Raw genomic sequence first — 53214 nt, forward strand, 5'->3', positions numbered from 1 at the left:
GAAAAAATAAAATTATCTGTTGGAAGTATTGAAAGTGACAAAGATAAATTTGTAGCTAAAGGTAGAAATCTGTACACAGGTTTACCTGAAGAGGTCTATATGACTAGAGAAGATATCGATAGAGCATTATATGAAGTTATCGAAGAAATTGCGAATGCATGCAAAAAAATAATTTCAAAAACTCCACCAGAACTAGTTTCCGACCTATATGAAAATGGTGCAATTTTAGCAGGTGGTGGGGCACTTATCCACGGAATGAGAGAAAAAATACAAGAAAAAATAAAAATTTCTGTATATATTGCAGACAATCCAGTCTCTGCAGTTGTTAGAGGAACAGGTAAATCTCTAAACTGGATTAACAAATTAGATAGAATTGAAAACAGTCAATTAGAAATGACAAGACGAATAGTCGAAAAGAAAGAAATTCTAAGAAGAAGGTAAACAAAAACAGAGCGGTAACTAAACATGATTATTTAGTCGTCGCTCTGCTTTATTTTTTACAACTCATTCATTCTATAACTCATCAATAATATCTTCTAAAGTATCAGTATAATCCTCTAATTCCTCAATAGATTCAATAGATCTTAATCTATCAATTACCATTCTAAACATCAATTTTAAAGATGTATCATAATCATCTTGTAAAATCAAATGTCTATCAAGCAATTCATCATCTAAATCTAAATAATCCTCATCATCAATCCAGCCGAAATCATCATCAAGCCAATCTTCATCTTCTAAATCGTCAAAGTCATCATCGTATTCGTCAAAATCTTCATCAAAATCATCATAGTCATCATCGAAATCATCATCGAAGTCCATGTCATCTGAATACAGAACATCTTCTTCACTTTCCAAATCTTCTAAATCTTTAACATCTTCATTTTCGTAGTTCAATTCATCCCACTTTTCTCTTGAGTTTTTGTCGTTCATGTCCATTACAACCTCCAAAGTTTAAAATATTTGGAAAACATATTTCCAATTAAATTATACTATATAAAAGATTAAATAAAAAGGAAAAAATACATAATTATATAAAAGATTTCTTATAGGGAATGGAATTATATGGAAAGGTATTTGTTATGTGTTATTAATAAATAAGAATATTGATGAATGAAGTGAAAATGTATATTTGTGAAAATATTAGTTGAGATTTGGAGATTTTAGGATTATTAGAGTCGAAATATCTTAAATGGCTAATAGTACTGATTCAAATAGCTCAAATGAATGAGATATCTATTGAGACTACTTTTGATAGTGGGGCTTCTAAAATATGCAAAAAAAAAACACAATCAAATAATATTTTTAATAGAAAAAATCAGAATAGGAGAGAATGATCTATCGCTATACACTTTTTGTAGAAGTTTTTTAAATGATGTTTTAGAGGGGCAGGATTATGAGAGTGAAGAAGAATTATAGAGATGATTGGTGACGAGTATAAGAGTGAAGATTTTAAAAGAGAAATTAATACTAATCTTAATAGAATTGGTAAAGAACAATCTATAAAGAATATTGAAAATTGAATAAAATTAATAAAAATAGTATAATAGATATAAAATAAAGATGAAATATTGAGGGTGACTTAATATTCATATTGGAGAGAATCGTCTTAACTATTAAACTATATCTTATGAATTAGCTCATGTGATTGATAAAGAGAGAAGTTCTAGTAACGTATTAGATTATTCTCAAGAAATGCTAAAAATAGTAAGACAAAAATTTTAGTTAGGAAAAATTTAAAGAATATGAAAAACTAGCATATGAAATTGTAGGATATGATAAGAAAAATGCAAAATTAGAAGAAGAAATATTTTCATATTCTTTTGAAAAAGAAATACTCGTTCTCAACTAATTCACAAGCTATCTAAAGTAATAATGGAGGAAATTAATGTTTTCAAATGATGAATTGTTAAGCATACCTGATGACTTAAGAGAAGAAACAAAAAATCTATGTGACTATTATTTTAATAATGAAGTCAAAGAAAACTCTATTGACGAATATATTCAAAATCATGGATCGGAAAGACTTAAAATATGGGAAAGAGAATCATTAGCGTTATATAAAAAAAATTTAGAAAAAGGGATTATTTATAACTGAACACACTAACAAAACAAGGTTAGAGGTTCTTTTTTTATACTAATTTCTAAAGAGTTTAAAAAACGAAGTAAAGTTGAGTAAGAGAGAAAATAGTAATTTAGTGGTTGTTTCAGATTATGAAATGACCATTTTTGTTTATTTTAAAGTATTGTACCCATATTTAAAATGAACAAAAGATTCAAATTACGTCTTTATAGAGTATTAACTTGAGAAAAACTTGAGAAAAAAGTTGCAAATCACTGTAATAATATACAAAACAAAAAAAACAATTTCGTTGAAATATACACATTTGTAATGTAATATAAATCATTGAAATTGATTAAAAATTAATGGTCGGAATGAGAGGATTCGAACCTCCGACCCCTCGGTCCCAAACCGAGTGCTCTACCAAGCTGAGCCACATTCCGGCGACTTATTAAGTATATAATAGTAATAAGTTTTTGTCAAATGTTTTTTATCACTGTATTTGTTATTATACTCTAGCAAAATAAAAAAATCAAATTTTTTTGCAATATTTTAATAAGATTGAATGTGACCTATATGGATGCAGTATTTATCTTGTAATGCGAAGTGATTCAAATACTAATGTGGCTTGGATTCTGTCACCACCTAGAAGGCCTTTACTTCCGCCATTACTTGTTGCAATGGTATGTAATCTATATCCCTTTTGTGCTTGTCTGTTTATTACTTCTTCCAATTCAGTTAAATTTTCTGATCCAGTACCTAAAAACTTTTCTTTTAAAGTAACTTGTAAAACTACATAATCTAAGTTTTGACCTGATGCGGTTGAATGTGTAGATTCTCTTTCTAAATCATCAAAAAAACCCATTTCTACCTCCTTCTTTTTTAAAAATTATAGCATAAAAATTAGGAAAAGATATATATTTAAATAGAACTGATGTTCTCTTTATGTTATAATTTTTATGAGGTAGATATGAATAAAATAAGAATAGCGCATTTGGCTGATTTTCACTTAGGAGCTCAGCTCAATGGACGAAAAGAATTAAATGAAAAAGTTAATAAGGCATTGATTAAATCCTTGGTTAATATTTTTGATGTATTAAATTCGGCTAAAGTACAGTTAGTTTTAATTGCCGGAGATTTTTATGAATCTTCAAATATTGATACATCATTGAAAAGTCAAATTAAGGAAATATTTTCAAATTTTAATGGCAAGATTGTAATCTCACCAGGTAATCACGATTATATTAGTTTAGAGTCAGTGTATTTTGAAGAATGGCCTAAAAATACTTATATTTTCACATCTGAGAATGTTGACTATTTTGAATTTAATGAGATCAATACAAGAGTATATGGTTTTGCTTTCACAAATTCTCATATTAGAGAGCATTTAATTTCTAATATAGGTGTGATTGATGATTCTTATATAAATATTGGAGTTTTTCACGGTCAAATTGATAGTACAGAAAATTCTTATCATCCAATATTTGCTGAAGATATATTGAATTCTAATTTGGACTATATTGCATTAGGACATGTTCACAAAAGAAGTGAAATCAATCAGATTGGAAGGACATATTATGCCTATTCTGGAAATCCTGTAGGAAGAGGGTTTGATGAAACGGGAGAAAAAGGCATTTATTTAGGGGATATTTCTAAAGATAAGAATGGTTTATATTTTTATAAAATTGATAACTCAGAGTTTCATATTGTAAATTTAGAAATAGAAGATTTTGAATCACAAAATGAGCTTGCCAATTTTATAAAGAGAAAATTGGAAGAAAAGTTTGGCGTTAATTATAAGAAACATTACTACAGATTAATTTTGAATGGATATCTAAAAAAGGACCAAACCATAAATATTGATATTATTGAAAGTATGATGACTGATTTTAACTATATTGAGATCATTGATAATACAAACTTATATATGGATTTTGACGAAATTTCACATGAAAAAAGTTTAAAGGGAAAGTTTGTAAAAAAGGTTTTGACAGAAAATATTAGTGCAGAAGATAAGAAAAAGATTCTTGATATAGGAGTTAGAGCATTTGAGGACTTATTATGATTATTAAAGAAATATATATTAATAATTTCGGAAAATTTAATAATTTTAACATTCGATTTAATCGTGGCTTTAATTTAATCTATGGTGAAAATGAAGCTGGAAAAACAACCATATTAAATTTTATCCTTATGATGCTTTATGGAAATAATTCGAAATCAACCGATATAAATCAAAATGAAAGAAGAAAGTATAAGCCTTGGAATAATGAACCAATGAGAGGTTCTTTGATTATTGAAAAAGACATGGTTGAATACAAGATTGAAAGAACTTTTAACGCTTCTAATACAACTGATATTGTCGAAATATATAATTTACACACGGGGAAGAAGTTTGACATTCCAAGTCCTAAAGAGCCTGGAAAATTCTTTTTTAGAATGGGTTATGAATCCTTTAAAAAGACATTATTTATTTCATCTGAAGCAATGGTTATTGATGATAAAAATGATAAAGGTGAGTTAACAAAAAAATTAGTAAATTTAGTTACAACCGGTGAGGAAAATTTATCATATAAAAAAGTTCAAAATAATATTGATAAAAAAATAGAAAGTTACGCATCTAAATCTGGTCATAAAGGATTGTTAGTAGATGCGAATGATAAACTAGATAATCTATATCTTGAATTTGAAGAAGGAAAATTGGATGAAAAAGACAAGAGCTCATTATTAAGTAAAGTCAATTTTCTAACGAAAAATGAAGAAAGTATTCAAAGTGAAATTGATGAATTTAGGGAAGCATTAGATTTAAAAGCAGAAAAAGAACGACTTATAGATACAAAGCGTGATTTTGAATCAAAGAAAAATAGATTAGAATCTCAAATTAAGGATGAAGAGATTGAAAGAATGAAAATCGAATTTGATCTCGCTTATAAAAGATATAATTTTGAGGTATTACCTATTTTTCTATCTTTCATATTTTTCGTTTGTGGAATATTAATAAATCAACTTTTTTATCTTGTTTCCATCCTATTTCTTTTATTTTCTATTTTTAAATATTTTAGAAATAGGATAAAAAATGAAAAAATTAAAGAAAATATTAAGAAGAATTTAGAAATCTTTGAAAAAAAACGTGCAAAAAATCAAAGTGAATTAGAATTAATCAATGAAGAAATAAAGTATATCACTAAGGCTGAACAAGAGATAGATTATCAATTAAACGAATTAGGATATAAGTCATTAGAGCTTGATTATAATCGTTTAGAAAATCTAAATAAAAAGAAATCAGAAATAAATTCTGAAATTGTTCAAATAAAATCAACTTCAAAAGAACGATTTAGGGGAAAAAGAAATATTTCCACTATTTTGTCAGATATAGAATTGACTAAAAAAGAAATAAGAAAATTAGAAAAAGAATTAAGTTTACTGTTAAAAACAAAAGAATATATTAAGAAATCCTTTGATGAAGTTGAGGTAGATTTTTCAGGAAAGATAAACGAAAAAGCTTCAAAAATTATTCAAAAGATAACTAATGGAAAATATGATAGATTGTATATTGCAAATGACTTTAGCATTTCCATACTTGATAGCAAGACAAGAAATATCAAAGAATGGAAATATCTAAGTAGTGGAACTATTGATCAATTATATCTTTCATTAAGACTAGCAATAACTGAATTAATCATAGAACATTCCAGCGAAAGGATACTACTTTTAGATGATATATTTATAAGATATGACAACAATAGAGCGAAAGAATCTATGGATTTTTTAAAAGACAATTTAGATAACTTTTCTCAAATCATTGCATTCACAAGTCATAGATTCTCTACTGACAATTTAGATAAAATTAATTATATAAATATTTAATATTGACAATGGATAAATTTATTATATAATTAATTTATCTTGCTCTTTTAGCTCAGCAGGTAGAGCAGCACCATGGTAAGGTGAAGGTCGCCAGTTCGATTCTGGCATTGAGCACCAAGTTGAAACGTTTGTAATTGCTAGGTTACAAGCGTTTTGTATTTTTAAAGAAATTCAAAAATTCATTTAAGAGATACCAATGTGATGCCATTACAACTTTAGTATAGCGAAAGCTTATACTATTTATTTCAATAAATTTTTGAAGTTTTTGGTACTAAATTTCAGATTTTATTTTTTAGTACCAAAATTATCTCAAGTTTTTGGAACTTAATTTAAAATTTTGTTTTTTAGTACCATTTTTATATCGTAGATTTTGGTACTAAATTTAAATTTGCCAATTTTAGTACCATTTTGGACAGGTTTTTTTGGAACTAATTTTTAGAATTATTAAATTTAGTTCCATTTATGAAGATTCACTTAATATATAAGACGATGGTATTATAACTTTAGTATTAGGATAAACGTAATCTAACTAATCTTCTTTTTTTATCTATTTTTAATAAAACAAACTTTTAATTCTTTGAAATTATTATTTAAGCTATAATAAAGGTTAGATACACTGCAAATTGTCCTAACAAAAGTTATTTAGTCTTTGTAAAGAGTAAGCATTAAAAAAATATATATAGTTGAAAGAATAAGGAAATGGAGAAAACTATGAGAATAACAGGGACATTATTATTAGAATCTCTAGAATATTCTAACAATTTATTAAAAATAAAAGAAGATGAAGATGTATTAATTGGATATGTGAAAAATATAATTAATGTGAGTGGTAATTATGATGGTCAAATGGTCGAAGTATTAACTGACGACTTTGATATGATAAAAAATAAAAAATTATATAATGAAGTTATAAATTATATTAAAAATAAGCAAAAAGATTTAGAGAATTATAAAGATGAATTTGAGACTTATTTGTGGCTAAATAAATGAAGTAGATATTTTATGATAAGCAACACCTAATAAAGGTGTTTTTTATTTTCTCTCATTCTGGGTATTTATAATGTGTAAACATTTAAACTGAAAAATGAGGAGAAATTTATGAGAAATCTTAAGAAACTTATTCTAATTGCTTCATTTATTTTTGTGTTCAATGCATGTAGTCCAAGTTCACAAGAGGATACTAAGCTTGAAACTAATGAAGAAACAATGACTGAAATAGAAACTGAGACTGAAACGGAAATTGAAACTGAGACGGAAACCGAAACAGAAACTGAAACAGAGATGGAAACTGAAACAGAAAAAGAAACTCCGAAAGAAATTGAAACAGAAAAGGAAACAACTGATAAAGGTGTTGAAACAGATTTGACATCTGAAGAAAAAGTTTATGTAGATAAATTGATTGAAGATATAGAAACTTTTCCAAATGCTACTGCAGGTTCTAGCATAAAGATGCATATGTTATTTGCTGAAATGGTAGAAAAAGATAAATTCTTTAATGAAAAAATTGACAGTATAATTAAATTTGCGAAAAACAATATTGATAAAATAGAAAAAAAGGATAATGCTAAAGAGACATTAGATTCTATTTTGTTTACAATAGAAAATTATGAGAAAGATCCAAATGAATTTAAAGAGGCTTTAGAAAGCTCAACAAATCAGACCGTTAAGACTGATGGAGATATGACAAATATTAAAAAATTTGTTGAAACATTGCAAGAGTCTATAAAATAATATAAATTAAGTCCCATGTGATAAATGAAAAAATTATGACATGGGATTTTAAATTGTGGTAATATATTGAAATAGTGTAAATGGACAATTTTTGTTTTATCTTTTTGGGGTATTATGTATAATATTATTTAAAGAGAAAGAGAGAATATATGACATATTTAGATTATGCATCTACTTCTATGAAAAGAAGCAATGTTTTAAATAATTTGATTAATAAAATTGAAGATTTTGATGGCAATCCTAGTAGTACGCACAGGCTTGGGAGAAATGCAAATAAATACCTTGAAGAGGCAAGATCTATAATTGCAGAGGAGATAGGAGCTAAATCAGATAATATATTTTTTACTAGCGGTGCAAGTGAATCAAATAATACCGTTATTGCTAATTTTAACAATGCTAATTTTGAAATTATTTCAAGTAATATTGAACATAAGTCTATTTTAGAACCACTAAAGAGAAATAAATCAAAAGTTATTTTATTAGAAGTTGGTAAAGATGGTAAAGTTTCACTTGAGGATTTGCGTAAGAATATAAATGAAAATACAAAGTTAGTGTCTTTAATCTATGTGAACAATGAAACAGGCGTGATACAACCAATTAAAGAAATAGGGCAGTTGTTAAAAGATAAGGATATTTGGTTTCATGTAGATGCTGTGCAAGCTTTGGGACATGTTGATATTGATGTGAATGAGATAAAATGTGATTCAATGAGCCTTTCAGGACATAAGATTGGTGGGCTGAATGGTTTTGGAGTGTTATATTTAAGAAAAAACTTAAAGCCATTGATTGCTGGAGGAAATCAAGAACATGGACAAAGAGCGGGTACATCAAATTTATTGGCAGCATTGTCGATGGCTCATTCTATTGAATATATGAAAAGTGAGAAAGATCATATCACTGAAATTAAAAAATACTTTTTAGATAAATTGAAAAACATTCCTCATGAAATAAATGGAGATTTGGAATGTACTTCAAATCATATAGTAAATGTGTATTTTCCTTTTGCAAAGAGCGATTTATTGTTAACTTATTTAGATATGAATGATATTTATGTGTCTGCTGGTTCTGCATGTTTAGCTGGTTCATTGGAGCCTTCATATGTAATTGAAGCCATGTATGATAAGGAGAGGGCAAAGAAATCAGTTAGATTTAGTTTTGGTTTTACAAATACAAAAGAAGATATTGATAAAGTAATAGAAACATTAGAAATGTTTTATGATAGAAAGAGTAAATTATGAAAAAAGAAAATAAAGATATAAAAGTTGTAGTAGGCATATCTGGTGGGGTGGATTCCTCTGTTGCAGCCTTATTGCTTAAACAGCAAGGTTATGATGTAACAGGTGTATTTATGAAAAATTGGGATGACACTGACGAAAACGGATTTTGTACAGCGGAAGAAGATTTTAAAGACGCGGTAGCTGTTTGTAACGAAATCGGCATTCCTTATTATTCAATAAATTTTGAAGAGGAATATTATAATAGAGTATTTAAGTATTTTCTTGATGAATACAAGAAAGGACGTACTCCAAATCCAGATATAATGTGTAATAAAGAAATAAAGTTTAAAGCATTTTTGGATTTTGCTAAAGATTTAGGTGCTGATTATTTAGCGACTGGACATTATGCAAGGATAAGAAGAAACGAAGATGGTAGTGTTGAGATGTTGAGAGGACTTGATGATAATAAAGATCAAACATACTTTCTATCTCAACTTTCACAAGAACAAATAAAAGATGTAATGTTTCCAATTGGTGAGTTACAAAAATCAGAAGTAAGAGAATTAGCAAAAAAACACAATCTAGTAACAGCAACTAAAAAGGACTCAACAGGAATTTGCTTTATTGGTGAAAGAAATTTCAATGAGTTTTTATCCCATTATTTACCAGCTAAACCTGGAGATATGGTAGATATTGATAGCGCCGAAGTTTTAGGTAAACATCAAGGGTTAATGTATCACACAATAGGGCAAAGAAGAGGTTTAGGAATAGGTGGAGATGGTGAACCTTGGTTTGTTTGTGGTAAAGATTTAGAAAAAAATCAATTATTAATTTGTCAAGGTTCAGATAATGAAGATCTATTTTCAAACAAACTTTACGCTTCAGAATTTCAATCAAATTTATCAAATTTTGAAAAGAAAGATATGGAATGCGTTGCAAAGTTTAGATACAGACAAAAAGATATACCAGTTAAAGTTCATTTTCTTGATGATGATAAGGTTGAAGTTACTTACGATAACATTAAATCAGTTACACCAGGACAAGCCGCAGTTTTTTACGATGGGGAAGTATGTATAGGATCTGCAATCATTGATGATGTTTATAGAGGCAACAAAAAACTCAAATTATAATATATTTTTAAAAAGTGGGTATTTATATTTTGACTAAATAAATAGTCTAGATACTACAATAAAAATATTTTATTAAATGAGGAGGAGACTATGTTAGACCTTATTAAAGCAAATATGGGACATGTTGTGACATTCATTCAAGAAAAATATGGTGAATTAACAAAGGAAGAAATTGACTCAATAAAGGGTGATCCATATAAATTATTTAATCTTGTTGAAGAAAAATTTGGCGTAAGAAGAGATGAAGTTGAAAAATTCCTAGGCGATAAACTACAAAATGAAACTGATTTAAATGATGTAGAATCAGTAGCTACAGATGTAGAAAATACAGTTGAAAGTGTAAAAAGCCCAATTGATGGCATGCTTAAAGATAAAATTGAAGGCAGAAGATAATAAAATAAATATATTTTAGGGACTGTTGTAAAACGATTCTTTATTGTTTTATACCAGTCTTTTTTTATTACTTATTTTTAATAATTTAACTATTATTTGGATAATATTAATATAAATATTGACACAAAAAAATAAAACAATGTTATAATTCTATCAATAATATTTGTCAGGAGAAATACAAAATGAGAGTAATTATGACGGATTTAGAAAGTCCTATAAAATTAAATAAAAAATTATTACTATGCTTACTAATATCATTTATGTTGTTTTTAACTGCATGTTCAAATAATAAAAACAAAATATAGCTGAGTCTTCTACAGAAACTCAAAAAGAAGAAATAACTGACACGATAAAGAAAATAAAAGTAATTAGTTCTGATAGATCTAAAATAATTAAACTTGTAGAAAAAGAAAAAATCTTTAACATTAATGTTGATTCAAAATTTACTAAAGAAGATTTCTCACTATTTATAAATTTAGAAAATGAGGAAATGATCATTAATAATCTTAATAGCATTAAAATAGGTTTATCCGTCCAAGATTTTAAAGAGGAATTATCAACACAAATAGGCAAATTTGATAATTCCAAAAAATATTGGGAAATCAAATTAAATAATGGTAAATTAAAAGAAAAATACAATATAGATATTAGTAAAAATACGAATTTATTAACTGATAAAGAGATAGAGTTATTATTAAATAAAAAGGAATCTCTTGTATTAAGATTTGATATCTTTATTGATGAACAGAGTCCTGTAAGAATCTATAACCACTTTTTAAACTAATTTAAGTTCTAATAATTAGATTAATGTTTACAAATTTTTATAAGATTATTATAAATATCTCTAAAATGATATAAAAAGAAAAAGGTGATATTGCAGAATAATTGCTTATATTCTGTCATCACCTTTTTTCTTGGATTATAGCTCCTTTTGGTAAAATGATTTAATAAATTATAAATCCTTAATTAGTCTAAAATATTAATAATATTTTATTAATTTGTAGGGTGATTAAATTATTTCAAGCAACAAAATAACTTGTTGTTGATATAAATCTTGATCCAATATTTGGTCTATAATACCTGGTAGTATTATGCCAGTTATCTACAATTATTAATATTGTTTCATTATTTGTCATCTCAACATATCCGACACATATAACCCAGTGCCAGTTAAATAGTGCTTCTGATAAAAGTAATGTAGAAATGTTTCCTTTGTCTATGTTCTCTTTGATATGATTAATTTTGTTAAAAAAATGTGTCTTATTCTTCAACTTAATATGTTTATTTTTTAGGATTTTTTTAGTTTTATTGGCAAACCATAATACTGGCCCATTACCAATTAAATCATGATGCTCATCAAAAATATCATTATCGGATAGATAGTTTAATTTTGTAAAAAATATATCCAAATTGGTAGAGGTAGTTGCTGCACAGTGATTATTTGCATTGTTAAATCTACCTATAGTCAACCATGAATAGTATTTAATATCTGCTGTATTTATTTTTTTTATTTCTTTATTATTTATATCGGTGAAAAAGCCATAATCATTATCACCATATAAGATTTTCTTTATTTTCATATGCACCTCATAAAAAGTTTACATAAATTTACAAACAATTACAACAGTGTTATTATTAATATAGAAAAATAGTGATGTGAGGTGCTTTATGATTGGTATTGACATATTTAAAATTGATAGAGTAAACAAGCTAAAGCAAAAAGAAAGATTTATAAAAAGATTTTTTACTTCAAATGAAATAGAATATCTAAAAAGTAGACATCTTAGTAGTCACAGCATTGCAGGTTTATTTGCAACGAAAGAAGCGGTGACGAAAGCTTTTGGTGTTGGGATTTCTGAAGAGTTGGGATTAAGTGATATTGAGGTATTACATGATGAGAAAAACGCACCATATATCAACACAGAACTAAATAAAATTAAAATACTGATGGAAAAGAAAAACATTAAAAATATTAATGTAAATATAAGTCATGATGGGGATTACGCTATTGCTATATGCAAATTATCTGAAGAAGAAAATAAAACAGGAGTGGATTCTATGTTACCTCAAAGAATTGATGATTCAAATAAATATACATATGGTAAGATACTTATTATTGGTGGATCTAAAGGCATGAGTGGCTCTGTATTTTTAGCATCAGAAGCAGCGTTAAGAGCAGGAGCTGGAATTGTGTATACATTAGTTCCAGAATGTCTTACAGAAATTTTGGAGAATAAAACAACAGAACAAATCGTTATTTCCTTAAACGATGATGGGGATAAAGAATTTGGAAATTTCAAAAGAGAAGACTTATTAAATATAATCCAAAATAAATCAGTGATTGCAATTGGACCAGGAATGGGACATTCAGAACATGTAAAAGAAATATTGGAAATAGTTCTATATAATTTTGATGGACCTATTGTTATAGATGCTGATGCTATTGACATCATTGCTGATAATCACGAGTTAATAAGAGAAAATATATATTTAACTCCACATGCTATGGAGTTTTCAAGACTATCAGGATATACGCTAAATGAAATAAATTATGATAGAGAAGGGTTTGTACATAATTTTATTGACCGATATGATGTTAATTTACTATTAAAAGGTAAAAATTCAATTATTGCAAATAAAGAACAATTCTATATAAATGAAACAGGAAATAATGGCATGTCAACATCTGGAAGTGGTGATGTTTTAACAGGCATCATTTCCGCATTTTTAGCAAGAGAAAATAGCTTTGACATGTTTAAATTAGCATGCTTTGTACATGGCCTATCAGGCGACTTAGCAGCGAAAAGATATGGTAAAACAAGCTTAATAGCAAGAGATATTATTAACTTTTTACCATATGCGATTGGAGAATTAGATGGGGAATAGTACAAATATTTTAGAAGTAAATATTAATAAAATAAGAAATAATATCAATATATTAGAAAATATTGCAAAGAAGAAATACTATGCTGTGGTGAAAGCAAACGCCTATGGTCTTGGTGCAGCAGAAATTGCAAAAAGAATTGAAGATATAGTTTATGGATATTGTGTAGCGACAATAGATGAAGCTGTTGAACTAAGAAAAGCAGGCATAAAAAAAGACATAATTGTTTTAGGATATATTTTACCGGAAAATTACCATTTACTCTCAGAATATAATATTATAACAACAATTTATAGCATTGATATTGCTAGAGAAATGGAAAAACTGGGTAAAAAAATAAGAGCACATATAAAAATTGAAACTGGTCACAATAGATTAGGATTTAAACCTGAAGATAAATCTTATGAAGAGATTATGGAAATCAATACATTTAAGAATATTTCTCTAGAGGGTATTTTTTCGCATTTATCTACGGCGGATGAAAAAGACTCATACTATACAGAGCTTCAACATAAAAGATTTGAAGAAGCAATAAATGCACTTAAAGATTTAACTAAAAACTGGATAAAGCATTTATCTAACGATGCGGCTATGATTGCTTATGATTTTGATTATGATGCTGTAAGATCCGGTATATCACTTTATGGAGTTTATCCTTCAGAATATATGAATGAAAATTATCATATCGGATTGGAGACTGCGTTTGAATTGAAATCAAGAATTTCTTTTATTAAGGAAATTGAAAAAGGAGATTCTGTATCATATGGTCGAACATTTATAGCTAAAGAAAAAATGAAAATAGCGACTGTTTCAATAGGGTATGCAGATGGATATCACAGATTAATTTCAAATAGAGGATATGTGTTAATAAATGGGAAAAAAGCACAGATATTAGGTAATATTACCATGGATCAGATGATGGTTGATATTTCAAATATTGATGCTCAAATTCACGATGAAGTGGTGTTAATAGGTAAAAGTGGCGACGAGGAAATCACCCCTGAACAAGTTGCAAACTGGGCAGAAACAATTACATATGAAATAATGACATCTATTTCACCTAGGGTAAAGAGAACATACATATATGAGGAGTAATAATTGAGAGTAAAAAGAGGAGATGTCATATATGCTGACTTAAGTCCTGTCGTGGGTTCTGAGCAGGGTGGGGTAAGGCCGGTAGTAGTGATACAAAACAATGTAGGTAATAAATATAGTCCTACGGTCATCATTGCAGCTATTACTTCACAAACAAACAAAACAAATTTGCCAACCCATGTTAAGATAGTTGATGCCGATATAAAATTACCAAAGAATTCGGTTGTACTATTGGAACAAGTTAGGACAATAGATAAAAAAAGATTAAGAGACAAAGTTGGAAATCTAGATGATCGTACTATGCATAAAATAGATAAAGCATTAATAGCATCATTCGCATTAAATGATTATTTAGATGAATAATGGAGGAAAATATGAAGGTTTTTGTTTTATTAAATAATACATTTGAAGAGATAGAAGCATTAACAGTTGTTGACTATTTAAGGAGAGCATCCATTGACGTGACAACAGTATCAATGCATGAAAAATTGTTAGTTAAGGGCGGACACAATATTGAAGTATCCGCAGATATTACTTTTGATAATCTAAAAAGAGATATGATAGATGTGCTATACATTCCAGGAGGATTGCCAGCAGCAAGAGAAATATCAGAAAATAAAGAAGTTATTGAATTGGTACAATATCTAAAAGAAAATAATAAAATAATTGCTGCTATGTGTGCAGGTCCACTTATACTTGAAACTTCACAAATAGCAAAAGATGAAGTGATTACTTCATTTCCAGGTGTAAAGGATGAGTTGAAATCAATAAAAGAATATTCCGAAGATGTAGTAGTAAAATCAGGAAATATTATTACGTCTAGAGGACCAGCAACAGCTGTATTTTTAGCATTGAAATTAATTGAAGAAATAAAGGGGAAAGAAGTTAGAGATAAAGTTGCTGAAGGCATCTTATTTAACTATATAGAAAAATAATGGATAAAATAATTTTAGGCATTTTTCTGTTTCTAATTATTTTTATTATCTATATATTTTATGATAATGCTCATCCAAAAAAGGAAGTTCTTAAGATAAAAAAGAAGATGCCTGAAAGTATTGATAAACTTCGAATTTTACAAATTTCTGATTTACATAATCAAAAATTTGGTGAAAATCAAGAAAGATTATTAAATTTAATAGATGATAATTATGATTTGATATTTATTACGGGTGATTTAATAGATAGAAGATATACAAATATTACAGAAGCTATGAATTTAGTTAATAATCTAAAATGTGAAAATATCTTTTATATTAAAGGAAATCATGAAAAAGGGGCAAAAGATTATCCTATACTTGAAAAAGAATTGTTAAATAGTGGGATAAAGGTACTAGATAATAAAAATTTTAGTTTTAGAGATATAAATATTTGTGGTGTAGACGATCCTGCAGAATATATCACATTAAGTAAAAAGAAAGACATTAATGAATACAAGGTTTTAGAAGAAAATATAAAAACATTATTAGAACAATCAGACAGCAAATTTAATATTTTATTATCACATCGTCCAGAGTATTTCGACTTGTATGTAAAATATAATATTGATTTGGTATTTAGCGGCCATTCACATGGTGGTCAAGTTAGAATCTTTGGGAAAGGTTTGTATTCAGCGAGTCAAGGATTTTTTGGGAAATATGATGGGGGTGTCTATAAAAAAGGCAATACAACAATGGTAAATTCTAGAGGATTAGGCAATAATTTTCCGTTTGCAAAAAGAATTTTCAATACTCCTCAGATTATTGAGATAATACTTGAAAACGAAAAATCAAGCTTGTAACAATATATTATTTATTGTAAAATATAATGTGGACATTCCAATAATAATGATTTTCATTTTGAAAATGGAGGAAAAAATGGACTTAAAATCAAAAGTAAGAGTAATAGAAGATTTCCCAAAAAAAGGAATTAGTTTTAAGGATATTACTACTTTACTAAGTGATAGCGAAATTCTAAGAGAAACAATTGATGTATTATGTGATAAAGTAAAAGACTTGGATTTCGATTATATCGTAGGTATTGAAGCTAGAGGTTTCTTATTAGGGATGCCAATGGCTTATAAATTAAATAAAGGTTTTGTACCTATAAGAAAGCCTGGTAAATTACCTGGAAATATTATTAAAAAAGAATATGACTTAGAATATGGTAAAAATGTTGTTGAAATCGACTCTGATGCATTAAAAGAAGGTGATAGAGTTTTACTTATAGACGATCTTTTAGCAACAGGTGGTACCGCAAGAGCAGCTTTAGAATTAGTGGAAGCGACAGGTGCAGAAGTTGTTTGTGCAGGATTTTTAATAGAATTAACCGATTTAAAAGGAATTGATAAATTTGAAGGTTATAATACTTTCACATTAATAAAATATAATCACTAAAAAAATGGGAATCAAGCAATTGATTCCTATTAGTTTTTTTTGGGTTAAATAGGATAAAGACCTACAATACTGAGAAAACTCGTAGATAACAATTTTGAGGCAATATGGTAGATGACAAAAATAAATTTAATAAAATTAAATATTTCCAAGAAAAATTAGAAACTCTTGATGAACAAATTATGGAGTTGGTTTCAGAAAGATTGAGTGTTGGTGATGATTTAACTCGTGAAATTTTTACTAATAATCTCGATTTAGATAACAATTACCTTGTCGAAAGAAGCTTCAAAATGGATGAAAATCAAGATGATGCTATACAGAGTTTTATGGAAAATTTATATGATATTTGTGAACAAAGATTTAGATATATGGAGAGTAAATATAATTCTCAATTTGCAAGTATAGGTAATGGAGATGCTTATAAATTTACTAAAGAGATTTTTAATAGAGTATTAGATAAAGAATATTATCATTTTCCTTGTCAAGAGAAATTACTTGAAAATTTACTATATAGACACAATTTTCAAGGGCTTTCAATTGGAAAACCATATAAAACAGAAGTGCTTAGTCATCTTGACGATATGACAAACCAAGTAAAAGAGATTGGAGAAGCTAATTTAGTTCAGTTTTATAAAGGTAGAAAATATGGATTTAATACTGAATATTATGGGTTAATGAAGCTGTTTGAAAAAAAAGATATTGAGATAAAAGGGAAAAATATTATTGTTTTAATATCAGATGAATCAACGAAAATTATAGAATATACATTATCAAAATTACATCCAAATTTTATTAAAATAATTGATATAAATGATTTTGAAAAAGTAGACGATGATTTTGAAATTTTAATTAATATAGTAGAGACAAAAAAACTTCCTTTACTTGATTTATCTAAATTTAGGAATTTAGAAACAGTAGTTGATATAAACTATAATCCATATTTTTCAAAACTATATATAGATGCAAAGGCAAATAATATCAAAGTTGTAAATGGACTATATAAAAATATTTATCAAGTTAAAAAAAGTATGGAAATCTTATTAAGAAGAAAATTTGAAGATACATATTTTGAAAATATTGCTAAAGATATTATAAAGAAAGATATTAATATTGTTCTTGTGGGTATGCCAGGAGCAGGCAAGACGACTATTGGAAAAAAACTTTCCAAATTATTGGAAAGAAAACATTATGATTTAGATAAGGAATTTAAAAAAGAATATGGTATATTATCTTCTGATTTTTTAAGATATGAAAGTGAAGATGAATTTAGAAGAAAAGAGCATGAAATTGTAAAGAAATTGACGAGACAAAATGGTCTAATCATCTCTACTAGTGGTGGTGTTGTAAATAAAGATGAAAATTACTATTATTTAAAGAAGGATTCGATAATATTTAGAGTTGATAGAGATTTAAATAAATTATCCACTAAAAATAGACCATTATCCGAAGGTGGGATAGATACATTAATAAAAATGTATGAAGATAGATCAGAAAAATATGATTATTTTACAGATTTTGTAGTTAAAAACCATGGTGATTTTAATAGGGTGGCATATAGGATAAAGGACATTTTTGAAAATATAGATATATAAATTTTAGATATTTTGTGTTTGGGTATAATAAAATATGTAGGTAAATATAGAAATATCTAGGAGGATACTATGAAAAAAATTGCTATATTAATCGAAAGTTTATTTAATGAAGAAGAATTAATTGCTCCATATCACAGATTAAGAGAAGATTATGAAGTAGTATTAGTTGGTACAGAAGCGGATACTGAATATCGTTCAAAAGAAGGATTTACAAAGAAAAGTGATGTAGCTTCAAGAGATATTTCTGCGGATGATTTTGCAGGAGTAGTTATACCAGGTGGGTTCTCACCAGATTATATGAGAAAATCAAAAGATTCTGTAAAATTTGTTAAAGATATATATGAAAGTGGTAAACCTGTTGCAGCTATTTGCCATGCAGGATGGATGCTTGCAGAATCATTAGACTTAAATGGCGTTAAAATGACATCCACATCAACTATTAGAAAAGATATGGAAAATGCAGGAGCTAATTGGGTTGACGAGGAAGTGGTTGTTGATAAAAATTTAGTTACTTCAAGAAGCCCTAAAGACATACCTGCTTTTATGAAAGAATTTATCAAATTAGTAGGATAAATTACTAATTTAGAATACTGAAATACAACATATTAAATATTAAAAAAAGGAGCTATTGCAAATGAAATGTATTTTGCAGTAGCTCTTTTAGTATCTTAAATTATTTTTCAAATTCTATATAAATATGGTTATGATCAGAAGAGTAAATATCATTTTCTTTTATTCTTAAAACTTCACTTTTAGAAATATTAAATGGTGATTTTACAAAGATATAATCAATTGGCTCACCCAAAGTGACATCAGTATAATTGTGTATAGTTAAGGAGTTCTCTTTATCTTGTAGTTTATCATAACTATTTTCTAGATTTTCTTTATTTAACAATGTGTCAATATAGCCATCTGAAGGTACAGTGTTAAAATCTCCCATTAACAATACTGGAAAATTAGTCTCATCTATTATGTTTTCTATTAGATCAGAAGATTTTATTCTTGCTTCAACTCCAACATGGTCAAAATGAGTGTTGATAAATTTCAAAATTTTATCATGTGTATTTCTGTCAATCACTGTAGCGTATGAGTATATTCTTGGCAAATCTCCATCCCAAGTATTTGAATGTTTTTCATATGGTGTATCTGACAACCATAGTGTTTTCTTATCTTCAATTAAAAATTTGTCTTTCTTTACAAATACTGGATTCATCTCTGCAGTTTCACTTTCTTCTCTAAATTCTCCATAATAATAATATTTTTCAGAGAAGAAATTTACTAAATCATCTAATTGTCTTGATTTAACTTCTTGAAATCCAATAAAGTCAGGATTGATTTTATCAATCATATTCTTTAAAACGTATTTTCTATCTTTCCATTGGTATTTGTCATTTTCATTTTCATATCTAATATTTACACTTAATGCATTATACTTTGTCATAATCACTCCTATGATTTATAATTTACTTAATGATTGGTTTTAACATGCCAAATTTATTATAAGATAAATGTTTTAAAATGTTAAATACAAATAACAAGGAAAATATATGATATTAACTTTAGATATTGGAGGAACTCAAATAAAGACCGGATTAATAAATTCTGAAGGACAGTTAATTGAGAAATCCAAACATGATACAAATGTAAAAAGTGAAAACTTTAATATGCTCGATAGAATTTCTAAGATAATAAATGAAAAGATAGAGGAATATGATATTGATGGGATAGCAATTTCGACTGCAGGAGTAGTGGATTTTAACAATGGGAAAATCGTATTTGCGAATAAAAATATTCCAAACTATACTGGTACAGAAATATCAAAATACATTTATGAGAAATATGTATTGCCTTCAACTGTAGAAAATGATGTAAATTGTGCCTTACTAGGTGAACTTTCTTTAGAGAAATATTCAGAAATAAAAAGTGCAGTTATGTTTACCATCGGCACAGGTGTAGGTGGCTCAATAGCTATAAATGGAGAAATATTTAGAGGAGCGACTTTTTCTGCTGGGGAAGTTGGATATACCATTCAAAATGGTAAAAATATAGAGGATATTGCTTCTACAACTTCATTAGTAAAAAATGTAAAAGATAGAATTAAAAAAGAAGATATAAATGGTTTATGGATTTTTGAACAGGCTAAAAGGGGGGACAAAGTCTGCGTTGAAGAAATTGACAATTTGCTTGATAATATTGCAATTTTAATAAATAATGTCGTTTCTATAATTAATCCGGATGTCATTATTCTCGGTGGTGGTATAATGGAGCAAGAGGAATATATTAGACCCATATTAGAAGATAAATTAAAAAATATTTTGAAAAATGAATTGGTGAAAAATTCCTTAAAAATCGAATTTGCAAAATTAGGAAACGATGCGGGTATGATGGGCGCATATAGACAATTTAAGAAAAGATATAAATAGATAGGATGTGGAAATGAAAAAAGTATTAACAATTGCTGGAAGTGATCCTTTTGGCGGAGCAGGTATGCAAGCGGATTTGAAAACTATGACAGCTCATGCTGTATATGGTATGACTGCTATCACATTAGTTAGTTCACAAAATACATTGGGATTTTATGAGTCTCAACCAGTTAATAGTGACATGGTAAAGAAACAAATAGATGCTATTTTTTCTGATGACATACCAGATGCTACAAAAACAGGAATGTTACAAACGGTTGAGATTATAAAAGCTGTAGCAAGTAAATTAAGAGAATACAAGCCAAAAAATCTAGTGATAGATCCAGTGATGATGTCATTTAGGACAATAAAATTAATAGATGATAATGCAATAGAAACATTGATAGATGAGCTAATACCTCTTGCAGATGTGATTACTCCAAATTGGGGAGAAACAGAAATTATTTCAAATATGAAGATAAATAACGAAGAGGATATGATAAAAGCTGCAAAAATTATTTTTGAAAAATATAATTGTGCGGTATATACAAAAACAACACTTCAAGGTAACAATGCCAATGACTTGTTATATACAAAAGATGGATATTATTGGATTGAAGGTGAAAAGCTAAAGAATACAAATGTTAGAGGAACAGGTTGTACACTATCAAGTGCTTTGGCTAGCAATTTAGCAAAGGGAATGGATCTTTTATCCGCATCAAAAGCGGCGAAAAGATATGTGACAAATGCATTGAAAAATGATCCTAAGATCGGAAAGGGTGAAAAAGGACCTATAAATCATTCATACAAAATAGAAGGTAACTATTAAGAGTGATTTTTGTGGTATAATTTATATAGTTAATATAAAGTAACATATTTTCTATTTAAGTCAAGTATTTGCTTGACTTTTAAATATTTTTAATATAAAATATATCGATGTATCAGAGTTACCGTCTGATAATATAACGTAGGAGGTAAAATATGAGAGATAAGGTAAAACTTGCATGTTCAGAATGTAAACAAAGAAACTACGATACTAAGAAAAACAAGAAAAATACTACAGACAGAATTGAATTGAGAAAATTCTGTAAGTTCTGTAATAAACATACAGTTCATAAAGAAACTAAATAGGAGAAATCATGAGTGCAGAAAAAAATAAATCAGGATTCCTAAAAGGTATCAGAACTGAGTTTAGTAAAATTACTTGGCCAAAAGCTAAGGAAATTATGAATTCAACATTAGTAGTATTAGTTTCCATAGCTGTATTTTCAGTAGTTATTAAATTATTAGATACACTTTATGGATTCTTATTATCATTCACAGTTTGATTAAGGAGTAATTAATGAACAACGAAAATATTGAAAAAGCGAATTGGTATGTTGTTCATACTTATTCAGGTTATGAGAACAAAGTAAAAGAAAAAATTGAAAACATGATAGAGAACGAAAAAGCAGAAAATTTATTTGATGTTAAAGTTCCTATGGAAGAGTACGAAGAAACAAAAGGCGGGAAAAAAGTCTTAAAAGAAAGAAAAATTTTCCCTGGATATGTACTAATTAAGATGATTGTTGACACTAGAAATTGGTATTTAATTAGAAATACTAATGGTGTTACAGGATTTATAGGACCAGATGGTGAACCTGTGCCTTTAACTGAAAGAGAAATTAAAGAATTTGGTATTGAAGGTAAAGAACCAGTACAAGTAAAAGCTCCGGTTGTAGACATAGATGTTTCAATAGGAGATACTGTAGAAATTGCAGACGGTCCATTCTTAGGATTCAATGGTAGAGTTGAAGAAGTTAATCAAGAAAAACAAATCCTTAAAGTAATTATTGATATTCTAGGCAGAGATACTGCTGCAGAAATACCATTTACAGATATTAAACAATAGTCTTTATTTAGTGGGAGGAAGAAAACCGCCAAAACCACATTTAGTTATTTAGGAGGAATATAATGGCTAAAAAAGTACAATCAATAGTAAAATTACAAATACCAGCTGCTAAGGCAACTCCTGCACCACCAGTAGGTACAGCTTTAGGACCAACAGGTATAAATATTATGGAGTTTACAAAGGCATTCAACGCTAAGACACAAGAGCAAGCTGGGTTAATTATCCCTGTAGTGATCACAATTTATGCAGATAGATCATTTACATTTATTACAAAGACACCACCAGCACCTGTTTTAATTAAAAAAGCATTAGGTTTAGATAAAGCATCAGGCGTTCCAAACAAAGAAAAAGTTGGAAAGTTAACAAAAGCTCAAGTTAGAGAAATTGCAGAAACAAAGATGCCAGACTTAAATGCAGCATCAATTGAAGCAGCAGAAGCAATGATTGCTGGTACAGCTAGATCAATGGGGATTACAGTAGAAGAATAGTGGGAGGAGAATTCCGTTAAACCACAAGGAGGGAAAAATGCCAAAAGTAGGAAAGAGATATAAAGAAGTTGCAAATTTAGTAGATAAAGAAAATCTATACGAACTTTCAGAAGCTGTTTCTTTAGTAAAGAAAGCAGCAACAGCTAAATTTGATGAAACAGTAGAATTACATTTAAAATTGGGTGTTGACTCAAGACACGCAGATCAACAAGTTAGAAACACAGTAGTATTACCAAATGGTACTGGTAAAGATGTTAGAGTTGCAGTATTTGCAAAAGGTGAAAAAGTAAATGAAGCTTTAGAAGCTGGTGCAGATTTTGCAGGTGAAGATTTAATCGCAAAAATCCAAAATGAAGGATGGTTAGATTTTGACGTAGCTATCGCAACACCAGACATGATGGGACAAATTGGTAGAGTAGCTAGAATCTTAGGACCAAGAGGTTTAATGCCAAATCCTAAAACTGGTACAGTTACTTTAGAACTTGAAAAAGCTATTAAAGAAGCAAAATCAGGTAAAGTAGAATACAGAACAGACAAACAAAATATTGTTCACGTTGCAGTAGGTAAAGCAAGCTTTACAGAAGAAGCTTTAAAAGAAAACTTAGAAACTTTAATCAGAGCAATTGTAAAAGATAAACCAGCATCATCAAAAGGTAGATTCTTAAGATCAGTAACATTGACAAGTACAATGGGACCTGGAATTAAGTTGAATACTGCGAGATTAATGGAATTATAATTTTGTATTTTTAATTTTTGCACGCATATCCAAGAAAATTATTTCGGTGAATTGACGGAAATCTGCGGAACTCGCTCGCTTTGCGAGCTTCAGACAGTCCTCGATTTCCTAATTCACACTCATAATTTTCTTAGATATAACAGCGTGCATTAAAAATTAAAAATAAAAATTATAATATCAAAGAGAATGAAGAAGAGAGGAACTCGCCTAACGGCTCAGACAGTCCTCGATTTCCTAATTCACACTTATAATTTTCTTTAATGTATCGGCGTGAATTAAATTCAAAAATGAGAAATTACAATAGCAATGTGGATGAAGAAGAAAGGAACTCGCCTAACGGCTCAGACAGTCCTCGATTTCCTAATTCACACTCATAATTTTCTTAGATATAACAGCGTGCATTAAAAATTAAAAATAAAAATTACAATAGCCAATATTATTAAAATTTAAATTTGCATTTAAGTTTTATCTATGGTATAGTATACAAGTAAATTAAATAGGCTACCAAAGACTATAGGTGGATTTTCCTTAATTTCCTATATAGGAGCAATAATTAGATTATTAACTCTCCTTATGTCTTTTTACATATGGAGATTTTTTTAATATATTTATTCTTTAAGTAGCCAAAGAAACTTTGGAGGTGAAAAGTGAGTCAATCAGCATTATCATTAAAACAACAAGTGGTAAGCGAGATTAAAGATGCTATTCAAAACTCTAAATCTGTTTCAATCGTAGAATATCGTGGACTAACAGTATCTGAAATTTCTGATTTGAGAAACAAATATAGAGCTGAAGGAGTTAGCTATAAAGTATACAAAAATACAATGGTTAAAATAGCTCTAGAAGAATTAGGATATGACGGATTTGAAGAATACTTATCAGGACCAAACGGTTTTGTATTTAGTAACGAAGATATGGTTGCAGGACCAAGAGTAACTGCAAATTTTGCTAAGGAAAATGAAAAATTAGTAATTAAAGCAGGTTTACTTGATGGAAAGGTACTAAATCCAGACGAAGTTAAAGCATTAGCTAAGTTACCATCAAGAGAAGTATTAGTAGCACAAGTATTAGGTACATTAAATGCACCTATCGCAGGCCTAGCAAATGTATTGCAAGGTACAATTAGAAAAGTAGTATATGCATTAAATGCAGTAAAAGAAAAACAAGAGCAAGAAGCTTAATTATTGGAGGATAAAATGTCAGAAAACGTAACAAAATTAGTAGAAGCAGTAAAAGAATTAACAGTTTTAGAATTATCAGAATTAGTTAAAGCATTAGAAGAAGAATTTGGTGTTTCAGCAGCAGCTCCAGCAGCAGTAGCAGTAGCTGGTCCAGCAGCAGGTGGAGACGCTCCAGCAGCAGCTGAACAAACAGAATTCGACGTTATCTTAGAATCAGCTGGTTCAGGTAAAATCAACGTAATCAAAGTAGTTAAAGAAGCTACAGGTTTAGGATTAAAAGAAGCTAAAGCATTAGTAGACGAAGCTCCAAAACCAGTTAAAGAAAAAGTATCAAAAGACGAAGCAGAAGCATTAAAAGCTAAATTAGAAGAAGCTGGCGCAACTGTAGAAGTTAAATAATTTAATTTACACATAAAACGTTGAGGAAAGACTTTCTATATTTATATAGTTAGTCTTTTTTACTTGGTATTTTAGTTTTTTCTATTTTACCAAGTATTTTTTTTTGCTTAAATTACTTGGTTTTTTGTAATATATTTAAATTACCAAGTAAAAATCTCTGTTGGTTTACTTGGTGATTTACGAATATAAGATTTACCAAGTAAAATTTTTGAAGTATGTTTAAAAAATTACTTTGTAAAAACAATATTTTGAAAATATCAAGTAAATATGATGATTTTTTTACTTGGTAAAAATGATTATTTCAAATAACCAAGTAATTAAGTTAAATTTACTACTTGGTTAAATAGTTATTTTAAAATTACCAAGTAAATAGAACAAATATTAACATTTGTTACTGATATTTATTTAAAAAATATTATTATAAATTTTATGAGTAAAATTTGTAATATTTTAGCTTGATGATATAGCTTGAATATCGCTATCACATAAAAAAAACTTAGTATTAGATAGCAAATATGGGTATAATAGTAATGTGTTGAAATTAGAAATGACAATTTATTTAGTTTCAATTCAGGAGGGTAATTATGACAGAAACAAAAAACAAAGAAACAGTCTCTTCATTTATTTTGAAGATTCTTAATGGTACAACAATAGCTATTGTTGTAGCCTTAATACCAAATGCGATTTTAGCTACATTTTTGAAGCCAATTGCTTCAAATGAAATTGCTGCTAACTTTTTGCATATAGTACAAATTTTTCAATTTTTCACACCGATAATGGCAGGATTTTTAATTGCAATGCAATTTAAGTTTAATCCAATCCAATCAGCTTGTGTAGGTGGGGCAGCATATATAGGATCTGGTGCATGGAAATTTGTTGAAGTAGCCATGTCAGGAGAAACAAAAAATATTTTCCAATTAGCTGGTATTGGTGATGTTATCAATACAATGCTTACTGCAGCATTAGCTGTTTTATTAGTACAATGGATTGGAAATAAATTAGGTTCATTGAACTTAGTATTTTTACCAATTATCGTTGGTACTGGTGTTGGTTTTATAGGAACTTTAACATTACCATATGTTTCAATGATCACATCTGTGATTGGACAAGGTATTAACTCATTCACAACTCTTCAACCAATATTGATGAGTATATTAATTGCTATTTCATTTTCTATTATCATTATTAGTCCAATATCTACTGTAGCAATAGGACTTGCGATAGGTTTAGATGGTCTTGCTTCTGCTTCAGCAGGTATGGGAGTAGCTGCAGCAGCTGCATTCCTTGTTTGGGCAACAATGAGAAGAAATGGTGCCGGTGTACCAATTGCAATTGGTTTAGGTGCTATGAAAATGATGATGCCAAACTTTTTAACAAATCCAATAATCGGTTTACCTGTTGCTATTACAGCAGCAATTAGTGCTATAAGCATTCCAATTATAGGAATGGTTGGTACTCCAGCTTCAGCAGGATTTGGACTTGTAGGACTTGTTTCACCACTTGCAGCATTAAATGGTGGTGGTATAAATGTATTTACAATGATTCTTACATGGATAGTAATTCCATTTGGTGTAGGTTTTATTGTAAACAAAGTTATGTGCGACGTTCTACATGTATATGATGATGAAATATTTGTGTTTAAAGGATAAAAGGAGAAGAATATGTTAACTTATATTGCAGGATCAGGTGCTATGGGATGTAGATTTGGTTATCAACTACACAATAAAGGAAACGAAGTTATTTTGCTAGATATGTGGGAAGATCACATCAATGCTATTAAAGAAAACGGATTAAATATTGTTGGAGATAAAGAAGATAATGTTAAAATCGAAATAATGAAGCCATCAGAAGCAGAAAGAAAAGCAGATTTTATCATCTTATTTACTAAAGCAATGCAATTGCCAACTATGTTAGAAAGCATCAAACCAATAATTAAAGAAGATACAAAAGTATTATGTTTATTAAATGGTTTAGGTCACGAAGATGTTATGAAACAATACTTACCAGAAAAAAATATCCTTTTAGGAGTTACAGTATGGACAGCTGGATTGAAAAAACCTGGTGAAGTTTTATTAACAGGAACAGGATCAGTTAACTTACAATCAATTGATAAATCTGGTAAAGAAGAAGCTCTAGAAATTGTTGACATGATGAATGAAGCAGGCTTAAATGTAACTTATGATGAAGATGTACTTCCATCAATTTGGAGAAAAGCTTGTGTAAATGGGACAATGAACTCAACATGTGCATTACAAGATTGTACAATTGGTGAATTCTTTGCAAGTGAAGAAGCTAAAAGCGTAGTTAAAACAATTATCTCAGAATTTGTAACTGTAGGTAAAGCTTTAGGTGTTAAATTAAATGAAGAAGAAATAGTAGACTATGTATTTAAGACAAGTGTCGCAGCAGCAGAACACTATCCTTCAATGCACCAAGACTTAATTCAAAACCACAGATTAACTGAAATAGACTTTATTAATGGTGCTGTAGCTAGAAAAGGTAAAGAACTAGGAATAGACACACCATATTGCCAAATGATTACAGATTTAATTCACTCTAAAGAACAAATTTTAGGAATTAAATAATCATTTAAGTAGATTTACAAAAAAATAAAATTAATATACAATTTTTGTATTAGGAATAAAATAATACAAATATAGAACTGTTGTGAAATAATATAGAAATAGTTTCACAACAGTTCTTTTTATATTAAATAATTCAAATTTTTAGGTGTAATAATCAAATTAGAAATATAATATTTATTATATTAAAAAGTTTTTTAATACTTTAAAATAAATGGGTAATATTTTTCTTCAATTTTGAAATATTCTTTTTTTATTTTAGTTAATTTTATAAATTGTTCTAGAAAATCATTTTTATTTGTAATTGAACTTGTGCATATCCATAAGTTGTCGTTTTTTACAATCCAGGTACCTATAGAATTAATCTCGGGTATAAATTCCTTAAATTTATATCTTCTATCTTTATTAAATTCAATTATATAACCTTTGTGGTATACAGTCTTAAATAATTTTCTATAAAAATTTTTAATTGGTTTTATCATATTTGTTCCTCCTTTATTTTTTATTGTTTTATATAATAAATATTATCACATTCATTAGCTAACTTTATATCATGAGTTAAGAAAATTTGTATTTTAGGTAAACTCATTAAATATAAAATAACTTTTTTCTTAGTTTGTTCATCTAATCCATTTGTAATTTCGTCAAAAATAGTCACATCGTGTAGTTGTATTGTAGCGCGTAAAATTTTTATAAGTTGTCTTTGTCCTAATGAGAGTATATTATCTTCAGAATTTAATGTGGTATTATAACCTTTTTCTAGATTTTGAATTCTGTCGTGCAAACCAATTTGAATACTTTTTTCAATTATTTTATTAATTGGAATATTTCTTCCTAAAGTTATATTATCAATAATTGTCCCCGAAAAGATATTTTCTTTATCATTAATAAAAATTATTTTATTATCAATACCTTGGTAATTAACAATTGGTTTATTATTGATCTTAATATTTTTATTGAGTTTTTCTGGGTAGTAGTTTGCTAAAACTTTTCCAAAGGTTGTTTTTCCACATCCATTAGATCCCATGACAGCCAATTTCTCATTTCTATTTATATTTAAATTCAAATTATTTAACACATTATTAATATTATCATAGGAAAAACAAAAATTTTCGAGGTCTATATTTTCTATAGTATACTTATGATATATAACTTCTTTAGCATTGTTGGTTTTTATTGATAATACTATATCTATTAATTTATTATAAGATATTTTTCCATTCTCTATAATTGATTGAAGAGTCACCAAATCTAATAAAGGATTATAAATATTGGAAACAATAGAGTTATAAGTCAATAATACACCTAAGTTTATTTTTTTGTTAATGATTAAAAATACTCCTAATGAAAATAATAGTATATTAAATAACATTATTAAGAAAGTTTTTATGTTTCTTTGAAAAGAATCAAAAATTAAAATCTTTTCGTAGCTTTTATATTTATCTTCATTTTTATTACTTAATTTTTTAGATATATAATTATTATATTGATAGTTCTTAATAATATGTATATTTTCTAAATATTCCACAATATATTTATTATAAATTTCAAGTTTTTCATAATAGTTTTTAATTTTATTTTTATAAAATTCCTTGGAATAATATATTATACATAATAATATTATTGTTAATAATATTATTAAAATGCTTAAATATTTATTTAGTAATATTAGCAAAATTATTGTAGTAGAAACATTTAATAGATTAAATGGTAATTTTAGAACCATTAATAGGAGTAGTTCTCTTAGGTTTGATAAATTATTTAAATTTGTTAAGATGTCGGCTTTATTGTAAACATCAATTAAACCATGATTTTTTATTATAAGATTCTGGTTTATTAAATTGATTAACTTTTTATCAATATGATTATTTAACTTTATTGAAAGCACAGCATATTTATGTCTTATTATACTTTGTACAAAAACTAGAGAGATAAAAAATAACATTGAGGATACAAGTAATCTAATATTATCCTTATATATTAATTTATCAAAATATTCTGTATACATTTTCGCAAAAATTATTCCTAAAATAAATAAAATAATCTCTAACCCCCATAAAATAGAAGTATATATTTTACTCTCTCTATCAACTAGTTTTAAAATATTTGTAAGATAACTATGTTTTTTTGAAATTTTTTTAGGAAAACTATCTAAAATTATTTGTAAAAAATATTTAGACATAGTTTTGATAATTGTATCCGTTTTAATTTTTTTTACTTTGTTATACAATGGGTCACCTATAATTAACATATCTTTTTTACTGTCATACTCAAATAAAACAACAAAGTGAGCATCTTTTTCTGTTTTGGTCTGTATGATTATTGGATAGTTAAATAAATTAAAAATTTCTGTCGAAATTTCATTTAATTTATAAACTTCTGTTTCTATATTAAAATATTTAAAAACATGTATCATTGATAAAAAGCTAGTGCCTGCTTTATCAGTTCCAAGTAAATAATTTAAATGAGAAAGGGAAGTATCTATGTTGTAATAGTTTTCAAGTATCATTGCAACAGTAGAAGCACCACAATCATAATTATTAAGCTGTTGTATTACTTTATATTTCATAATTTATCCTTTTACTAAATATTTGACAATACTTTTTATATATTTTATTATAATAATATATTGAAACGTTTTCAATATAAAAAAAATAAAGAAAGGAGAATAAAATGTACAAAAACTTTTGTAAAAAGATGACTTCAAAAGAATTAGAAGTAATTGAAAAAGGAAAAGGTAAAAATGATAAGTACTGCAAATGGGCTTGGCTAGCATGTTTGAATGATACTGCTATGAGCTGGGCGGGTACTTCTGATCCTGCTTCTACATGTGAATACATGAAGAAAGTTTGTAATTAATTAAAAATAAATGTAAAAAATTGTTGACTTATGAATGTTAACAATTTTTTACATTTATTTTATTTGGAGAAAAAAATGAAATTAAATAAACATTATATAAGTAATTCAATTTTAGAAAATTATAATATCTCTATACCAAATTATACAAGAGAAAAAATGAATATAAAAAAATTCGATGAATTATTTCAAGAAAATATAAAATTAAAAAAAACACCTACACTGTCCGTTGTATATATTGTTAAAAATGAAGAAAATACTATACAAAAAAGTATTAATAGTATTATTAGTATTGCTGATGAAATTATTATATTAGATACTGGTTCAACAGATAATACTGTAAGTGTAATAAATAATATGAATAACGACAATATAAAACTGTATTTTTCTAAGTGGAAAGATGATTTTTCTTATGCTAGAAATTTAGCAAATAGTTATGCGACATCAGATTGGATTTTAACTATGGATAGTGATGAAATATTTGAACAAAGTGATATTTCATTTAAGAAAACATTATACGAACTACAGAAAATTGTAAAGTATAAAGAGTTTGTATATAATCTAATAATAGATTCAAATTCTAATACTTTTACATCTGGCAGATTAAAATATAATAATACAGAATTAAGATATCAAGGAAAAGTTCATGAATCTTATTTTATTAATGGTGAGTTTCCTTTATATATAAATTTAAATTTTAAAATAAAATCCAAGAATCGAATGAATAAACAAAAAAGAATGTATTACAACAAATTACTTAAAGAAACAATTTCATCAATTAGTAATAATATCAGATGGAAATATATATATATTAGAGATAATATCCAAGATTTTTCTTTTAAAGATTTAGAGAAATACATTACTAATATAATTATTGTTGATCCAAAGAAATTTATAGACAGAGATAATTTAGTAGATACCCCATATACTTCTGATATTTTTCTAACCTTAATTTTTAAGGCTATTATATCTAATGAAAAAAAAGTTGCGGATAGATATATAAAATTATATTCAAAAATTTATAAGTATAATTGTGACATATTTTATTTAGATTATTCTTTAAAATTAAATAATATAATAGAAGATTTAAATGATCTTCTAACAAGTTTTATGCAGAAGTATGCTAGTATTGAAGATGATTTATCATTATTTAATGTTAAAGATATTGATACAATTCTTATCCTTTTGTTAATACATAATGGATATATAGATGAAGCTAGGGAGATGCTCAAAGACTTTCAAAAAAAATATCCGAATTTATCATTATATAAATCTAACATAATAAAACTAATTTTGTCTTCAAATATTCAGTCATAATAGTATGAAATATAAAATAAAAGAAATTTAGTATAATCAAATTATTATTGTATTCATTAAAATTATATAAAAATGCATCTAGCATTTTTCATTTTAAAATCAATAAAAGCGCATGTAAAGAGATAAAAATATATTGCTATTCAATATATTTTTGAATAGCAATATTATAATAGTTATGAAGACTATCAATGTTAAATAACTTTAATATTTGTAAAGTTTTTGTGAAGTAATCCTTATAATAATTATTTTTTAATTTATAGTAACAAACTCCTAAAATATAATAAAATTTGTAGATCTTATTATATTGATTATTTTTTTCAATTAATTTAATATTTTCATTGCACAATGTAAGAGCTTCTGAAATTTGATCAGAATTTATATAGATTATACATAAGCTATAATTAATTAGTAATTTACTTTCTAGACTTATATAATTTAAATCAATAAGATTCATTAGTATAGTATTGCATTTATTATTCTTTTGCTGAAAATAAAATGTGAGGGAAAGATTTATTAATATCCTTATTTCTATTTCAGTATATAAAAAATTGCTAAGATTATAAATGTCGAAATTTGGATTAGTTGTTTTTATTGATGAAATAAATTAGTTATTTGATTTATTATATTCTTTTTCCAACAATAAAATACAACCATAAGCAAATAATAATAATTGTTCTGTATATATTCCATAAAAAGAGTCGTAATTATAATCAAAATATTTTAATGGTGTATTTTGTATTTTATTGACAATTTTTTTCAATTTATATAAATCTTTTTTATCAATTAGAGATATTATTTCTTCTTTTAGTTTGATGTATTTATTATAGTTAATATCATTAATTTTTAAATATAATTCAATAAGATTAATTTGATATAAGTTAGATAAATATATCAATATATGAGCAGTAATGTTTGAACTTCCATTTTCTATTCTCTGATATTATCTGGTACTTATGTCTAATAATTCTGAAATTTTCTCTTGTGTATAGTTATGTTTTCTCCGTAAAAGTTTTATTTTTTCTAAAAGAATAATTTTGAATCCATAAACTCTCCTTAATTTATATTTATATTTATATTATCATGATTTACGACAATTATGTCGTTGTAAAAAATGAAATATATATATAATTTAATATATATATATTATAATTTAATAATGCATTATTTTAAATAAAGGAAAGCAAGGAGGCAAGTATGAAGACATATAAAATAAAGAAAAATATATTAACTGTTATATTATTTTCAATATTTATTGGTAGTAGTAAAGTAGGAGCAACAAGAAATTCAGATAAAATATCTGAACCTTTGGTAAGAATTAATGTACTTGAAAAATTTACTGTTGAAAGACGTAATTATTATAAAGATAATTTGTTACAATATATCTATCATGTAGATTATAAAAATGGTGCAAAATATTCTGGTTATTTAAAGAGAATATCTATTACCAGAGAAGATGGATTATATAAAGCTGTATATTCAGGTTTTTTAGAGCTAGATCCTAATATAGATATAAAATAATAAATAATCCCTTTAAATCTTAAGATTTAGAGGGATTATTTAAAAAGGAAACCATCATGTTATTTTTCGAATAAAAAAACTTCTTAAAAGTAAATATTTTTTTATTATCATTACTTTTTCATTGATAGTATCTTTTTTCGCGCATTTATATAATCAATATATAACACAACCTTCATTTGAAGAGGAGTTTATATCTGGAGAGGGCACTGCTTTTGAAAGTAATCCTTTTATCGATTTAATAGATTTAAATGCTAAGGAAAACTCTGGATTAACCGAAGAAGAAAAAATTGAAATTGAACAAAAATCAAATTCTATATCCGATAATATGCTAAAATACTTTATTTTTAGTGAAGAAGAGAAACCAAGATTTAATAAGGATAAAAAGACTCAATACAATAATGATTACAATAATAATATTTTAAAATATGACCATTTGATAAAAGAATACAATATTAAAATGTCAGATATAAATCAAAAGAGATGGGAATGGAGATTATTTGCAGCAAATCATAGATTAAATAATAATTCTTACCCAATGAATTATCCAGTAGTATATTATGAAAATGTAATAAATAATTTTTCAAATATTAGTGAGAACACTATAAAACATTTTACCATTATACCTATGTATGAATACATGCTTAGATTATTTAGTAGTTTAATATTACAAATGATATTTGTTACTTCACTTGGGATATTCATTTCAATTTTTGTTAAGTCGAAAATCTACGTATTTCTTGTAACTTCAGCAATATTAATAATAGGAATGTTTGTGGTTAACTACATACCACAAGGTTTTAATTATATAATACCTTTCAATCACTTAAATGCAACAAATATAGCTAATGGCTCTGCAGTTTTTCATAGCAAAATGCCAAATTACAATATTTATATTAGTATAGCTGTACTAATAATTTTTTCAATACTAATATCTGTTGTTGGCGTTAAAGTTGTAAATAAACGTGAGGTTAAATAATTAATACTTAAAAAGGCAAGGAATTTTATTATAATGTAAAATCTTTATTTTAATGTTAAAATATATAGTATTGAAACAATTTATAAGGATATGAGATGAAAAATAACAATGATGTAAAAATTAATTATCAAAAGAAATTAGAAGAGATTATCGAAAAGGAAACAAGCAAATCAAATGTGCCACGTTTGCTATTGCATAGTTGTTGTGCTCCTTGCAGTACTTATGTTCTAGAGTATTTAACACAGTATTTTGACATAGATGTCTTGTATTATAATCCAAACATTCATCCTACTGAAGAGTTTTATAAAAGGGAGGCTGAACAAGAGAGATTCATTAATATGGTTAACAAAGTTCATGAGATTAATTTGATTAAGACAAATTATGATCCTAAGGAATATTTCTCTGTTGTTAAGGGCCACGAGTTAGATAAAGAGGGTGGAGAGAGATGTGGTATTTGCTTTGAGTTAAGGCTTGGAATGGCTGCGCAATATGCCAAGAAACATGGTTATGATTATTTTACAACGACACTTTCTATAAGTCCTCACAAGGATGCTCAAATCATCAACAAGATCGGTGAGAGGCTAGAAGAAAAATATGATGTGCAATACTTATATGCTGACTTTAAGAAAAACAATGGTTTTAAGAGATCTTTAGAACTTTGCAATAAGTTTGATATATACAGACAAAACTATTGTGGTTGCGTATTTTCTTTAAAAGAAGCTCGTGATAGACAAAAACAAAAAGAATTATTGAAGCAAGAAGAATTAGAAAAAGAATTACAAGAAGATTTAAAAGGTGTTAATGCAAAATAATTTATTAATTTTATAAGAGGAAAATATGAGATACAAATCAGAAAATATAGAAGAATATTTACAACAACTTCCTGAAGAAAGAAGACTTGTAATAAACAAACTGAGAGAAGTTATTAAGAAAAATTTACCAGACGGATTTGAAGAAAAAATCCAATATGATATGATTTCATATGTTGTTCCTAGAGAAACTTATCCAGCAGGTTACCATGTAGATCCGTCAAATGAGCTAGGATTTACGGCGATAGGATCACAAAAAAATCATGTTGCAATTTATTCAAACGCTGTTTATATGTTTGAAAATGTGAAGGAATGGTATTTAGCTGAATAAAAAAATTACCTTACAACTAAACCAGATATGGGAAAATCCGGTTTAAGATTTAAGAATATTAATAAAATTCCTTATGATTTAATAGGGGAATTATGTAAGAAAGTTACGGTAGATGAATTTATAAAAAAGTATGAAGCAGTATTAGAAAAATAATTTATGGGTGAATTATGATAAAAGAAATTAAGACCGGAAAACATTTTTCTTGGATAATTGTTGAATTTGATAAACAGCCAGATTCTCAAGAATTGTTTGAAAGATTTGAAATTGATGACGAGATAATTGAATATGCTATTGATAAAAATGAAAGGGCTCATATTGAATACAATCCTAAGGAAGATGAGTTTCTATTAATTTTTAATGCGATAAATTTGGAAAAACAAGATAATCATTATGAAACTATTCCGGTAACATTTTTGGTAAAAAACAAAAAGCTATTTACTATTGTGGATAAAGAAAGCAGATATGTGATTGAATTGATGAAAAATGTATTAGATGAAGAGGATGAGGACTTAAGTATATTTAGCTTTCTGTTCTTAAGTTTGGATATGATTACTGAAAGATACTTTCCTGTCCTGGATGATATTGATATTGAAAAAGATATATTAAACAATAAGCTGAGAAAAAATACAACAAAAAGTAATCTATTAGCTCTTTCAGACTTGTCAACAGGTATAGTATATTTGACTTCTGCAGCCAATCAAAATGTTACATTGTTGGAGCAAACAAGAACAAATATTATTTATAGACAATTTAGTGAAGTTGAAAAAGAATATCTAGACTCGACAATAATTGAGGCTAAACAACTTCTATCCATGAACATGGTAATTTCTCAAATTTTGGAGCAATTATCAGGCACATATAACAATATTTTAAATAATAACCTTAATGATATAGTAACAAATATGAATATTGTTTCTATTATTTTAGCTTCCCTAGCAGTAATAACTGGATTTTTTGGGATGAATGTAAAACTTCCATTATCAAATCACGCTTCTGCCTGGATATTTATCATTATTTCTAGTACTTTGCTAGGATTTTTGATCTACAGAGTATTAAAAAATTTCTTTTCTAAAGATAATAAATAAATGTATATTTTCAAAACACGTTTAAATTTTTTAGACGTGTTTTTTATTGTTTGTAAATGTCAATCGAAAAATGGTCCACGATAATAATCGAAAAACGGTCCATTTAAATATAAATAATAGTAATATAATCAACTCATTCTTTCTCCCCCTAGGGGGAGAAAATATGCTAACTGATAACACAAAAAATATTTTATTAAAGCATTTATTATTGTTGTTTCTTTATTCTTTATTTTTGGTGTCTATAGATATTTTACAAGTTATAGATTTTCGGATAAAGAATTTATAAAAGAAGTTTGGAAAAATTTGGAATTACCTGAGCACAGTGAAGTTGAAATTATTTACTCTTCAGATCATGGAATTCATGGTGATGGAGATAGGATATATAAGATTTATAATCATATAGACTTAAAAAATAGTAGTTTAGAATGCATTGACTGTAATGCAAATTTTGATGAGAAATCAAAGTATATAGTTCAATTGGTATTTTCTGATACTGAGGCAAATATTAGGCATATTAATATCAAAAATTTTGATGAAGAATTGAAATTCATAAAAAAGATAGATGATGATGAAAATATCTTAGTAATAACATATACTGAAGTCTATAATGCTTTTTATTTATTCGAAAGATTAACTTAACAAGTTTATTTAATCATTAGTTTTTTAATTACAAAGATTCGAAAAAGAATTTTGTGATTTTTTATTTTTAATAACCTTGACTATTTGTATCTATATATGTTATGATGTTAAATCGTAATGATACTCATTATCATTAAATGTTTTTTTAAAGGAGAAGGTATGAAAAAAATTATATATAGCTTAATGCTTGTGTTAGTTTTAATGTTAACAGCATGTGGTCAAAAAAAAGAAAATACAAAAACGGATACAAATGAAACAAAAAAAGAGTCTGTAAAGGAAGAATCTAAAATTGATGTAAATGTTACTGAGGCAAAAGAAACAAAGAATGAAGATGATGTTAAAACATTTTCTGATAAAAAAATTGTTGCTGGTAGTAAAACTGTAGCAGAATACTTAAGTTTATTTAATCAAAAACTTGTTGGTATTGCTAAACAAAAGCATTTACCAGAAATATATAAGGATGTTACTCAAGTAGGATCACCAAGAAAACTTAACTTAGAGATTATTATAAGCTTAAAACCTGATTTAGTAGTTGCTAATGAAACTAGTAAAAAAGATATAGAAAAAACTCTTTCAGCTCAAAAAATAGAAACTTTTTATTTAGATGGTTCAAACTATAATTCTGTATTTGAGAATATTAAATTAGTTGGCGAAAAACTTGGCCAAAAAGAAAAATCTGAAACAATAATAAAAGATTTAAAATCTAAAGAAAAAGAATTAATTGAAAAAGCGGCTCCACTTAAAGGAAAGAAAGTTGCTATGTTATTTGGTACAGGAGATAATTTCCAACTAATGACAGAAAACACATATATCGGAGATCTATTAAAACTTATTGGTGTAGAAAATATTGCTAAAGATAGTACTGGTGAAAATAATAAATATTTACCTTATAGTTTAGAAAATATTGTATCTGCAAATCCAGATTATATTTTAACTTTAGCTCATGGTAATAGAGAACAAGCTGAAAAAATATTTGCTTCAGAATTTGAAAAAGATTTATGGAAAAACTTAACTGCTATTAAAGAAAACAGGTTAATTCATTTGGATGATGATAAGTATCCTGTGACAGGAAATATCCATGTTATGGAAACTTTAGAAGGTTTAATTAATTTACTTTTGGAAAACTCTAATTAATAAAAGAATGGAAATAAAATGATAAAAGGACAAAAACAGGTTATTACACTTGCATTTATTACAACTGTATTTTTGTTTATAGCAATATTTTTTAGTACAGTTGTTGGTAGCGTAAATATTGGTTTTCAAGAAATAATCGATATAATTTTTAGGCAAAAACAAACAGAAAATTATACTATATTAATGGATATAAGACTACCTAGGGTTGCATTTGCTTTAGTTGGAGGTGTTTGTCTTGCTTTATCAGGTTTATTGTTGCAAATTGTTTTAAGAAATCCTATGGCGGATAGTGGTGCCCTTGGAATAAATTCTGGTGCAACATTTGTAACAACTTTAATATTATTAGTATTTCCAGTTTCAAGCAACTTGGTTCCTGTATTGTCATTTGTTGGTGGTATGGGAGCCTTCCTTCTAATTATCTTGCTATCATGGGAAATAGAGTTAACACCTACAAGATTAATTTTGACAGGTGCTGCATTGAATGCAATGCTAAGAGGTGGGCAATCATTTTTAATGACCATGTATAGTGATAGATTGCAAGGCGTAATTACATGGCAAAATGGAAATTTGGCGGGAAAAACCTGGGATCAATTTAGAGTGTATTGTTTGTATATTATTCCAGTTCTTTTGATAGTATTTCTAATTTCAAAAAGTATAAATGTTCTTAATTTGTCAGATTCTACAAGTTATAGCTTGGGTGTGCCTGTAAGAAAATATAGGATTTTAGTTTCAACTCTTGGGGTTTATTTAGCAGCCATAACTGTATCACAACTTGGAATGATAGGGTTTGTAGGTTTAATTGTTCCTCATATTTCTAAAGCTCTTGTTGGAGGAAACACTGCTAAGACACTTCCATTTACCTCTTTAATTGGTGCTTTACTTTTGTTGCTTGCAGATTTACTTAGTAGAACTATAGCTTCACCAATTGAGATTCCAATAGGAACAGTTATGTCTATACTTGGCGGACCATTCTTCCTATTTTTAATTTCTAAGAAAAGTAGAGGGATGAAATAATGAAAGATATTATATTACAATCTGAAAATTTAGTTTTTAGGTATAAAAATAATAAGAAAAATATTTTAAATAATGTAAGTGTTGAAGTTGAAAGAGGAAAATTTATTGGGATAATTGGCCCTAATGCTTCTGGAAAATCAACACTTTTTAAATGTTTGATGGGAGAAGTCACTCCAAAATCTGGAATGGTCTATTTTGAAGGGAAAAATATATTTAGTATTAATTCTAAAGAGAGAGCGAAAAAAATAGCTATTGTTCAGCAGAAAAATCAAGCTGTTGAGGATTTTACAGTAAGAGAAGTTATTGAACTTGGACGTACGCCTTATAGAAGAACATTTGGTAGATTTGGAGAAGATGATAAAAAAGCCGTTGATAATGCTTTGTATTTAGTAGCTTTGGAAGATTTACAAGATAGATATTGTCATCAATTGTCTGGTGGACAACTTCAAAGAGTTTGGTTAGGGTTGGCACTTGCACAAGAACCGGATCTAATTTTACTAGATGAGCCTACAACATACCTAGATGTTAAATATCAAATACAGTTAATGGAAATGATAAGAGAGCTTGTTGATAATCATGGTATAACTTGTGTGGCTGTATTACACGATTTGAATCAAGTATTAAATTATGTTGATTATTCTTATTTGTTAAATGACGGAGAGATTTTTTCTTTTGGTGATACAAAACAGATATTGAATTTTGATACTATAAAGAGCGTTTTTGATGTTGATTCAAAGATTTTACAAAGCATTGATGATAGAAAAGTATTGGATATATTTTTAGATAAGGAAGATAAAAATGTACATAAAGATATTAAAGTTGGGCAGATTAGGCAGATTTAGTGCAATACTAGATATGTTTTTCAATTTAATAGAAAATAGCAGCTTATTATTATTCGGCATTTCAATTATTTTAATTTTAGAGGGGAGATACGATGCTTTTTATCTTTCTTCAATTCTATTAGTATCTTTACTTTTTATTAACCTATTTATTGATAGAAACTTTATAATCTATTGGAGTGAAAAATCAGTTCAAAAGATAACAAATGATTATTTAGAGGCGATATATAAAAATAGTAGATGGGGTGTAAAAAACGAGTCATTGGTTGATATACTATCTGGTGATATCAATTCCATTAGAAAGTTGGCAGTTTTTTACGAGGAAATTTTACCACAGTTCATTGAAATGTTTATCCTTTTTATCGCTTTATTATTTTTGACGGTAAAAAATAATTCAATAGTATTTATAATTGTGCCAATGGCATTTCTAATTATGTATTTTATTAGCTTTTTTGTAAGAAAATTACAGCATAAAGTTAACAATCGAAGAGATAAGAGATACTTAAATATGGGGGCAAAGTTTATGGAAGATTTGCAAGCTATGCCAACAATTTTGAACTATAATGCTGGGAATAAATTTCAGAATATTTTTAATGATAAATCTGAGAAACATAGAAAAGATATAATATTCTCTTTAGGAATCAGCCTTCCAAGAAGTGCTGGTAGGATAATTGTTGCAAATATAGGGATAGTCTTATGTGCATATATATTAAATAAGTTTTATTTGGAAAAAATTTCATTGATTGAGCTGATGGCAATAATTTACTTAAACACTCAAATTCTAGTTACAACAAAGAAATTTGCTTATGCAAATAAACAAGTCCATATGTTAAAGCCTGTTTTAAATAGAGTTCTTAGATTGATTGATTCAACTAATGAAGTGAAAAATTACGATATTAAAATTGATGAGGACATCACTGAGATTTCATTGAAAAATGCAACATTCTCATATGATCGAAATCAAAATATTTTTAATCAAGTAAATTTAAGTATTTCAAAAGGTAAACTATATAATATTGTTGGCGAGAATGGTGCTGGGAAATCTACACTAATAAAGTTAATAAAAGGTCAAATAAATTTAAATTCTGGTGATTTGATTCTAAATAATACAAATATTAAAGATATTGATAATTCTCTATTAGCAAAGCAAATTTCTATTATTGAAAAGGAAAATTTTCTTTTTAATGCCACTATTAAAGAAAACTTAGAGTATGCGAATAAAAATAAATATCCATTTGAAAAAGTGGTTTGTATTTTTGATGAGTATGGATTGTTAGATTTTATTAATGAATTTCCTATGAAATGGGATACTCAAATTGGTGAGAATGGAAACTTATTGTCAAATGGACAAACACAACAATTAGTTTTTGCTATGCACTTGTTACAGGATAAAAATGTATACATTTTAGATGAAGCAACATCAAGCATTAATCCTGAAAATACAAAAATAATATTAGATGCATTAAAAAAATTATCAGCAGATAAAATTGTAATAAATATTACACATAATAAAAATGATATTAGCTATTCTGATGAAAACATATTTGTAAACAAAGGTGAGTTAATTCAAGGTACACACAAACAATTATTGAAAAATGACGATTATATCAAACTATACGAAAAGCTAGGAAATGAAGATGAAGAGAATATTTAAATATGCAAAAAAATATATTTTTGAATTAATTCTAAGTAGTATTGGAGCATTTATCTTTGCATTTGGATATGTAATGGTAATATTTTATGCATTTAAGTTATTATTAAATTTAAATTCTATAAGTAGTTTTGATGTGAAAATGATTGTTTTTTGGAGTATTTCAACTGGTATTGGAAATGCTATTGAGCATTACTTAGGGCATGATATTGCCTTTAAGATCCTAAGAGATTTTAGAATACTAGTGTATAAAAAAATAAGAGCTTTAGGACCAAGCATACTGGACAATAAGGACTCTTCTAAGCTGTTGCAACTTATTGGAAAAGATATTGATTCAATAGAAGTTTTTTATGCTCATACACTTGTGCCAATTATCAGAACAATAACATTTATGATTGCGATTTTTATTTTGTATTTAAGAGTTAACATTTTTATGGCATTGGCAATAACTTTTATATCTATGATTATTTTGATTTTATCAAGAAATCTTAATCTTGATAAAATAGAAGAAAGTAGTATGATATATGCCAAAGAAAATCATAAAATGAATAAATTGCTTAATCAAATTGTAAATGGAAAAGATCAAATAATACAACTTGGCATAGAAGAACAATTCTTTGAAAAGATAAAAAATAAAAATGTTGACCTTGAAACTTATAAATTAGAGAAACATAAAACATATAATAGAAGTAATAAATTAATAAATCTAGTCTATCTACTTGGATTTATAATTATTGTCTATATTGCAAAGATTACTAATAATCTTAACAAAACAAGCTTAGCTTATTTATTAATCTATCCGTTCATTTTTGAACCTTATAAGTCAATCACAAAGTTAGAGCTTTCATTGAGTAATGGAAAGATTGCTGCAAATAATTTATTTAATTTTTTAGATGAAGAAAATTTAATTCAAGATGGAAATAAAAGCATTGAGAAGTGTGACAATATTACAATTAATGCGCTAGATTTCTCATATCCAAACACTACTAATAATATATTAGAAAATGTAAATCTGAAACTAGCAAAAGGTGAAAAAATTGGTATTTTTGGACAAAGTGGAAGTGGTAAAAGTACATTGGCGAAAGTGTTAATGAGATGGTATCCATATAAGTTTGGAAACATTAAATTTGACGGTATAGAACTTAACGAAATATGTGTGGAAGATATTAGAAAAATAATAAACTATATGCCGCAGAATCCAGACATTTTTTCGATAAGTATTAGAGATAATCTAACAATGTTTAATGATAAAATTTCTGATGAAAAAATATTAGACATTCTTAAAAAACTTAATTTACTTTACCGAATTAATAAACTAAAAAATGGTCTAGATACAGTTATTTCTAAAGATATGTTTTCGAGTGGTGAAAAACAAAGATTAGATCTAGCTAGATCAATGCTAACAAATGGACAAGTTTTAATTTTAGATGAGCCACTTAGCAATCTAGATACAAATAATGAACAAATTGTATTGCAATATATCAACGATAATTTTGATGGAATTGTAATAATTATTTCTCATAGATATGAAGCATTTAGTATTTGTGATAGTATTTATGAAATTAAGGATAGAAAAATATTTAAGAAGTATAAAAAATAAAATATTTAAGAACAAGCAAAAATAAAATATTTGACATTTTTACAATATTAAAATATAATACTTTATGCAAATGAATAGAAATTATCAAGAGAGATGGAGGGAAAGGCCCTACGAAGTCCAGCAACCTATTAAATTAGGTGCTAAATCCTGCAGGAATACCTGAAAGATAAGTACTGATATCCTTACTTTTTGGTAAGGTATTTTTATTTTAAAAGACTAATTTCTATTATTAAAAATAAAAATAAGGAGAAATTATGAAAAAATTAATAACATCAGAATCCGTAACACAAGGGCATCCAGATAAAATTTGTGATCAAATATCAGATGCTGTTTTGGATGCGTATTTAACACAAGACGAAAACTCAAGAGTTGCATGTGAGGTAATGGTATCTTCTGGAACTGTATACATTACTGGAGAAATCTCATCTAGTGCCAAAGTTGATATTGAGGAGATTGCAAGAAATACAATTGAAACAATTGGCTACAACAAGGAAGAATATGGTTTTAGTTCTGTTTCTGCAAAGATAATTATCGACATGAATCAACAATCACCTGATATTGCATTAGGTGTAGATAATTCTCAAGAATCAAAAAATAATAGTGAAGACCCATACGATAAAATTGGCGCTGGGGATCAAGGAATGGTTTTTGGCTATGCAACAAACGAAACAGAAGAGTTAATGCCTTTGCCAATATTACTTGCTCATAAGTTAGCTAGAAAATTAGCAGAAGTTAGAGAGAAAAAAGAGATTCCATATTTAAGACCAGATGGAAAAACACAAGTAACTGTTGAATATGTTGACAATAAAGCTACAAGAATTGATACAGTTTTGATCTCAACACAACATGATGAAGAAGCTACTTTAGAACAAATTAGAGAAGATTTAATAAATAATGTAATTATCCCAGTTGTAGGGGTAAACTTTGTAGATGAAAATACAAAATATTTAGTAAATCCAACAGGTAGATTTGTAATTGGTGGACCAGTAAGTGATAGTGGTTTAACTGGTAGAAAAATAATTGTAGACACTTATGGTGGATTTTCTAGACATGGTGGGGGAGCGTATTCTGGGAAAGATGGCTCAAAAGTAGATAGGTCTGCTTCATATATGGCAAGATATATTGCAAAAAATCTTGTTGCAGCAGGGTTAGCAGAGAAAGTTGAAATAGGTGTTGCTTACGCCATAGGAGTTGCAAAACCAGTTTCAGTTTATGTTGATAGTTTTGAAACTGGGAAATTTAACGACGATAAATTAACAGAAATTGTCAATAAATATTTTGATTTAAGACCTGCAGCAATAATCGATAAATTACATTTGAAAAAACCAATATTTAAGCAAACAGCTGCATATGGACATTTTGGTAGACATGATATTCAATTGCCATGGGAACAGACAGATATGATCGAAGTATTAAAAGAAATTAAATAAAATAAATATGTTCTTTGTCAAATATTGTTGGTGAAGAATTGAGATAACAAAAAAGTGCAGAAAACAAATATGCTTTCTGCGCTTTTTTATTTTCGTATTTTCTTTTTTAAGCTCATCGTAATTAATAGTCTGTTTCTAAAGAAATATATTAAACACATTTAATGAGCAAAAATGAAAATCCTGTCCTATCTATATTAAAATGTCTGAATTATAATTTTAATCCTAATCCATTACAAAGGCTAACTTATTTTTAGTGGATAATTTCTCAACATAGATATATGAATCTTTCACATTCCTTATATCTTCTATACTTGTAATCTGATTTTTCGCTAAGTAACTTACTAACCAGCCTCTTCCTTTTTTAGAAGTGGTGGAATGGCTTTTATACTGGCCATCTTTAAAGCTGTAAAAATCAAAGTCAATCCATTCATACTTTTCTTTATCAAATAAGTCGGAAAATTCATTACTTGCAAGATTAAGTACAAGTTCTTTTTCATTTATTGTTGAATTATATTTTTCTTTCCAAAAGTTTTTTAGATTTTTACCATCTATTTTCAAACTTGAGTTAAAGTCTAGTCTATATGGCTTAATCAAAGTATTTGCCATGATTGGACCATAAAATGCAGATAAGATTAATAAGTTTTTATTTATATATTTCATTTCATTGCTATCAAAGCTAGATGGATTCATTGTTCTGAAAGATAATCCATTATACATGTGAATGGCAGGATATGTCTTTGCAACATTTAGATTTTCTATATATTGTTTGACATTCTGCAAAATATTTTCATTAATTTTTAAGCTCTTAATCAATTCCTTGTCTGAAAGTTTTTCAATTTCGGTTTTAATTTTATGGATTTCATCTGTTAAAATCCAATCTATTTCTACCACTTTGTCAAATTTCATTTCTTTAGATGGAGAAAAAAGTATTTTCATATTTTACCTCAACATTTTATTTATATTAAATCTACAATTAATAATAATTGTAACATAATAATATTACATTATATATGTTATAATTTTTATAAGTGAGGTGATTATGGACTTAGATTATTTTATGAATGAAGCTATTATTGAAGCTCAAAAAGCCTTAGAATCTGGTGAAGTGCCTGTTGGTGCTGTTGTAGTTTATAATGGAGAAATCATAGGTAGGGGCCACAATTATGTGGAAACTAGTAAACATGCAATAAAGCATGCGGAAATTGTCGCTATTATGCAAGCGGAAGAACATTTAAATGACTGGAGACTAGACGGCGCTTATTTGTTTACAACTTTAGAACCATGCATAATGTGTGCCGGTGCAATTATTCATAGTAGAATAAAGACCTTAGTATATGGTGCAAAAGACACACAAAGAGGTTTTGCGGGCTCAATATTAAATATAGTTGATGACTCTATTTTTAATCACAGAGTCGAGGTTATTTCTGGGATTAAAGAAATAGAATGTAGTAAAATAATAAATGATTTTTTTAGATCAAGAAGGAAAAGTACCAATAAACGATAGAAGACAGGTGAAATATGATTGAGTTTACACATTTACACTTACATACAGAATATAGTTTACTTGATGGATTTTGTAGAATAGATAAAGTTTTAGATAGATGCGAACAATACAATATGAAGTCAGTAGCAATTACTGACCATGGTGTAATGTTTGGTGTAATAGAGTTTTATAAAAAAGCAAAAGCCCGTGGTATCAAGCCTATAATTGGTTGTGAGATCTATGTCACTCCGGGCGATTATAAATCAAAGACGACAGATGATAAAAAAAGATATCATCTTATTTTGCTTGCGGAAAATTGGAATGGATACCAAAACTTAATCAAGCTGGTGTCGGAAGCTCATATTAATGGTTTTTATTATAAACCTAGAGTGGATAAAAATCTATTGCGTAAACATTCTGACGGATTGATATGTTTATCTGCTTGTCTATCTGGTGAAGTGCAAGACTTTTTAAGAGTTGATGATTATGATTCTGCAAAAAATGCTGCATTAGAATATCGAGATATATTTGGTAAAGATAATTTTTTCTTAGAGTTACAAGATCATGGACTTATGGAACAAAAAAAGGTTAATATTTTCTTGAAAAAATTAAGTAAGGAATTGTCTATACCGTTAGTAGCAACAAATGATGCTCATTACACAGATCAAGATGATGCAAAAACACATGATGTTCTTTTATGTATTGGGACAGGTGCGACAGTAAATCAAGATAAGAGAATGAGATTTCCTAATAATCAATTCTATTTTAAATCTCAAGAAGAGATGAATGAATTATTTAAGGATAGCCCTGAAGCTCTAGCAAATACACAGGTTATCGCTGAACGATGCAATGTAGATTTTGTATTTCATGAAATGCATTTACCTCATTTTGAAATTAATCAAAATCACGCTGAGTATTTAAAAGAAATGACCTTAAAAGGTATCAATACAAAATATGAAACAGTATCTTCTGAAATTTTAGAAAGAACTAAATTTGAATTAGATATGATTGAGAGAATGGGATTTACAGACTATTTTCTTATAGTTTCTGACTTTATTGATTACGCTAAAAAAAACGGAATCCCGGTAGGACCAGGGAGAGGATCAGCTGCGGGATCAATAGTATCTTATGCGTTAGGCATAACGGGTATAGATCCTATTAAATACGATTTACTTTTTGAAAGGTTTTTAAATCCAGAGAGAGTATCAATGCCTGATATTGATATCGACTTTTGCTATGAACGAAGAGATGAAGTAATAGAATATGTTAAATCAAAATATGGGGAAGATAAGGTTGCACAGATTGTTACATTTGGTACAATGGCAGCTAGAAATGCTATAAGAGATGTGGGAAGAGCACTTGATATTGATTATGCCACGGTAGATAAAATTGCCAAGCAAATCCCACAAGAGTTAAATATGACAATAGAAAAAGCTCTAAAAGTTTCCAAAGATTTTTATCAGTCATATATTGATAGTTCAGAAAAAAGAGAATTGATTGATATGGCCATGGCGGTAGAAGGTATGCCAAGACATACTTCTACACATGCTGCTGGTGTCGTGATAGCATCGAAATCCATTGATGAATTTGTACCTTTAATAAAAAATGGTGAACAAATTTCCACGCAGTACAATATGATTGAATTAGAAGAATTAGGTCTTCTAAAGATGGATTTCTTAGGTCTTCGTACACTTACTGTTATAAGTGATGCGGTTAAATTGATTTACTATAATAAAGGATTAAAAGTAAATATTTACGATATTGATGTAAATGATAAAAAGGTAATGAACTTATTTACCAACGCTGAAACTATTGGAATATTTCAATTTGAATCAGAAGGTATGAGAGCATTTTTAAGAGATTTAAAACCGACGAGATTTGATGATTTAATTGCGGCGAATTCTCTTTTTAGACCAGGACCAATGAATGAAATCCCTAATTATATAAAAAACAGTCATAATCAAGCAAATATTCAATACCTTCATCCAAAATTAAAACCAATACTTGAAACAACTTATGGGACGATTGTTTTTCAAGAGCAAGTTATGCAGATAGTGCAGCAATTAGCAGGTTTTAGTCTGGGCGAAGCTGACAATTTGCGTAGAGCAATGGGAAAGAAGAAAATGGATGTCATGGAAGAAAATAGAGAATATTTCGTCCATGGTAAAATAGAAAATGGGGAAATTATTCTCCCCGGGGCCATTAGAAATGGTGTTGATGAGATAACTGCTAATAAAATATATGATTTGATGATAGATTTTGCCAAATATGCATTTAATAAATCCCATTCTGCAGCTTATTCTTATATAGCTATGCAGACAGCTTGGCTAAAAACTTATTATCCTGAAGAATTTATGGCATCACTTTTATCTTCTGTAATGGGAAATACTGCGAAAGTTTATTTATATATAAAAGAGGCAAAAAATCTTGGAATAGAAATTTTACCACCAAGTGTTAATAGTTCATTTAACAAATTTTCTGTAGAAAATGGTAAAATAAGAATGGGCTTATCCACTATTAAAACAGTTGGGAAAAATTTGGTTGATTCAATAATAATGGAAAGGAAAAAATCTCCTTTCATTAGTTTTGAAGATTTTATTGAGAGAATGGTTAAATCTAAAACATCTAATATAAATAAAGCTGCTATTGAAGCGCTTATTTTATCAGGTGCTATGGATAGTTTTGGTTTGAAAAGATCTCAAATGTATCAAGTCTACATTCCAATGATAGAATCTTTTAGTACATCCGGTAGAAATGTTTTAACTGGGCAAGAAGATATTTTTTCAATATTAAATGATGAAAATACTAGTTTTGAGATACCAAATATGGACGAATTTCCTAAGAGAGAATTATTAAAAAAGGAAAAGGAATATTTGGGCGTGTACATCACGGACCATCCGTATAATTCATATAATGAGTTAGTAAAAGATAGGATAAATTTTACAACTTTAGATTTATTAAATGGAGATATAAAGTATAATAAATCTGTGTATTTCGGTGGAATCATAACTAGCGTGAAGCAAATCTTGACTAAAAGAAATGATGATATGGCATTTTTAGAATTGGAAGATAATTATGGAAGTATTGAAGCAGTAGTTTTCCCTTCTATATTTACCAAATACAGAGAATTGATAAAAGAAGACAATGCTATATTTATTAATGGAACCCTTCAAATAAATGATAGAGATTCCGCAAATATAATAATTAATGGCATAAAAGAAATAAACAGAGAAAATTTTTCACAAAATGTGCATAATAATGTTATAATAGACAAGGATAAGAGCTTATTTTTAAGACTGCAAACTTTTGATGAGAAATTATATAAGCAAATCAGAGAATTATTGGTGAAAAACAAAGGAAAATCAGAGGTAATCATCTACTTTGCTGATACTGAGAAGTCGTCTCGATTAAAAAATATTTATGTAGATTTAGAAAATAAGCAACTAGTAAATAATTTATATAGTTTACTAGGAAGCGATAATGTCGTTATTGAGTAGGAGGAAGTATGAAAACAATAGGTATTTTGACTTCTGGTGGAGATGCACCAGGAATGAATGCTGCAATCAGAGCAATTGCACGTACAGCTTTTGCTAATGGTTTAAGAGTAAAAGGTATAAGAAATGGTTTTGATGGATTAATCAAGGGAGACATTTATGAGATGAATGTATCTTCTGTTGCTGATATTGTTCATAAAGGTGGTACAATATTAGGATCCGCAAGATCAAAAGAATTTATGACAAAAGAAGGACAAGATAAAGCTATTGAAGTTATTTCAAGTTATGGAATTGATGGGATTGTAGTTTTAGGTGGAGATGGATCATTCCAAGGAGCGAATGTTCTTCACGAAAGAGGTATCAAAACAATCGGTATTCCTTGTACTATCGATAATGACATGGGATTTACAGATTGGACAATCGGATTTGATACAGCAGTTGAAACTTGTGTAGATGCTATAAGCAAATTAAGAGATACATCATCATCTCACGGTAGAGGTAATGTTGTAGAAGTAATGGGTAGACATTGTGGAGATATCGCTCTATATGCAGGAATTGCAGGTGGCGCTGAAAGTATTTTAGTTCCAGAAGTTGAAGTTGATATGAATCAAGTAATTGAAAGAATTAAAAGAGGTAAGGCTAGAGGTAAGTTACATCATATAATTGTTGTAGCTGAAGGTTTAGGTAATTCAAGAGATATAGTTAAACAAATTGAAGATGAAACAGGAGTAGAAACAAAATTAACAATTCTTGGTCATTTTCAAAGAGGTGGAAGCCCAGCAATGCGTGATGCTGTTTTAGCAAGCGAAATGGGTATAGAAGCAGTAGAATTACTATTAGAAGGTAAAAGTTCATTAGCTATTGGTACACAAGGCGGAAAATTAATGACTATGCCAATAACAAAAGCTATTAAAATGAAGAGAGAATTTAACACTAAACTATATACAGAATCAAGCATTTTAGCAAACTAGGAGGAACTATGGAAAGAAATATTTTAAAAAGAACTAAAATCGTATGTACAATTGGACCAGCATCAGAATCACCAGAAATGTTATCAGCATTGATGGAAAACGGTATGAATGTTTGTCGTCTAAACTTCTCACATGGTGATCATGACGAACATCTTGTTAGAATCAACAATATCAAACAAGTTAGAGAAAGATTAGGTAAACATACAGCTATTATGCTAGATACAAAAGGGCCAGAAATTAGAATTGGTAAATTCAAAGATGGTATGACTGTTAACCTAAAATCAGGAGATAAATTTACTTTAACTTCAAGAGACATCATTGGTGATGAAACAATTGTTTCAGTTTCTTATGCTGATCTCCCAAAAGACTTAGTTCCAGGAAACAGAATTTTAATTGATGATGGTTTAGTAGAATTTGTAGTTGATGAAATTGACGGTACAGAAATCCACACTACAGTTGTTAACTATGGTGAATTAAAAGATAGAAAAGGATTAAATGCTCCAAGCATTAAGATTAATCTACCAGCATTAACAGAAAAAGACATCAGCGATATTAAGTTTGGTGTTGAAAATGGTATTGACTTTATCGCAGCTTCATTCATTAGAAAAGCTGATGACGTATTAGCTATTAGAAAAGTTTTAGAAGAATGTGGTGGAGAATCAGTTCAAATTATTTCTAAAATTGAAAGTGAAGAAGGTGTTGAAAACCTTGATTCTATCATTGAAGTTTCAGATGCAATCATGGTTGCTAGAGGTGACTTAGGTGTTGAAGTTTCAAATGAAAGAGTACCACTAGTTCAAAAAGATATGATTAGAAAATGTAATCTATTAGGTAAACCAGTTATCACAGCAACACAAATGCTTGACTCAATGATTAGAAACCCAAGACCAACTAGAGCAGAAGTTAACGATGTTGCTAACGCAATTTTAGATGGTTCAGATGCAATCATGTTATCAGGTGAAACTGCAGCTGGTAAATATCCATTACAAGCAGTTGAAACTATGAAGAGAATCGCATTACACATCGAATCTTCAATTGACTACAAAAAAGCGGTTGAATCTAGAAAAGAATGGATTGAAAATGATCCAACAAATGCTATTTCAAATTCAGTTTCAAGAATTGCAGAACAATTAAATGCAAATTCAATTGTAGCTGCTACAACTTCTGGTGCAACAGCAAGAGCTATCTCTAAATTTAGACCAGATGCTCCAATCATTGCAACTACACACAATATTGATGTTGCAAGAAAATTATCATTAGTATGGGGTGTTGAAGCAATCAATACTAAGAAAATGGAACACACTGACGAATTAATTGATAACTCAATTTCAGAAGCATTAAAAGCTGGATATATCCACGAAGGTGATCTAATTATCCTTTCAGCAGGTATCCCAGTTTCTACACCAGGTTCAACAAATATGATTAAAGTTCATACAGTTGCAACAGTATTAACACAAGGTCAACCAATAGGTAGAGGCTCAGTAGTTGGAAGAGCATGTGTTGTAGAAAATTCTTCAGAATTACAAACTAAATTCAAAGATGGAGACATCATTGTAGCTAGATATACCGATGCTGACATGGTTCCATACATTGAAAAATCATCTGGTTTAATCATCGAACAAGGTGGCTTAACATCACATGCTGCAATTACAGCACTACACTATAAACTACCAGCTATAATTGGCGCAAACTTTGAAAATGTAAAAATTGAAAATGGACAATTAATTACTTTAGATGCATATACAGGAATTGTATATGATGGATCTGCTAGTGTAATGTAATAGAATTTGTAGTTTTTTTTACTTAAGAAAATCTCTTTAATAAATTGTTAAAACACTTGTTAGCTTCATCCATCCCTGCGAAACTCGCTTACTTCGTAAGTTCAGACATTCTCGGGATGGGAAGCTAATCTACTTGTTTTAACAATTTTTTTGTGAGATTTTATGCGTAAAAAAAACCTATAAATTCTATATAAGAAGTGAAGTGGAATTTTTCATATACGCACAATGCTGCAAATATAACAGAAAATTCTATATAAAATAGTGTGG

54 protein-coding genes, 2 tRNA genes, 1 riboswitch and 1 other annotated feature (1 of these 58 cut by a window edge) are annotated in these 53214 nt (G+C 27.8%); of the genes, 48 read left to right on the forward strand and 8 right to left on the reverse strand.

Annotated elements, in window-relative coordinates; genetic code table 11:
- Window positions 1-441 carry the final stretch of a rod shape-determining protein gene (mreB, locus tag HMPREF9709_RS01720; RefSeq protein ID WP_005397342.1) on the forward strand. It extends 609 nt beyond the left edge of the window, so 441 of the gene's 1050 nt are visible here — the last part of the coding sequence; its start codon lies off the left edge, out of view; its stop codon occupies window positions 439-441.
- Between the two features lie 72 nt (window positions 442-513).
- Here the strand turns inward: mreB and HMPREF9709_RS09905 are convergent, their stop codons facing one another.
- Window positions 514-939 (reverse strand): hypothetical protein, encoded by a 426-nt coding sequence (locus tag HMPREF9709_RS09905; protein ID WP_005397343.1) that lies wholly within the window; start codon window positions 937-939, stop codon window positions 514-516.
- Window positions 940-1888: 949 nt separating this feature from the next.
- On the opposite strand from HMPREF9709_RS09905, the gene HMPREF9709_RS01735 reads away from it, so the two are divergent.
- Window positions 1889-2098 carry a hypothetical protein gene (locus HMPREF9709_RS01735; RefSeq protein ID WP_005397350.1) on the forward strand — a complete coding sequence of 70 codons (210 nt, stop codon included), beginning with the start codon at window positions 1889-1891 and terminating at the stop codon, window positions 2096-2098.
- A gap of 330 nt (window positions 2099-2428) precedes the next feature.
- On the opposite strand, the gene HMPREF9709_RS01740 is transcribed toward HMPREF9709_RS01735, so the two are convergent.
- Window positions 2429-2505 (reverse strand) — tRNA-Pro (locus HMPREF9709_RS01740).
- A 146-nt stretch (window positions 2506-2651) separates the two neighbouring features.
- Window positions 2652-2927 carry a DUF4177 domain-containing protein gene (locus HMPREF9709_RS01745; protein WP_005397352.1) on the reverse strand — a complete coding sequence of 92 codons (276 nt, stop codon included), beginning with the start codon at window positions 2925-2927 and terminating at the stop codon, window positions 2652-2654.
- A 105-nt stretch (window positions 2928-3032) separates the two neighbouring features.
- Between HMPREF9709_RS01745 and HMPREF9709_RS01750 the strand changes: the two genes are divergently transcribed.
- The 9 genes from HMPREF9709_RS01750 (at window position 3033) to HMPREF9709_RS01790 (ending at window position 11184) form a co-directional block, all read left to right on the forward strand.
- Window positions 3033-4127, forward strand: a complete 1095-nt coding sequence (locus HMPREF9709_RS01750; RefSeq protein ID WP_005397353.1) for a metallophosphoesterase family protein — start codon at window positions 3033-3035, stop codon at window positions 4125-4127.
- The gene (locus HMPREF9709_RS01755) at window positions 4124-5929 is read left to right on the forward strand and encodes an ATP-binding protein (RefSeq protein WP_005397356.1); all 1806 of its coding nucleotides are present in this window, start codon (window positions 4124-4126) and stop codon (window positions 5927-5929) included. The genes HMPREF9709_RS01750 and HMPREF9709_RS01755 overlap by 4 nt, the downstream gene beginning before the upstream one ends.
- Before the next feature lie 41 nt (window positions 5930-5970).
- Window positions 5971-6046, forward strand: a tRNA-Thr gene (locus HMPREF9709_RS01760).
- A 594-nt stretch (window positions 6047-6640) separates the two neighbouring features.
- Complete coding sequence (locus HMPREF9709_RS01765; RefSeq protein ID WP_005397358.1) at window positions 6641-6919, forward strand: hypothetical protein; 279 nt, start codon at window positions 6641-6643, stop codon at window positions 6917-6919.
- 108 nt (window positions 6920-7027) lie between these two features.
- Window positions 7028-7660 carry a hypothetical protein gene (locus HMPREF9709_RS01770; protein ID WP_005397360.1) on the forward strand — a complete coding sequence of 211 codons (633 nt, stop codon included), beginning with the start codon at window positions 7028-7030 and terminating at the stop codon, window positions 7658-7660.
- Window positions 7661-7809: 149 nt separating this feature from the next.
- The gene (locus HMPREF9709_RS01775) at window positions 7810-8898 is read left to right on the forward strand and encodes a cysteine desulfurase family protein (protein WP_005397362.1); all 1089 of its coding nucleotides are present in this window, start codon (window positions 7810-7812) and stop codon (window positions 8896-8898) included.
- Window positions 8895-10007 (forward strand): tRNA 2-thiouridine(34) synthase MnmA, encoded by a 1113-nt coding sequence (gene mnmA / locus HMPREF9709_RS01780; RefSeq protein ID WP_005397364.1) that lies wholly within the window; start codon window positions 8895-8897, stop codon window positions 10005-10007. The genes HMPREF9709_RS01775 and mnmA overlap by 4 nt, the downstream gene beginning before the upstream one ends.
- A 90-nt stretch (window positions 10008-10097) precedes the next feature.
- On the forward strand, window positions 10098-10400 hold the full coding sequence (locus tag HMPREF9709_RS01785; RefSeq protein WP_005397372.1) for a hypothetical protein: 303 nt from the start codon (window positions 10098-10100) through the stop codon (window positions 10398-10400).
- Between the two features lie 490 nt (window positions 10401-10890).
- Entirely contained in the window at window positions 10891-11184 is a 294-nt protein-coding gene (locus HMPREF9709_RS01790; RefSeq protein WP_005397376.1) for a hypothetical protein, read from the forward strand.
- A 235-nt stretch (window positions 11185-11419) separates the two neighbouring features.
- Here HMPREF9709_RS01790 and HMPREF9709_RS01795 read toward each other — a convergent pair whose 3' ends face one another.
- Window positions 11420-11980 carry a hypothetical protein gene (locus HMPREF9709_RS01795; RefSeq protein WP_005397378.1) on the reverse strand — a complete coding sequence of 187 codons (561 nt, stop codon included), beginning with the start codon at window positions 11978-11980 and terminating at the stop codon, window positions 11420-11422.
- An 88-nt stretch (window positions 11981-12068) separates the two neighbouring features.
- Between HMPREF9709_RS01795 and HMPREF9709_RS01800 the strand changes: the two genes are divergently transcribed.
- From HMPREF9709_RS01800 to HMPREF9709_RS01835, 8 genes are all read left to right on the forward strand, one after another.
- On the forward strand, window positions 12069-13286 hold the full coding sequence (locus tag HMPREF9709_RS01800; RefSeq protein ID WP_005397380.1) for an NAD(P)H-hydrate dehydratase: 1218 nt from the start codon (window positions 12069-12071) through the stop codon (window positions 13284-13286).
- On the forward strand, window positions 13276-14379 hold the full coding sequence (gene alr, locus HMPREF9709_RS01805) for an alanine racemase (protein WP_005397381.1): 1104 nt from the start codon (window positions 13276-13278) through the stop codon (window positions 14377-14379). The genes HMPREF9709_RS01800 and alr overlap by 11 nt, the downstream gene beginning before the upstream one ends.
- 3 nt (window positions 14380-14382) lie before the next feature.
- Entirely contained in the window at window positions 14383-14742 is a 360-nt protein-coding gene (locus HMPREF9709_RS01810) for a type II toxin-antitoxin system PemK/MazF family toxin (protein WP_005397382.1), read from the forward strand.
- Window positions 14743-14753: 11 nt separating this feature from the next.
- Window positions 14754-15314 carry a DJ-1 family glyoxalase III gene (locus HMPREF9709_RS01815; protein ID WP_005397383.1) on the forward strand — a complete coding sequence of 187 codons (561 nt, stop codon included), beginning with the start codon at window positions 14754-14756 and terminating at the stop codon, window positions 15312-15314.
- The gene (locus HMPREF9709_RS01820; protein ID WP_005397384.1) at window positions 15314-16156 is read left to right on the forward strand and encodes a metallophosphoesterase; all 843 of its coding nucleotides are present in this window, start codon (window positions 15314-15316) and stop codon (window positions 16154-16156) included. Before HMPREF9709_RS01815 ends, HMPREF9709_RS01820 begins: the two co-directional genes overlap by 1 nt.
- Before the next feature lie 76 nt (window positions 16157-16232).
- Window positions 16233-16751, forward strand: a complete 519-nt coding sequence (locus tag HMPREF9709_RS01825) for an adenine phosphoribosyltransferase (RefSeq protein WP_005397385.1) — start codon at window positions 16233-16235, stop codon at window positions 16749-16751.
- A gap of 104 nt (window positions 16752-16855) precedes the next feature.
- Window positions 16856-18340: a shikimate kinase gene (locus tag HMPREF9709_RS01830; RefSeq protein ID WP_005397387.1), complete on the forward strand. Its 1485-nt coding sequence runs from the start codon at window positions 16856-16858 to the stop codon at window positions 18338-18340.
- Between the two features lie 69 nt (window positions 18341-18409).
- Entirely contained in the window at window positions 18410-18913 is a 504-nt protein-coding gene (locus HMPREF9709_RS01835; RefSeq protein WP_005397389.1) for a type 1 glutamine amidotransferase domain-containing protein, read from the forward strand.
- A 100-nt stretch (window positions 18914-19013) separates the two neighbouring features.
- Here HMPREF9709_RS01835 and HMPREF9709_RS09485 read toward each other — a convergent pair whose 3' ends face one another.
- Complete coding sequence (locus HMPREF9709_RS09485) at window positions 19014-19781, reverse strand: endonuclease/exonuclease/phosphatase family protein (protein WP_005397390.1); 768 nt, start codon at window positions 19779-19781, stop codon at window positions 19014-19016.
- A 106-nt stretch (window positions 19782-19887) separates the two neighbouring features.
- On the opposite strand from HMPREF9709_RS09485, the gene HMPREF9709_RS01845 reads away from it, so the two are divergent.
- From HMPREF9709_RS01845 to HMPREF9709_RS01895, 11 genes are all read left to right on the forward strand, one after another.
- A complete protein-coding gene (locus tag HMPREF9709_RS01845) occupies window positions 19888-20763 on the forward strand; it encodes an ROK family protein (RefSeq protein WP_005397391.1) in 876 nt (291 codons plus the stop codon).
- Between the two features lie 13 nt (window positions 20764-20776).
- The gene (thiD, locus tag HMPREF9709_RS01850) at window positions 20777-21571 is read left to right on the forward strand and encodes a bifunctional hydroxymethylpyrimidine kinase/phosphomethylpyrimidine kinase (protein WP_005397392.1); all 795 of its coding nucleotides are present in this window, start codon (window positions 20777-20779) and stop codon (window positions 21569-21571) included.
- Window positions 21572-21723: 152 nt separating this feature from the next.
- Window positions 21724-21873, forward strand: coding sequence for a 50S ribosomal protein L33 (gene rpmG / locus HMPREF9709_RS01855; RefSeq protein ID WP_005397393.1), 150 nt, complete (start codon window positions 21724-21726; stop codon window positions 21871-21873).
- 8 nt (window positions 21874-21881) lie between these two features.
- Window positions 21882-22070, forward strand: a complete 189-nt coding sequence (secE, locus tag HMPREF9709_RS01860) for a preprotein translocase subunit SecE (protein WP_005397394.1) — start codon at window positions 21882-21884, stop codon at window positions 22068-22070.
- A 14-nt stretch (window positions 22071-22084) separates the two neighbouring features.
- The gene (gene nusG / locus HMPREF9709_RS01865) at window positions 22085-22633 is read left to right on the forward strand and encodes a transcription termination/antitermination protein NusG (protein ID WP_005397395.1); all 549 of its coding nucleotides are present in this window, start codon (window positions 22085-22087) and stop codon (window positions 22631-22633) included.
- A gap of 62 nt (window positions 22634-22695) precedes the next feature.
- Entirely contained in the window at window positions 22696-23121 is a 426-nt protein-coding gene (rplK, locus tag HMPREF9709_RS01870) for a 50S ribosomal protein L11 (protein ID WP_005397397.1), read from the forward strand.
- 37 nt (window positions 23122-23158) lie between these two features.
- The gene (gene rplA / locus HMPREF9709_RS01875) at window positions 23159-23857 is read left to right on the forward strand and encodes a 50S ribosomal protein L1 (RefSeq protein ID WP_005397404.1); all 699 of its coding nucleotides are present in this window, start codon (window positions 23159-23161) and stop codon (window positions 23855-23857) included.
- 486 nt (window positions 23858-24343) lie between these two features.
- Window positions 24344-24466 (forward strand) — a sequence feature (ribosomal protein L10 leader region).
- A 38-nt stretch (window positions 24467-24504) separates the two neighbouring features.
- A complete protein-coding gene (gene rplJ, locus HMPREF9709_RS01880) occupies window positions 24505-25038 on the forward strand; it encodes a 50S ribosomal protein L10 (RefSeq protein ID WP_005397406.1) in 534 nt (177 codons plus the stop codon).
- Window positions 25039-25053: 15 nt separating this feature from the next.
- Entirely contained in the window at window positions 25054-25437 is a 384-nt protein-coding gene (gene rplL / locus HMPREF9709_RS01885) for a 50S ribosomal protein L7/L12 (RefSeq protein WP_005397407.1), read from the forward strand.
- Between the two features lie 584 nt (window positions 25438-26021).
- Complete coding sequence (locus tag HMPREF9709_RS01890; RefSeq protein ID WP_005397409.1) at window positions 26022-27086, forward strand: PTS sugar transporter subunit IIC; 1065 nt, start codon at window positions 26022-26024, stop codon at window positions 27084-27086.
- A gap of 12 nt (window positions 27087-27098) precedes the next feature.
- Window positions 27099-28022, forward strand: a complete 924-nt coding sequence (locus HMPREF9709_RS01895; protein WP_005397411.1) for a 2-dehydropantoate 2-reductase — start codon at window positions 27099-27101, stop codon at window positions 28020-28022.
- Between the two features lie 194 nt (window positions 28023-28216).
- Here the strand turns inward: HMPREF9709_RS01895 and HMPREF9709_RS01900 are convergent, their stop codons facing one another.
- Window positions 28217-28501 carry a DUF3884 family protein gene (locus HMPREF9709_RS01900; protein ID WP_005397413.1) on the reverse strand — a complete coding sequence of 95 codons (285 nt, stop codon included), beginning with the start codon at window positions 28499-28501 and terminating at the stop codon, window positions 28217-28219.
- Between the two features lie 20 nt (window positions 28502-28521).
- Window positions 28522-30588, reverse strand: coding sequence for a cysteine peptidase family C39 domain-containing protein (locus HMPREF9709_RS01905; RefSeq protein WP_005397419.1), 2067 nt, complete (start codon window positions 30586-30588; stop codon window positions 28522-28524).
- A 104-nt stretch (window positions 30589-30692) separates the two neighbouring features.
- Here HMPREF9709_RS01905 and HMPREF9709_RS01910 point away from each other — a divergent pair, with 104 nt between their 5' ends.
- The 14 genes from HMPREF9709_RS01910 to metK all read left to right on the forward strand — a co-directional run bounded on the left by HMPREF9709_RS01910 (window position 30693) and on the right by metK (window position 45218).
- Window positions 30693-30878 (forward strand): hypothetical protein, encoded by a 186-nt coding sequence (locus tag HMPREF9709_RS01910; RefSeq protein WP_005397426.1) that lies wholly within the window; start codon window positions 30693-30695, stop codon window positions 30876-30878.
- 75 nt (window positions 30879-30953) lie between these two features.
- Complete coding sequence (locus HMPREF9709_RS01915; protein WP_005397429.1) at window positions 30954-32192, forward strand: glycosyltransferase; 1239 nt, start codon at window positions 30954-30956, stop codon at window positions 32190-32192.
- Window positions 32193-33386: 1194 nt separating this feature from the next.
- Complete coding sequence (locus HMPREF9709_RS01930) at window positions 33387-33710, forward strand: hypothetical protein (protein WP_005397432.1); 324 nt, start codon at window positions 33387-33389, stop codon at window positions 33708-33710.
- 121 nt (window positions 33711-33831) lie between these two features.
- Complete coding sequence (locus HMPREF9709_RS01935; protein WP_005397433.1) at window positions 33832-34686, forward strand: ABC transporter permease; 855 nt, start codon at window positions 33832-33834, stop codon at window positions 34684-34686.
- Between the two features lie 95 nt (window positions 34687-34781).
- A complete protein-coding gene (locus HMPREF9709_RS01940) occupies window positions 34782-35498 on the forward strand; it encodes an epoxyqueuosine reductase QueH (protein ID WP_005397434.1) in 717 nt (238 codons plus the stop codon).
- Window positions 35499-35523: 25 nt separating this feature from the next.
- Window positions 35524-35826, forward strand: coding sequence for a DUF1801 domain-containing protein (locus HMPREF9709_RS01945; protein ID WP_005397436.1), 303 nt, complete (start codon window positions 35524-35526; stop codon window positions 35824-35826).
- Window positions 35827-35993: 167 nt separating this feature from the next.
- Window positions 35994-36911, forward strand: coding sequence for a magnesium transporter CorA family protein (locus tag HMPREF9709_RS01950; RefSeq protein WP_005397438.1), 918 nt, complete (start codon window positions 35994-35996; stop codon window positions 36909-36911).
- Window positions 36912-37214: 303 nt separating this feature from the next.
- Window positions 37215-37550 (forward strand): hypothetical protein, encoded by a 336-nt coding sequence (locus HMPREF9709_RS01955; RefSeq protein ID WP_005397440.1) that lies wholly within the window; start codon window positions 37215-37217, stop codon window positions 37548-37550.
- A gap of 159 nt (window positions 37551-37709) precedes the next feature.
- Window positions 37710-38684, forward strand: coding sequence for an ABC transporter substrate-binding protein (locus tag HMPREF9709_RS01960; RefSeq protein WP_005397442.1), 975 nt, complete (start codon window positions 37710-37712; stop codon window positions 38682-38684).
- An 18-nt stretch (window positions 38685-38702) separates the two neighbouring features.
- Window positions 38703-39698, forward strand: coding sequence for a FecCD family ABC transporter permease (locus tag HMPREF9709_RS01965; protein ID WP_005397443.1), 996 nt, complete (start codon window positions 38703-38705; stop codon window positions 39696-39698).
- Window positions 39698-40540 (forward strand): ABC transporter ATP-binding protein, encoded by an 843-nt coding sequence (locus HMPREF9709_RS01970; protein WP_005397444.1) that lies wholly within the window; start codon window positions 39698-39700, stop codon window positions 40538-40540. The genes HMPREF9709_RS01965 and HMPREF9709_RS01970 overlap by 1 nt, the downstream gene beginning before the upstream one ends.
- Complete coding sequence (locus HMPREF9709_RS01975) at window positions 40497-42191, forward strand: ATP-binding cassette domain-containing protein (RefSeq protein WP_005397445.1); 1695 nt, start codon at window positions 40497-40499, stop codon at window positions 42189-42191. Before HMPREF9709_RS01970 ends, HMPREF9709_RS01975 begins: the two co-directional genes overlap by 44 nt.
- Window positions 42175-43788, forward strand: a complete 1614-nt coding sequence (locus tag HMPREF9709_RS01980) for an ABC transporter ATP-binding protein (protein WP_005397446.1) — start codon at window positions 42175-42177, stop codon at window positions 43786-43788. The genes HMPREF9709_RS01975 and HMPREF9709_RS01980 overlap by 17 nt, the downstream gene beginning before the upstream one ends.
- Before the next feature lie 78 nt (window positions 43789-43866).
- Window positions 43867-43961, forward strand: a riboswitch (SAM riboswitch).
- Between the two features lie 81 nt (window positions 43962-44042).
- Window positions 44043-45218, forward strand: a complete 1176-nt coding sequence (metK, locus tag HMPREF9709_RS01985) for a methionine adenosyltransferase (protein WP_005397448.1) — start codon at window positions 44043-44045, stop codon at window positions 45216-45218.
- A 222-nt stretch (window positions 45219-45440) separates the two neighbouring features.
- Here the strand turns inward: metK and yaaA are convergent, their stop codons facing one another.
- Window positions 45441-46154, reverse strand: a complete 714-nt coding sequence (gene yaaA, locus HMPREF9709_RS01990; protein WP_005397450.1) for a peroxide stress protein YaaA — start codon at window positions 46152-46154, stop codon at window positions 45441-45443.
- Between the two features lie 103 nt (window positions 46155-46257).
- Between yaaA and tadA the strand changes: the two genes are divergently transcribed.
- Genes tadA through pyk form a run of 4 tightly spaced genes read left to right on the forward strand, consistent with a single transcriptional unit; the run spans window position 46258 to window position 52947 of the window.
- Window positions 46258-46722 (forward strand): tRNA adenosine(34) deaminase TadA, encoded by a 465-nt coding sequence (gene tadA, locus HMPREF9709_RS01995; protein WP_005397452.1) that lies wholly within the window; start codon window positions 46258-46260, stop codon window positions 46720-46722.
- 14 nt (window positions 46723-46736) lie between these two features.
- On the forward strand, window positions 46737-50198 hold the full coding sequence (locus HMPREF9709_RS02000) for a DNA polymerase III subunit alpha (protein ID WP_005397454.1): 3462 nt from the start codon (window positions 46737-46739) through the stop codon (window positions 50196-50198).
- An 8-nt stretch (window positions 50199-50206) separates the two neighbouring features.
- Complete coding sequence (gene pfkA, locus HMPREF9709_RS02005) at window positions 50207-51166, forward strand: 6-phosphofructokinase (RefSeq protein WP_005397456.1); 960 nt, start codon at window positions 50207-50209, stop codon at window positions 51164-51166.
- An 8-nt stretch (window positions 51167-51174) separates the two neighbouring features.
- The gene (gene pyk / locus HMPREF9709_RS02010; RefSeq protein WP_005397458.1) at window positions 51175-52947 is read left to right on the forward strand and encodes a pyruvate kinase; all 1773 of its coding nucleotides are present in this window, start codon (window positions 51175-51177) and stop codon (window positions 52945-52947) included.
- Window positions 52948-53214 lie beyond the last annotated feature (267 nt).

The organism is Helcococcus kunzii ATCC 51366 (assembly GCF_000245755.1).
Taxonomy (GTDB): domain Bacteria; phylum Bacillota; class Clostridia; order Tissierellales; family Peptoniphilaceae; genus Helcococcus; species Helcococcus kunzii.

Coding starts and splice junctions, on each gene's coding strand:
- HMPREF9709_RS09905 (WP_005397343.1), bottom strand. CDS start 939: ATGGACATGAACGACAAAAACTCAAGAGAAAAGTGGGATGAATTGAAC.
- HMPREF9709_RS01735 (WP_005397350.1), top strand. CDS start 1,889: ATGTTTTCAAATGATGAATTGTTAAGCATACCTGATGACTTAAGAGAA.
- HMPREF9709_RS01745 (WP_005397352.1), bottom strand. CDS start 2,927: ATGGGTTTTTTTGATGATTTAGAAAGAGAATCTACACATTCAACCGCA.
- HMPREF9709_RS01750 (WP_005397353.1), top strand. CDS start 3,033: ATGAATAAAATAAGAATAGCGCATTTGGCTGATTTTCACTTAGGAGCT.
- HMPREF9709_RS01755 (WP_005397356.1), top strand. CDS start 4,124: ATGATTATTAAAGAAATATATATTAATAATTTCGGAAAATTTAATAAT.
- HMPREF9709_RS01765 (WP_005397358.1), top strand. CDS start 6,641: ATGAGAATAACAGGGACATTATTATTAGAATCTCTAGAATATTCTAAC.
- HMPREF9709_RS01770 (WP_005397360.1), top strand. CDS start 7,028: ATGAGAAATCTTAAGAAACTTATTCTAATTGCTTCATTTATTTTTGTG.
- HMPREF9709_RS01775 (WP_005397362.1), top strand. CDS start 7,810: ATGACATATTTAGATTATGCATCTACTTCTATGAAAAGAAGCAATGTT.
- mnmA (WP_005397364.1), top strand. CDS start 8,895: ATGAAAAAAGAAAATAAAGATATAAAAGTTGTAGTAGGCATATCTGGT.
- HMPREF9709_RS01785 (WP_005397372.1), top strand. CDS start 10,098: ATGTTAGACCTTATTAAAGCAAATATGGGACATGTTGTGACATTCATT.
- HMPREF9709_RS01790 (WP_005397376.1), top strand. CDS start 10,891: ATGATCATTAATAATCTTAATAGCATTAAAATAGGTTTATCCGTCCAA.
- HMPREF9709_RS01795 (WP_005397378.1), bottom strand. CDS start 11,980: ATGAAAATAAAGAAAATCTTATATGGTGATAATGATTATGGCTTTTTC.
- HMPREF9709_RS01800 (WP_005397380.1), top strand. CDS start 12,069: ATGATTGGTATTGACATATTTAAAATTGATAGAGTAAACAAGCTAAAG.
- alr (WP_005397381.1), top strand. CDS start 13,276: ATGGGGAATAGTACAAATATTTTAGAAGTAAATATTAATAAAATAAGA.
- HMPREF9709_RS01815 (WP_005397383.1), top strand. CDS start 14,754: ATGAAGGTTTTTGTTTTATTAAATAATACATTTGAAGAGATAGAAGCA.
- HMPREF9709_RS01820 (WP_005397384.1), top strand. CDS start 15,314: ATGGATAAAATAATTTTAGGCATTTTTCTGTTTCTAATTATTTTTATT.
- HMPREF9709_RS01825 (WP_005397385.1), top strand. CDS start 16,233: ATGGACTTAAAATCAAAAGTAAGAGTAATAGAAGATTTCCCAAAAAAA.
- HMPREF9709_RS01830 (WP_005397387.1), top strand. CDS start 16,856: ATGGTAGATGACAAAAATAAATTTAATAAAATTAAATATTTCCAAGAA.
- HMPREF9709_RS01835 (WP_005397389.1), top strand. CDS start 18,410: ATGAAAAAAATTGCTATATTAATCGAAAGTTTATTTAATGAAGAAGAA.
- HMPREF9709_RS09485 (WP_005397390.1), bottom strand. CDS start 19,781: ATGACAAAGTATAATGCATTAAGTGTAAATATTAGATATGAAAATGAA.
- HMPREF9709_RS01845 (WP_005397391.1), top strand. CDS start 19,888: ATGATATTAACTTTAGATATTGGAGGAACTCAAATAAAGACCGGATTA.
- thiD (WP_005397392.1), top strand. CDS start 20,777: ATGAAAAAAGTATTAACAATTGCTGGAAGTGATCCTTTTGGCGGAGCA.
- rpmG (WP_005397393.1), top strand. CDS start 21,724: ATGAGAGATAAGGTAAAACTTGCATGTTCAGAATGTAAACAAAGAAAC.
- secE (WP_005397394.1), top strand. CDS start 21,882: ATGAGTGCAGAAAAAAATAAATCAGGATTCCTAAAAGGTATCAGAACT.
- nusG (WP_005397395.1), top strand. CDS start 22,085: ATGAACAACGAAAATATTGAAAAAGCGAATTGGTATGTTGTTCATACT.
- rplK (WP_005397397.1), top strand. CDS start 22,696: ATGGCTAAAAAAGTACAATCAATAGTAAAATTACAAATACCAGCTGCT.
- rplA (WP_005397404.1), top strand. CDS start 23,159: ATGCCAAAAGTAGGAAAGAGATATAAAGAAGTTGCAAATTTAGTAGAT.
- rplL (WP_005397407.1), top strand. CDS start 25,054: ATGTCAGAAAACGTAACAAAATTAGTAGAAGCAGTAAAAGAATTAACA.
- HMPREF9709_RS01890 (WP_005397409.1), top strand. CDS start 26,022: ATGACAGAAACAAAAAACAAAGAAACAGTCTCTTCATTTATTTTGAAG.
- HMPREF9709_RS01895 (WP_005397411.1), top strand. CDS start 27,099: ATGTTAACTTATATTGCAGGATCAGGTGCTATGGGATGTAGATTTGGT.
- HMPREF9709_RS01900 (WP_005397413.1), bottom strand. CDS start 28,501: ATGATAAAACCAATTAAAAATTTTTATAGAAAATTATTTAAGACTGTA.
- HMPREF9709_RS01905 (WP_005397419.1), bottom strand. CDS start 30,588: ATGAAATATAAAGTAATACAACAGCTTAATAATTATGATTGTGGTGCT.
- HMPREF9709_RS01910 (WP_005397426.1), top strand. CDS start 30,693: ATGTACAAAAACTTTTGTAAAAAGATGACTTCAAAAGAATTAGAAGTA.
- HMPREF9709_RS01915 (WP_005397429.1), top strand. CDS start 30,954: ATGAAATTAAATAAACATTATATAAGTAATTCAATTTTAGAAAATTAT.
- HMPREF9709_RS01930 (WP_005397432.1), top strand. CDS start 33,387: ATGAAGACATATAAAATAAAGAAAAATATATTAACTGTTATATTATTT.
- HMPREF9709_RS01940 (WP_005397434.1), top strand. CDS start 34,782: ATGAAAAATAACAATGATGTAAAAATTAATTATCAAAAGAAATTAGAA.
- HMPREF9709_RS01945 (WP_005397436.1), top strand. CDS start 35,524: ATGAGATACAAATCAGAAAATATAGAAGAATATTTACAACAACTTCCT.
- HMPREF9709_RS01950 (WP_005397438.1), top strand. CDS start 35,994: ATGATAAAAGAAATTAAGACCGGAAAACATTTTTCTTGGATAATTGTT.
- HMPREF9709_RS01960 (WP_005397442.1), top strand. CDS start 37,710: ATGAAAAAAATTATATATAGCTTAATGCTTGTGTTAGTTTTAATGTTA.
- HMPREF9709_RS01965 (WP_005397443.1), top strand. CDS start 38,703: ATGATAAAAGGACAAAAACAGGTTATTACACTTGCATTTATTACAACT.
- HMPREF9709_RS01970 (WP_005397444.1), top strand. CDS start 39,698: ATGAAAGATATTATATTACAATCTGAAAATTTAGTTTTTAGGTATAAA.
- HMPREF9709_RS01975 (WP_005397445.1), top strand. CDS start 40,497: ATGTACATAAAGATATTAAAGTTGGGCAGATTAGGCAGATTTAGTGCA.
- HMPREF9709_RS01980 (WP_005397446.1), top strand. CDS start 42,175: ATGAAGAGAATATTTAAATATGCAAAAAAATATATTTTTGAATTAATT.
- metK (WP_005397448.1), top strand. CDS start 44,043: ATGAAAAAATTAATAACATCAGAATCCGTAACACAAGGGCATCCAGAT.
- yaaA (WP_005397450.1), bottom strand. CDS start 46,154: ATGAAAATACTTTTTTCTCCATCTAAAGAAATGAAATTTGACAAAGTG.
- tadA (WP_005397452.1), top strand. CDS start 46,258: ATGGACTTAGATTATTTTATGAATGAAGCTATTATTGAAGCTCAAAAA.
- HMPREF9709_RS02000 (WP_005397454.1), top strand. CDS start 46,737: ATGATTGAGTTTACACATTTACACTTACATACAGAATATAGTTTACTT.
- pfkA (WP_005397456.1), top strand. CDS start 50,207: ATGAAAACAATAGGTATTTTGACTTCTGGTGGAGATGCACCAGGAATG.
- pyk (WP_005397458.1), top strand. CDS start 51,175: ATGGAAAGAAATATTTTAAAAAGAACTAAAATCGTATGTACAATTGGA.